51 protein-coding genes and 1 tRNA gene (1 of these 52 cut by a window edge) are annotated in these 55057 nt (G+C 67.1%); 29 read left to right on the top strand and 23 right to left on the bottom strand.

What is annotated here, in order from left to right; genetic code table 11:
• The 6 genes from ACE3O8_RS00700 to ACE3O8_RS00675 form a co-directional block, all read left to right on the top strand.
• Window positions 1-589, top strand: the 3' portion of a protein-coding gene (locus ACE3O8_RS00700) for a class I SAM-dependent methyltransferase (RefSeq protein WP_374385713.1). 254 nt of this gene lie to the left of the window's left edge; 589 of the gene's 843 nt are visible here — the last part of the coding sequence; the start codon falls outside the window, past its left edge; it ends in the stop codon at window positions 587-589.
• A 16-nt stretch (window positions 590-605) separates the two neighbouring features.
• Window positions 606-986, top strand: a complete 381-nt coding sequence (locus tag ACE3O8_RS00695; RefSeq protein ID WP_374385711.1) for an ArsR/SmtB family transcription factor — start codon at window positions 606-608, stop codon at window positions 984-986.
• Window positions 987-990: 4 nt separating this feature from the next.
• A complete protein-coding gene (locus ACE3O8_RS00690; protein ID WP_374385709.1) occupies window positions 991-1416 on the top strand; it encodes a thioredoxin domain-containing protein in 426 nt (141 codons plus the stop codon).
• A 97-nt stretch (window positions 1417-1513) separates the two neighbouring features.
• The gene (locus ACE3O8_RS00685; protein ID WP_374385707.1) at window positions 1514-4882 is read left to right on the top strand and encodes a DUF2126 domain-containing protein; all 3369 of its coding nucleotides are present in this window, start codon (window positions 1514-1516) and stop codon (window positions 4880-4882) included.
• Window positions 4883-4899: 17 nt separating this feature from the next.
• A complete protein-coding gene (locus ACE3O8_RS00680) occupies window positions 4900-7362 on the top strand; it encodes a circularly permuted type 2 ATP-grasp protein (RefSeq protein ID WP_374385704.1) in 2463 nt (820 codons plus the stop codon).
• Window positions 7359-8264, top strand: coding sequence for a transglutaminase domain-containing protein (locus ACE3O8_RS00675; RefSeq protein WP_374385702.1), 906 nt, complete (start codon window positions 7359-7361; stop codon window positions 8262-8264). Before ACE3O8_RS00680 ends, ACE3O8_RS00675 begins: the two co-directional genes overlap by 4 nt.
• Window positions 8265-8274: 10 nt before the next feature.
• Here the strand turns inward: ACE3O8_RS00675 and ACE3O8_RS00670 are convergent, their stop codons facing one another.
• Together ACE3O8_RS00670 and ACE3O8_RS00665 are read right to left on the bottom strand one after the other, a co-directional pair.
• Complete coding sequence (locus tag ACE3O8_RS00670) at window positions 8275-9339, bottom strand: tyrosine-protein phosphatase (protein WP_374385700.1); 1065 nt, start codon at window positions 9337-9339, stop codon at window positions 8275-8277.
• Window positions 9340-9353: 14 nt separating this feature from the next.
• The gene (locus ACE3O8_RS00665) at window positions 9354-11954 is read right to left on the bottom strand and encodes a TonB-dependent receptor (RefSeq protein ID WP_374385698.1); all 2601 of its coding nucleotides are present in this window, start codon (window positions 11952-11954) and stop codon (window positions 9354-9356) included.
• A 242-nt stretch (window positions 11955-12196) separates the two neighbouring features.
• On the opposite strand from ACE3O8_RS00665, the gene ACE3O8_RS00660 reads away from it, so the two are divergent.
• From ACE3O8_RS00660 to ACE3O8_RS00650, 3 genes are all read left to right on the top strand, one after another.
• Window positions 12197-14245 carry a TonB-dependent receptor plug domain-containing protein gene (locus tag ACE3O8_RS00660; protein ID WP_374385696.1) on the top strand — a complete coding sequence of 683 codons (2049 nt, stop codon included), beginning with the start codon at window positions 12197-12199 and terminating at the stop codon, window positions 14243-14245.
• Between the two features lie 143 nt (window positions 14246-14388).
• Window positions 14389-14895 (top strand): MarR family winged helix-turn-helix transcriptional regulator, encoded by a 507-nt coding sequence (locus ACE3O8_RS00655; protein WP_374385694.1) that lies wholly within the window; start codon window positions 14389-14391, stop codon window positions 14893-14895.
• A 4-nt stretch (window positions 14896-14899) separates the two neighbouring features.
• On the top strand, window positions 14900-15475 hold the full coding sequence (locus ACE3O8_RS00650; RefSeq protein WP_374385692.1) for an NADPH-dependent FMN reductase: 576 nt from the start codon (window positions 14900-14902) through the stop codon (window positions 15473-15475).
• On the opposite strand, the gene ACE3O8_RS00645 is transcribed toward ACE3O8_RS00650, so the two are convergent.
• Complete coding sequence (locus ACE3O8_RS00645) at window positions 15472-15900, bottom strand: MarR family winged helix-turn-helix transcriptional regulator (protein WP_374385690.1); 429 nt, start codon at window positions 15898-15900, stop codon at window positions 15472-15474. The two genes, ACE3O8_RS00650 and ACE3O8_RS00645, sit on opposite strands and share 4 nt — an antisense overlap.
• Window positions 15901-16037: 137 nt before the next feature.
• Between ACE3O8_RS00645 and ACE3O8_RS00640 the strand changes: the two genes are divergently transcribed.
• From ACE3O8_RS00640 to ACE3O8_RS00615, 6 genes are read left to right on the top strand one after another with little or no spacing between them, the layout of a single operon-like run.
• Window positions 16038-17672: a long-chain-fatty-acid--CoA ligase gene (locus ACE3O8_RS00640; RefSeq protein ID WP_374385688.1), complete on the top strand. Its 1635-nt coding sequence runs from the start codon at window positions 16038-16040 to the stop codon at window positions 17670-17672.
• A 26-nt stretch (window positions 17673-17698) separates the two neighbouring features.
• Window positions 17699-18826 (top strand): alpha/beta hydrolase, encoded by a 1128-nt coding sequence (locus ACE3O8_RS00635; protein ID WP_374385686.1) that lies wholly within the window; start codon window positions 17699-17701, stop codon window positions 18824-18826.
• Entirely contained in the window at window positions 18826-19794 is a 969-nt protein-coding gene (locus ACE3O8_RS00630; RefSeq protein ID WP_374385684.1) for a phosphotransferase family protein, read from the top strand. The genes ACE3O8_RS00635 and ACE3O8_RS00630 overlap by 1 nt, the downstream gene beginning before the upstream one ends.
• Window positions 19791-21080, top strand: coding sequence for a phosphopyruvate hydratase (eno, locus tag ACE3O8_RS00625; protein ID WP_374385682.1), 1290 nt, complete (start codon window positions 19791-19793; stop codon window positions 21078-21080). Before ACE3O8_RS00630 ends, eno begins: the two co-directional genes overlap by 4 nt.
• Window positions 21077-21997, top strand: coding sequence for an NAD(P)-dependent oxidoreductase (locus tag ACE3O8_RS00620; RefSeq protein ID WP_374385680.1), 921 nt, complete (start codon window positions 21077-21079; stop codon window positions 21995-21997). Before eno ends, ACE3O8_RS00620 begins: the two co-directional genes overlap by 4 nt.
• Window positions 21997-22689, top strand: a complete 693-nt coding sequence (locus ACE3O8_RS00615; protein WP_374385678.1) for an alpha/beta fold hydrolase — start codon at window positions 21997-21999, stop codon at window positions 22687-22689. The genes ACE3O8_RS00620 and ACE3O8_RS00615 overlap by 1 nt, the downstream gene beginning before the upstream one ends.
• A gap of 9 nt (window positions 22690-22698) precedes the next feature.
• Here ACE3O8_RS00615 and ACE3O8_RS00610 read toward each other — a convergent pair whose 3' ends face one another.
• Entirely contained in the window at window positions 22699-23745 is a 1047-nt protein-coding gene (locus ACE3O8_RS00610; protein WP_374385676.1) for a 5-methyltetrahydropteroyltriglutamate--homocysteine methyltransferase, read from the bottom strand.
• Between the two features lie 99 nt (window positions 23746-23844).
• Here ACE3O8_RS00610 and ACE3O8_RS00605 point away from each other — a divergent pair, with 99 nt between their 5' ends.
• Window positions 23845-25410 (top strand): long-chain-fatty-acid--CoA ligase, encoded by a 1566-nt coding sequence (locus ACE3O8_RS00605; protein ID WP_374385674.1) that lies wholly within the window; start codon window positions 23845-23847, stop codon window positions 25408-25410.
• Between the two features lie 23 nt (window positions 25411-25433).
• On the opposite strand, the gene ACE3O8_RS00600 is transcribed toward ACE3O8_RS00605, so the two are convergent.
• Genes ACE3O8_RS00600 through ACE3O8_RS00570 form a run of 7 tightly spaced genes read right to left on the bottom strand, consistent with a single transcriptional unit; the run spans window position 25434 to window position 30883 of the window.
• Window positions 25434-26042 carry a VOC family protein gene (locus ACE3O8_RS00600; protein ID WP_374385672.1) on the bottom strand — a complete coding sequence of 203 codons (609 nt, stop codon included), beginning with the start codon at window positions 26040-26042 and terminating at the stop codon, window positions 25434-25436.
• Between the two features lie 11 nt (window positions 26043-26053).
• On the bottom strand, window positions 26054-26674 hold the full coding sequence (locus ACE3O8_RS00595; protein WP_374385670.1) for a glutathione S-transferase family protein: 621 nt from the start codon (window positions 26672-26674) through the stop codon (window positions 26054-26056).
• Window positions 26671-27645 carry an SMP-30/gluconolactonase/LRE family protein gene (locus ACE3O8_RS00590; protein ID WP_374385668.1) on the bottom strand — a complete coding sequence of 325 codons (975 nt, stop codon included), beginning with the start codon at window positions 27643-27645 and terminating at the stop codon, window positions 26671-26673. The genes ACE3O8_RS00595 and ACE3O8_RS00590 overlap by 4 nt, the downstream gene beginning before the upstream one ends.
• On the bottom strand, window positions 27642-28286 hold the full coding sequence (locus ACE3O8_RS00585; RefSeq protein WP_374385666.1) for a carboxymuconolactone decarboxylase family protein: 645 nt from the start codon (window positions 28284-28286) through the stop codon (window positions 27642-27644). Before ACE3O8_RS00585 ends, ACE3O8_RS00590 begins: the two co-directional genes overlap by 4 nt.
• A 10-nt stretch (window positions 28287-28296) precedes the next feature.
• Window positions 28297-28686: a nuclear transport factor 2 family protein gene (locus tag ACE3O8_RS00580; protein ID WP_374385664.1), complete on the bottom strand. Its 390-nt coding sequence runs from the start codon at window positions 28684-28686 to the stop codon at window positions 28297-28299.
• Between the two features lie 11 nt (window positions 28687-28697).
• On the bottom strand, window positions 28698-29579 hold the full coding sequence (locus tag ACE3O8_RS00575; RefSeq protein WP_374385662.1) for an SDR family NAD(P)-dependent oxidoreductase: 882 nt from the start codon (window positions 29577-29579) through the stop codon (window positions 28698-28700).
• Window positions 29576-30883, bottom strand: coding sequence for a spinster family MFS transporter (locus ACE3O8_RS00570; RefSeq protein ID WP_374385660.1), 1308 nt, complete (start codon window positions 30881-30883; stop codon window positions 29576-29578). Before ACE3O8_RS00570 ends, ACE3O8_RS00575 begins: the two co-directional genes overlap by 4 nt.
• Before the next feature lie 115 nt (window positions 30884-30998).
• Here ACE3O8_RS00570 and ACE3O8_RS00565 point away from each other — a divergent pair, with 115 nt between their 5' ends.
• Window positions 30999-31766 carry an SDR family NAD(P)-dependent oxidoreductase gene (locus ACE3O8_RS00565; protein WP_374385658.1) on the top strand — a complete coding sequence of 256 codons (768 nt, stop codon included), beginning with the start codon at window positions 30999-31001 and terminating at the stop codon, window positions 31764-31766.
• On the opposite strand, the gene ACE3O8_RS00560 is transcribed toward ACE3O8_RS00565, so the two are convergent.
• From ACE3O8_RS00560 to ACE3O8_RS00550, 3 genes are read right to left on the bottom strand one after another with little or no spacing between them, the layout of a single operon-like run.
• Window positions 31763-32473, bottom strand: a complete 711-nt coding sequence (locus ACE3O8_RS00560) for a glutathione binding-like protein (protein WP_374385656.1) — start codon at window positions 32471-32473, stop codon at window positions 31763-31765. The two genes, ACE3O8_RS00565 and ACE3O8_RS00560, sit on opposite strands and share 4 nt — an antisense overlap.
• Complete coding sequence (locus ACE3O8_RS00555; protein ID WP_374385654.1) at window positions 32470-32952, bottom strand: nuclear transport factor 2 family protein; 483 nt, start codon at window positions 32950-32952, stop codon at window positions 32470-32472. Before ACE3O8_RS00555 ends, ACE3O8_RS00560 begins: the two co-directional genes overlap by 4 nt.
• Before the next feature lie 4 nt (window positions 32953-32956).
• Complete coding sequence (locus ACE3O8_RS00550) at window positions 32957-35200, bottom strand: TonB-dependent receptor (protein WP_374385652.1); 2244 nt, start codon at window positions 35198-35200, stop codon at window positions 32957-32959.
• A 128-nt stretch (window positions 35201-35328) separates the two neighbouring features.
• Here ACE3O8_RS00550 and ACE3O8_RS00545 point away from each other — a divergent pair, with 128 nt between their 5' ends.
• A complete protein-coding gene (locus ACE3O8_RS00545; RefSeq protein ID WP_374385650.1) occupies window positions 35329-35835 on the top strand; it encodes a DUF3237 domain-containing protein in 507 nt (168 codons plus the stop codon).
• Window positions 35835-36557, top strand: coding sequence for a glutathione S-transferase N-terminal domain-containing protein (locus tag ACE3O8_RS00540; protein ID WP_374385648.1), 723 nt, complete (start codon window positions 35835-35837; stop codon window positions 36555-36557). The genes ACE3O8_RS00545 and ACE3O8_RS00540 overlap by 1 nt, the downstream gene beginning before the upstream one ends.
• A 3-nt stretch (window positions 36558-36560) precedes the next feature.
• Here ACE3O8_RS00540 and ACE3O8_RS00535 read toward each other — a convergent pair whose 3' ends face one another.
• Together ACE3O8_RS00535 and ACE3O8_RS00530 are read right to left on the bottom strand one after the other, a co-directional pair.
• Window positions 36561-37262 carry a glutathione S-transferase family protein gene (locus ACE3O8_RS00535; protein ID WP_374385646.1) on the bottom strand — a complete coding sequence of 234 codons (702 nt, stop codon included), beginning with the start codon at window positions 37260-37262 and terminating at the stop codon, window positions 36561-36563.
• A 115-nt stretch (window positions 37263-37377) separates the two neighbouring features.
• Window positions 37378-37454, bottom strand: a tRNA-Arg gene (locus ACE3O8_RS00530).
• Window positions 37455-37531: 77 nt separating this feature from the next.
• Between ACE3O8_RS00530 and ACE3O8_RS00525 the strand changes: the two genes are divergently transcribed.
• Window positions 37532-38050 carry a hypothetical protein gene (locus tag ACE3O8_RS00525; protein ID WP_374385644.1) on the top strand — a complete coding sequence of 173 codons (519 nt, stop codon included), beginning with the start codon at window positions 37532-37534 and terminating at the stop codon, window positions 38048-38050.
• A 3-nt stretch (window positions 38051-38053) separates the two neighbouring features.
• On the opposite strand, the gene ACE3O8_RS00520 is transcribed toward ACE3O8_RS00525, so the two are convergent.
• The 3 genes from ACE3O8_RS00520 to ACE3O8_RS00510 form a co-directional block, all read right to left on the bottom strand.
• On the bottom strand, window positions 38054-39511 hold the full coding sequence (locus ACE3O8_RS00520) for a serine hydrolase domain-containing protein (RefSeq protein ID WP_374385642.1): 1458 nt from the start codon (window positions 39509-39511) through the stop codon (window positions 38054-38056).
• 75 nt (window positions 39512-39586) lie between these two features.
• Window positions 39587-40018, bottom strand: coding sequence for a nuclear transport factor 2 family protein (locus ACE3O8_RS00515; protein ID WP_374385640.1), 432 nt, complete (start codon window positions 40016-40018; stop codon window positions 39587-39589).
• 31 nt (window positions 40019-40049) lie between these two features.
• On the bottom strand, window positions 40050-41585 hold the full coding sequence (locus tag ACE3O8_RS00510) for a peptide chain release factor 3 (protein WP_374385638.1): 1536 nt from the start codon (window positions 41583-41585) through the stop codon (window positions 40050-40052).
• Between the two features lie 46 nt (window positions 41586-41631).
• Here ACE3O8_RS00510 and ACE3O8_RS00505 point away from each other — a divergent pair, with 46 nt between their 5' ends.
• The gene (locus tag ACE3O8_RS00505; protein ID WP_374385636.1) at window positions 41632-42282 is read left to right on the top strand and encodes a DsbA family oxidoreductase; all 651 of its coding nucleotides are present in this window, start codon (window positions 41632-41634) and stop codon (window positions 42280-42282) included.
• A gap of 1 nt (window position 42283) precedes the next feature.
• Here ACE3O8_RS00505 and ACE3O8_RS00500 read toward each other — a convergent pair whose 3' ends face one another.
• Window positions 42284-42706 (bottom strand): VOC family protein, encoded by a 423-nt coding sequence (locus tag ACE3O8_RS00500; RefSeq protein ID WP_374385634.1) that lies wholly within the window; start codon window positions 42704-42706, stop codon window positions 42284-42286.
• 35 nt (window positions 42707-42741) lie between these two features.
• On the opposite strand from ACE3O8_RS00500, the gene ACE3O8_RS00495 reads away from it, so the two are divergent.
• From ACE3O8_RS00495 to gatA, 6 genes are all read left to right on the top strand, one after another.
• Entirely contained in the window at window positions 42742-43761 is a 1020-nt protein-coding gene (locus ACE3O8_RS00495; RefSeq protein ID WP_374385632.1) for an NADP-dependent oxidoreductase, read from the top strand.
• Window positions 43761-44555 (top strand): enoyl-CoA hydratase/isomerase family protein, encoded by a 795-nt coding sequence (locus ACE3O8_RS00490; protein ID WP_374385630.1) that lies wholly within the window; start codon window positions 43761-43763, stop codon window positions 44553-44555. Before ACE3O8_RS00495 ends, ACE3O8_RS00490 begins: the two co-directional genes overlap by 1 nt.
• Complete coding sequence (locus tag ACE3O8_RS00485) at window positions 44555-45715, top strand: acyl-CoA dehydrogenase family protein (RefSeq protein ID WP_374385628.1); 1161 nt, start codon at window positions 44555-44557, stop codon at window positions 45713-45715. Before ACE3O8_RS00490 ends, ACE3O8_RS00485 begins: the two co-directional genes overlap by 1 nt.
• Entirely contained in the window at window positions 45712-46848 is a 1137-nt protein-coding gene (locus ACE3O8_RS00480) for an acyl-CoA dehydrogenase family protein (RefSeq protein ID WP_374385626.1), read from the top strand. The genes ACE3O8_RS00485 and ACE3O8_RS00480 overlap by 4 nt, the downstream gene beginning before the upstream one ends.
• 62 nt (window positions 46849-46910) lie before the next feature.
• On the top strand, window positions 46911-47198 hold the full coding sequence (gene gatC, locus ACE3O8_RS00475; RefSeq protein ID WP_374385624.1) for an Asp-tRNA(Asn)/Glu-tRNA(Gln) amidotransferase subunit GatC: 288 nt from the start codon (window positions 46911-46913) through the stop codon (window positions 47196-47198).
• Window positions 47198-48676 carry an Asp-tRNA(Asn)/Glu-tRNA(Gln) amidotransferase subunit GatA gene (gene gatA, locus ACE3O8_RS00470; RefSeq protein WP_374385622.1) on the top strand — a complete coding sequence of 493 codons (1479 nt, stop codon included), beginning with the start codon at window positions 47198-47200 and terminating at the stop codon, window positions 48674-48676. Before gatC ends, gatA begins: the two co-directional genes overlap by 1 nt.
• A 6-nt stretch (window positions 48677-48682) precedes the next feature.
• On the opposite strand, the gene ACE3O8_RS00465 is transcribed toward gatA, so the two are convergent.
• The 3 genes from ACE3O8_RS00465 to ACE3O8_RS00455 are packed head-to-tail and all read right to left on the bottom strand — an operon-like array spanning window position 48683 to window position 51749.
• A complete protein-coding gene (locus ACE3O8_RS00465) occupies window positions 48683-49099 on the bottom strand; it encodes a GtrA family protein (protein WP_374385620.1) in 417 nt (138 codons plus the stop codon).
• On the bottom strand, window positions 49096-50124 hold the full coding sequence (locus ACE3O8_RS00460) for a glycosyltransferase family 2 protein (protein WP_374385618.1): 1029 nt from the start codon (window positions 50122-50124) through the stop codon (window positions 49096-49098). The genes ACE3O8_RS00465 and ACE3O8_RS00460 overlap by 4 nt, the downstream gene beginning before the upstream one ends.
• Complete coding sequence (locus tag ACE3O8_RS00455) at window positions 50121-51749, bottom strand: hypothetical protein (RefSeq protein ID WP_374385616.1); 1629 nt, start codon at window positions 51747-51749, stop codon at window positions 50121-50123. Before ACE3O8_RS00455 ends, ACE3O8_RS00460 begins: the two co-directional genes overlap by 4 nt.
• Before the next feature lie 148 nt (window positions 51750-51897).
• Here ACE3O8_RS00455 and gatB point away from each other — a divergent pair, with 148 nt between their 5' ends.
• Together gatB and ACE3O8_RS00445 are read left to right on the top strand one after the other, a co-directional pair.
• The gene (gene gatB, locus ACE3O8_RS00450) at window positions 51898-53385 is read left to right on the top strand and encodes an Asp-tRNA(Asn)/Glu-tRNA(Gln) amidotransferase subunit GatB (RefSeq protein ID WP_374385614.1); all 1488 of its coding nucleotides are present in this window, start codon (window positions 51898-51900) and stop codon (window positions 53383-53385) included.
• A 64-nt stretch (window positions 53386-53449) separates the two neighbouring features.
• Window positions 53450-54979 (top strand): S10 family peptidase, encoded by a 1530-nt coding sequence (locus tag ACE3O8_RS00445; protein ID WP_374385612.1) that lies wholly within the window; start codon window positions 53450-53452, stop codon window positions 54977-54979.
• The last annotated feature ends 78 nt before the right edge of the window (window positions 54980-55057 follow it).

Raw genomic sequence — 55057 nt, 5'->3', positions numbered from 1 at the left:
AGCGGTGCGACGCGCCACAGGCCTGCCGCAGGTGCGGTTCGAGGTGGGGGATGCGGCGACCGCCCGGCCCGGCGGCGGACCCTTCGACCGACTGATGTCGCGCTTCGGCGTGATGTTCTTCGCGGACCCGCCGGCGGCGTTCCGGCACCTGGCGTCGTTGCTGGCGCCGGGCGCGCAGCTGAACATGGCGGTGTGGGCGGAACCCCGCCGCAATCCCTGGATGATGGAGATGCGGCGCGTGGTGGGCGCGCATGTGGAGCTGCCAAAGGCCGAGCCGCTGGCACCCGGGCCGTTCCAGCTGTCGGATCCGGATTTTCACCGGGCGCTGCTGGAAGAGGCCGGTTTCACCGGCTTTGACCGGCAGCTGCTGGAACAGCCGATGCTGGTGGGCGGGCCGGGGGCGACACCGGCCCGGGCGGCCGCCTTTGCCCTTGGGGCTTTTTCTGTCGGCGAACTGGCCGAGGCGGCCGGGCCAGGTGTGCTGGCGGCGGCCACGGCGGCGCTGGAAGACCTGTATGCGGGCGTGGCGACAGACGAGGGTGTGCCGATGGACGCTGCGGTCTGGCTGCTTTCGGCCCGCAGGCAATGAGAGACGCGATACGATGATGACTGCACATGCACCGCCCGAGGAGGGCGAGATGATGCCGCTGGGGCGCGATGCCGATGCGATGGCCCGGGTGCTGAAGCTGCTCGCCAATCCAGACCGGCTGCGGATGCTGTGCCGCATGGGCATGAGCGACATGGACGGCGGGCGCCGCCCCACGGTGGGGGAGATGGTGGCGCTGACCGGGCTTTCGCAATCACGCGTCTCGCAGCATCTGGCGCTTCTGCGCGAATCCGGTGTCGTTGCGCCGCAGCGCGAAGGGCAGCAGGTTCGCTACCGCCTGGCCGATGCGCGGGTGCGCGCGGTGATGGAGGCGTTGTGCGACGTGTGCGACGCCGGGCTGCCGGCCTCCCGGCTGGACATGCAGCCGATCGGGGATTGAGACGATGGAACAACTGCCCTGCCCCGGATGCGGCGCGGTGAACCGGGTGCCCACCGGGCGCCTGGCCGACAGGCCGACCTGCGGGCGCTGCAAATCGCCCCTGTTCACGGGCCGCGCGCTGCAACTGGACGAGGCCGGGTTCCGCCTGCACCGGGATCGCGGAACGCTGCCGCTGCTGGTGGATTTCTGGGCGCAATGGTGCGGGCCGTGCCGGGCGATGGCCCCGGCCTTCGAAGCCGCTGCCGCAGAGCTGGAGCCGCGCATCCGGCTGGCCAAGGTGGACATCGATGCCGCGCCCGCGCTGGCCGCGGCGCTGGGCATCCAATCGGTTCCGACAATGCTGCTGTTGAAGGGCGGGCGGGAGGTTGACCGCGTTTCGGGCGCGCTGTCCCTGCCGCAGATCCGCGCCTTCGCCGGACGGGCGCTTTAGGCCCCGGATAGATGGGCAGGCGGCGCGCTGGTCCGTAAGGGCGGCCGACGGCAACAATATTGTTGCGATGCAGCAGCCTGCGACGCACAATCCGGCGATGATCAAGGCCGGCCTGCACCATCTGACCCGCTATCGCTATAGCCGGCCCATTGCGCTGGGGCCGCAGATCGTGCGGCTGCGCCCGGCCCCGCACAGCCGCACGGCCGTGCCCAACTATTCGCTGAAGATCAGCCCTTCGAACCATTTCCTGAACTGGCAGCAGGATCCGCACGGCAACTGGCAGGCGCGGATCGTGTTTCCGGAGAAGGTCGATCATTTCCAGATCGAGGTGGACCTGCTCGCCGACCTCGCCGTGATCAACCCGTTCGATTTCTTCCTGGACCCGCAGGCGGAGGAAATGCCCTTCGGCTATGACCCGGCCTTGAAGGAGGATCTGGCCGCCTATTTCGAGGCGACCGAGACGGGGGCCGCGTTCGAGGCGCTGGTGGCCGAATTCGCCGGCCATTCGGGACGCACCATCGACTTCCTTGTGGCGGTGAACCAGGCGTTGCAATCGCGCGTGGGCTATGTGGTGCGGATGGAGCCGGGCGTGCAGGCGCCGGAAGACACGCTGACGCTGGGGACGGGCTCTTGCCGGGACAGTTCCTGGCTGCTGGTGCAGCTGCTGCGGCGGCTGGGGTTCGCGGCACGGTTCGTATCCGGCTACCTGATCCAGATGAAGGCCGATGTGGAGCCGAAGGTGGGGCCGAAAGGGCCTGAAGCGGATTTCACCGACCTGCACGCCTGGGCGGAAGCCTATATCCCCGGCGCTGGCTGGGTGGGGATGGACCCGACATCGGGCCTGTTCGCGGGCGAAGGGCATATCCCGCTGGCCGCAACGCCGCACTATCGCTCTGCCGCGCCGATTACCGGGCTGGCGGAGCCGGCCGAGGTGGATTTCCATTTCGAGATGAGCGTGTCGCGCATTGCCGAGGCCGTGCGCATCACCAGGCCCTTCACCGATGGCCGCTGGGCCGCGCTGCTGGCGCTGGGCGACAAGGTTGATGCCGAACTTCAGGCGCTGGACGTGCGGCTGACGATGGGCGGCGAACCCACCTTCATCGCCGACAGCGACTTTCAGGCCCCGGAATGGAACAGCGCCGCTGTCGGCCCCACCAAGGCCGCCTATGCCGACCGGCTGATCCGAATGTTGCGGGCGAAGTTCGCGCCCGGATCGCTGCTGCATCATGGGCAAGGCAAATGGTATCCGGGCGAGAGCCTGCCGCGCTGGGGCTATTCCATCTATTGGCGCAGGGATGGCGTGCCGATCTGGCGCGACGAGGCGCTGCTGGCCGGAGTGCGGATGCCCGACGAAGTGGCGGAGGTGGAGGTGGATTGCGGCTCTGCCGAGCGCTTCCTGAAGGCGGCGGCCGGCAATCTGGGGCTGGAAGCCGGCTTCGTGCAGCCGGTGTATGAGGATGCCGTTGAGTGGATCGTGAAGGAGGCGGAACTGCCGGCCAACACGAAACCCGACGATCCGGCGCTGGATGATCCGGAAGTGCGCGAACGCTTCATGCGAACCTTCCAGCGCGGGCTTTCGAAGCCGGTGGGCTATGTGCTGCCGGTTCAGCGCTGGCAGGCTGCTGCGTCGCCGATGCCGCGGTGGCGGAGCGAGCAGTGGAAGGTGCGGCGCGGCGCGCTGTTTGCGGTGCCGGGGGACAGTTCGCTGGGCTATCGCCTGCCGCTCGGGTCGCTGCCGTATGTGCCGGAATCGGCCTATCCCTACATCCACCCGCGCGACACGGCGGAGCCGCGCCGGCCGCTCGCCGATTTCCGCGCCGAGCAGGTGGAGCGCGGCGAACAGGTCCGCGAGGCGCTGGCTGAACAGGCCGCCATCGCCGTGGAAGGCCCGGCAGGCGCCGCGCAGCAGCGGGTGGAGCAGGTGGCGATCGAAGGCGCTGTCAGAACTGCCGTCACTGTCGAGCCGCGCGGTGATCATCTGTCCGTCTTCATCCCGCCGGTGGAATCGCTGGAGGATTATCTGGATCTTGTGGCCGCCATCGAGACGGTGGCCGAAGAGAGCGGCCTGCCGGTCAGGATCGAGGGCTATCCGCCGCCGCCGGACCCGCGCCTGATCGTGCTGAAAGTGACGCCGGATCCGGGCGTGATCGAAGTGAACATCCACCCCACTGGCAGCTGGCGCGAGCTCGTCGAGGTGACGGAGACGTTGTATGATTGCGCCCGCAGCTGCGCGCTGACGGCCGACAAGTTCATGGTGGACGGCCGCTCTGTCGGCACGGGCGGGGGCAACCATATCGTGCTTGGCGGCGCCAGCATCGCCGACAGCCCCTTCATCCGCCGCCCGGACCTGCTGAAGAGCTTCGTCCTCTACTGGCAGCGGCACCCTTCGCTGTCGTACCTGTTTTCCGGCCTGTTCATCGGCCCGACCAGCCAGGCCCCGCGCATCGACGAGGCCCGGCACGACAGCCTGTACGAGCTGGAAATCGCGCTGGCGCAGGTGCCGGGGCCGCAGGCGGGCCAGCCGCTGCCGTGGGTGGTGGACCGGCTGTTCCGCAACCTGCTGGTGGATGTGACGGGCAACACCCACCGCACCGAGATCTGCATCGACAAGCTGTTTTCCCCCGATGGCCCGACAGGGCGGCTGGGGCTGGTGGAATTTCGCGGCTTCGAGATGCCGCCGGACGCGAAGATGAGCCTTGCACAGCAGCTGTTGCTGCGCGCGCTGACGGCGATGTTCTGGAAGCAGCCGCGCGAGGGCCATCTGGTGCGCTGGGGCACGGCGCTGCACGACCGCTTCATGCTGGGGCATTTCGTGTGGGCCGATTTCCTGGAGGTGCTGGCGGATCTGCGCGAGGCGGGCTTTGATTTCGATCCCGTCTGGTTCGAGGCGCAGCGCCAGTTCCGCTTCCCGGTGCATGGGGTGGTGGAGGGCGGCGGCGTTTCTCTGGAAGTTTCCCATGCACTGGAGCCGTGGAACGTGCTGGGGGAAACCGGCGCGATCGGCGGCACGGTGCGTTATGTGGACAGCTCGACCGAACGGCTTCAGCTGCGCGCGACGGGGCTGGTGCCCGGCCGCCACATCATCAGCTGCAACGGGCGGCGGGTTCCGATGCACCCGACGGGCGTGTCCGGCGAGGCCGTGGGCGGGGTGCGCTACAAGGCCTGGGCGCCTGCCAACTGCCTGCACCCTCTGATGAAGGCGCAGGCGCCGCTGACCTTCGACATCCTCGACAGCTGGAACGGCCGTTCACTGGGCGGCTGCGTCTATCATGTCGCGCACCCGGGCGGGCGATCCTATGACGATGTGCCGGTGAACGGCTATGAGGCGGAAGCGCGGCGCCGGAGCCGCTTTCAGGATCATGGCCATTCGCCCGGCGCGCGCGAGATGCCGGCGGAGGAGCTGCCGGGCGAGTTCCCGATGTCGCTGGACCTCAGGCGGGCTGCACCCCGGGGGGACGGACGCTGACCGCGGCCATTGTATCCATGCCGCCGGTGGACAGCCGGTTGCGGCACTATCCGGTGGATGTCGACGCCGGCGATCTGTTTCGCCACGCCCCGCATTCGGTGGCGGAGAAATGGTCGAATGTCGCCGGCGCGCTGTTCGATCTTGCGGTCGGCGCAGGCCTGACTCCGCATGAGCTGCTGGCGCGGCAGGTGCAGGAGATGGGTTTCAGCTTTCGCATCGCGGGCGACATGGAGGAGCGCAGCTGGCCGTTGACCCCGATGCCGCTGATCATCGGCGCGGCGGAATGGGAAACGGTGGAACGCGGCCTGATCCAGCGGGCCGAGGTGCTGGAACAGGTGATCGCGGACATCTATGGCGCGCAGCGGCTGGTGGCGGAAGGCCATCTGCCGGCGGCGGTGGTGACGGGCAGCCGATGGTTCGCGCGCGACATGGTGGGGCTGAAGCCCGGCGGGGATCATTATCTGCATGTCTATGCCGTGGACCTTGCGCGCGGCCCGCGCGGGCAGTGGCGGGTGCTGGCCGACAGGCTGCGCCTGGCGAACGGCATCGGCTATGCGCTGGAAAACCGGCTTGCGCTTTCGCGCGGAACGGGTTCGCTGCTGTCGGGCATCCATGTGCGGCGGCTGGCGGGCTTCTTCGCGGGACTGCGGGAAGGGATCGCCCGGGGGAGCGAGCGGGCCTCCCCCCGGATCGCGCTGCTGACGCCGGGGCGTTTCAACCAGAGCTATCCCGAACAGGCGCATCTGGCGCGCTATCTGGGCATTCCGCTGGTGGAGGGGCGCGACCTGACGGTGATGGACAGCCGCCTTTACGTGCGGACGATCGCCGGGCCGAAGCGGATCGATGCCATCTGGCGCTGGATCGACACCAATGCGCTGGATCCGCTGCGGTTCGATTCCCGATCCCGGCTGGGTGTGCCCGATCTGTTCGATGCCTGGGCGCACGGCCGGCTGGCGATGGCGAACTGGCCGGGCGTGGAGCTGCTGGAATCGCCCGCGTTCGCGGCGTTCCTGCCCGCGCTCTGCCAGCGGCTGACCGGACAGGCGCCGATCCTGCCGAATGTGGCGACCTGGTGGTGCGGGCAGCCGCACGAAGCCGCCCTTGTGCGCGACAGGCTGGACGACCTGCTGATCTCGCCGGCCTTTTCCGACGAGGTCGAAGGGCTGGAAGGCGCGCACGCGGTTGCGGGCGCCGACCTGTCCGGTGCGGCACGGACCCGGCTGCTGGATGCGATGGCCCGCCGCCCGATGGACTTCTGCGGCCAGGAGATCGTGAACCTGTCCACCACCCCCGTACTGTCGGGCGAGGGGTTCGAGCCCCGGCCCTTCACCTTGCGCGCCTTCGTGGCGCGGGGCGGGGACGGGCAGTGGATGGTGATGCCGGGCGGCTTTGCCCGCATCGCGTCGGATGGCGGGCTGCGGTCCTCGCTGATGGGCGAAGGCGATCTGTCTGCCGACGTGTGCATCGTCGACGAGGAAGCCGGGCGCGTGCAGCTGCCGACGCTGTTTCACGCCGACCCGCCGATCCGGCGCGGGGGTGGCATCCTTGCCAGCCAGGCGGCGGACAATCTGTTCTGGTTCGGCCGCTATCTGGAACGGGCGGAGGCGACTGTCCGGGTGCTGCGGTCGATGCTGGGCAGTTCCATCGACCTGGATTCGGTGGCCGTGCGCGACACCGGCGTGCGGGAGCTGCTGGCGGAGCTGCTGTTCCTCTGGGATGCCCTGCCGACGGAAATGCCGGATCGTGCGGTGCCGGAGATCTGCCGGGTGGCGCTAAACGGATCGGGGCGGCCGGGTTCCGTGGGCTCGTTGCTGGCGGCGCTGAGGGATACGGGGCTGGCGCTGCGCGACCGCTTCGCATCGGATTTCTGGCGGCTGGCAAGCCGGCCGCTGCCCGATGTGCCGGCCGACCGCAGCGAGCAGCAGCGGCTGGTGCGGGACCTGATCGAACAGTTCAGCGCGCTGGCCGGGCTGATCGCGGAGGACATGGTGCGAAGCCCCGCCTGGCGGTTCCTGGAGATCGGCCGACGGCTGGAACGGGCGCTGGCGATCTGCCGGATGGTGCAGCAGATGCAGCGCGCGCCGGGCGAAAGCGATGCCCTGTCGGTGATGCTGGACCTGTGCGACAGCCAGATCACCTATCGCTCCCGCTATCTGGCGCGGCCGTCGCGCAACGCCGTGTTCGATCTGCTGCTGCTGGATCCGGACAATCCCCGGTCGCTGATGTTCCAGCTGAACCGGTTGAACGCCCATATCGAGGCATTGCCGCCGCTCGCCGACGATGGCCTTCCCGAAGCCCCGCTCAGGGCGTCGCGCGCGGCGCGGGCCGCCTTTGCCGGGCTGACAGCAGGGGATGTGGGCGAAGCGCTTCTGTCTGAAACGGACGAGCGGCTGAGGGCGTTGTCCGAAGCGGTTTCGCTGCGCTATTTCCTGCCTATCGAGCGCGCGGACGGGAAGGGCGGCGGCCAGTTTCTTGCATGATCTATGATGTCAGCCACAGGACGATCGTGCGTTATACCGGGCCTGTCCGGCTGGCCCGGTTCAACCTGCGCCTGCGGCCCGCACCCTGGCCGGGGCAGACCCTGCACGGCCATGAGCTGCTGATCGATCCGGCCCCGGCCTCCGTGCAGCAGGCGTTCGGCCCCTGGCATGTGACCCGCGACAGGCTGGCGATTGGCGAACCGATCCAGCGGCTGATGGTGGAGAGCCGCTTCACCGTGGAGGTGGCCGAGCCCGGCTTCCTGTTGCAGACGGTTCCGGCGCCCAGCGTCGGGCAGATCCGCGCGGAGGCGCTGACCCACGGCGGGCTGGATGCGCTGGCGCCGTCTGCCTATCTCTATGCCTCGTCCGTCGCCCGGCCGTCGGCCGTCATCGCGGACTGGGCCCGGCCGATGCTGGGGGATGAGGCCGGGGTGGTTGCGGCCGGCCGCGCGCTGATGGCCGCGATCCACGCCGGCTTCCGCTATGACGCGAAGGCGACCCGGACGGATACGCCGCCCGAAGAAGCCTTCGCCAAGCGGCGGGGCGTCTGCCAGGATTTCGCCCATGTGATGATCGTTGCGGCCCGCGCGCATGGCATCCCGGCCGCCTATGTCAGCGGCTATCTGCGCACCTTGCCGCCACCGGGCAAGCCGCGGCTGGTGGGGGCGGATGCCATGCACGCCTGGGTGGCGCTGTGGTGCGGGGAGCAGCTGGGCTGGATCGGCTTCGATCCCACCAACGACTGCCTGGCGGATGCCAGCCACATCTTCGTCGCCATGGGCCGCGACTATGCCGATGTCGCCCCGCTGGACGGGGTGTTCCACGGCGGCGCGGACCAGTCGATGGACGTCGCGGTGGACGTGATTCCGCGTCAGGCCGGGGAGCAGGTCTCCGCGGCCTGAGCGGCCGCCGTCAATCCACGAGGTACAGTTGTTTGAGGCGCGCGATGTCGGCGTCCGTCAGCTTCAGGTCCTCCGCCAGATAGCGCTTGATTCCGCCCTTCGCCTCGATGGCGGCGAAGCTGGCTTCGAGATAGCTGCGATCCACGCCCATCAGCGCCTGGGTCACATCCGGCGGGAGGCTGGCGAACATGCGCGCCGTCGGATCGTCGGCGGACGGCGGCTTGGGCCGGTAGGTCTGGTTGGACAGCAGATAGTCCGCCATCGCCGTTTCGAAGGGCACGCCCAGCGTTGTCAGCAGCAGCGCGGCCGCGAGGCCGGTGCGATCCTTGCCGGCGGAGCAGTTGAAGGCGAGGGGGCTGCGCCCGTCCACCAGTTCGCGCATCATGCGGGCATATTGATCCGCGAAGGTGAAGGGCATCTGGGCATAGAAGCCGGCCATCGCCTTGCGCGTTGCCTCGACAGTGACGGGGCCGCCCCGGAACATTGCTTCCAGCGCGCCGGTATCCAGCCCGTAATCGGTGGCCAGCACCGTGGGCTGAACGCCTTCGGGCCAGTTCACGGCGTCGCGGGCCCGCTCGTTGGTGGCGCGGAAGTCGCAGATCGTCTGGATGCCGAGCTTGCCCAGCCGCTGGAAATCATCTGGCGTCAGGCCCGACATCACGGCAGACCGATAGAGGCTGCCCCAGGCGGTTTCCCGGCCATCGAGCGTGCGATAGCCGCCGAGATCGCGGAAGTTGCTGCCGCCATCCAGCGGCAGCAGCCGCTCAGCGGTTCGCACCGTTTGTCCGCGTGCGTCCTTCAGCAGGAAATAGGCGCGGGGCCAGGGCGCGACCGGGAGGGTGGCGGAATCGCCGGCCGCGACCGCCAGCTTCTGTCCGCGCCCCGGCGGCGCGTCGGCCGCCGGGATCTGCCACACGGTCACCGGGCCTTTCAGCCCCGTCCAGCGCAGGGAGACCATATTGCCCTCGCGGCTTGCCAGCGCGACGGGCGCTTGCGCCTCGCTTCGGGCGTCGAGCGGCGCGGCGATCGCCAGCGGAAGCGCCAGCAGGGCCGGAATCAGGAAATGATGTCGCATGTCCGTCCCTCCGTTCAGAAGTTGAAGCGCACGCCGCCCATGAAGCGGCGGCCGATCTGCTCGACCTCGGTCGGGCGCACCCGCTCGCCCTGGTAGGCGACATAGATTTCGTCGGTCAGGTTGTTGGCGTCGAAGAACAGGCCGATGTTCTCGCTGACCTGCACGCGTACCGCGAGGTCGAGGTTGCCATAGCCGGCCCGCTTCTCGTCGCCCGCCGAGCCGACTCCGAGGCCGCCCAGCGTATCCACCCAATCCGACCGCCACTGGTAGGACAGCCGGGTCGAGACGCCGAATTTCTCGTAGAACAGCGAGGCGTTGACGACTGTGTCCGATGTGCCGGGGAAGGCTGCGCCCTGGCGGTCAGGTGTGTCGAAGCTGCCGCCGATGAAGGCGATGTTGCCCTGGAAGCCGAAGCCGTCGAGCGGGCCGGGCAGGAAGGTCCACTGCTGGAGATAGGCCAGCTCCACGCCATAGAGCTTGCCCTTGTCGCCGTTCAGGGTGGAGATGAAATCATAGCCGGACCGGTCGATGCCATCGATGTCGTAGCGGTCGTCCCCGACCTTCACGCGGCTGTCGTAGAGGACATTTTCCACCCGGCGATAGAAACCCGAGACGGAGACGAGCCCGTCGCCGGGCAGATAATATTCGAGGCTGGCGTCCGCCCCCCAGGTGTATTCCGGCTTCAGATAGGGGTTGCCCCCTGTCACCGTGCCCGGGATGCTGGTGTCGCTGATGGCGGCGCCCACGCGGATCTGCCCGAACGAGGGGCGGGCGACCCCGCGCTGGACCGACGCGCGGGCGACGATGTCGTCGCTGAGGTCGAACTTCGCGTTGACGCTGGGGAACAGATCCCACCGGTCGGACGAGACATCGAGCGGCTCATAGACCGCGCCCACCTGCACCACCCCGCTCGACGTCTGGCGGAAATTTTCGAGCCGGGCGCCGAAGACGATCTGGCCTGAGGCCAGTTCCCAGGTGGCCCGCGCATAGGCGGCGAACAGCTTCTCGTCGATCTCGTAGCGATCGATCGGGCGGATATTGTTGTCCGGATTGTAGCGGCCTGCCGCTTCCAGTTGCGCCAGTGCGGATTCGAGGTCGCCGCGCAGGCGCGCGTTGTCGACATAGAAGAACTGCATGCCGCTGGGAAAATTCGTGCGCCAGGGCCGCGTGGTGACATAGCTGGCGGCCGGGAGCCCCGGCACCACCACTTGCGTGGACGTGGCCAGCACATTCCCGCTGATGTCGCGCTTGTCATACTGGAGGCCGAAGCGCACCGGCATGTCGCCGAAGCGGCCGTCGAGGTCGGCCTTTGCCGTCCAGCTGTCGGCTTCGATGCGGGATTCCAGCGGCAGGGCGACGTTCAGATCGAAGGCGCCCTGGTTCAGCGCCCGCGTGCCGGATCCGCGCGCATAGGTGCCGGCGGTCGCGCCGGGAACGGTGGTGAACAGCTGCACGATCGGGAGGTCCACATCGTCGCGCGTGTAGGTGAGCGAGGGGCGGAAGGTGCGGTTGAACTGCTGGTTCTGCAGGATCAGCGGCAGGTCGGTCGTGTTGAGGATGCGGGTGTAGTTGGCGCGCCAGTCCAGCTTCCAGTCGTCCGGAAGTTCATGGCCGCCGCCGCCTGTCAGGATCAGGTTGCTGTTGTAATAGCGGCCGTCGCTGAGGGAGCCGCGCACCGGCACCGCCACCAGGTCGCCGGCATCATTTCCGCGCACGCCGCCCGCCTGTGCGCCTGCCAGGTTGAACACATATTGGTTGCGAAGCTCATGGTCGCGGAATTCCGACCAGACGCCCTTCAGGAACAGCGTCTGCCCGTCGGCCGGGCGGAATTCCACGCCGGCGGAGGCGCCGTTGTTTTCCCGTGTCAGCAGATAGTTGCGGAAGTCCATGGTGCTGACGACATCGTTCGCGTCATAGGCGAACTCGCGGTTGTCGGTGATCTGGTCGCGGCGATAATGGGAACCGGCGAGCATCACACCCCAGGTGTCGTTCGACCAGGAAGCCCTGAGCGAGCCCTGCCGCTGCTCGCCGCCGCCCAGCTCCATCCAGCCATAGCCAAGGTCGCCCGACAGCGCGAACCCCTTGGCATCGAAGGCGGAAAAGGTGCGCATGTCGATCTGGGCCACGATCGCTTCGGCCGGAATGTCGGGCGTGAGCGATTTGTTGACCGCAATCGACGACAGGATCACCGACGGCACGGCATCGAAGCGGAAGGCGCGCGTCGCGCCGCCTTCGTCCACGCCGATCACCGGCACGCCGTCGAAGCTGACGCTGGTCCAGCGATTGGGGGCGCCGCGCACCTGGATATAGCGTTCCTGCCCCTGATCGCGCTGCACGGCGACCGCCGGAAGCCGGGCGAGCGCGGCGGCCGAGTTCTGGTCGGGGAAGCGGCCGATCGAGTCCGCCGCCACGATGGCGACAAGGTTGTCGGCGTTGCGCTGCTCTTCCACGGCGAGCGCCTGGGCATCGCGGATCGGCGCATAGACGGTGATGGTTTCGCCATCGGATTCATCCGCGGCGGGCGCCGTCTGGGCGGCTGCCGGAACGGAAATCATGGCGACGCCAAGTGCGGCGACGGACGCGGTGAGCCTGAAACGCGGGAACAGTACAGCCATCTTGCGAGCCCCTTTTCGAGTGAGTGATGGGCCGCTAGCGCCCGACTGTTTCGGCACGGAGGCTGTTGGAAGACACTATTCAGACCGTTTCATTGCGGCCCGATTTCAGTGCGACAAACGTCGCAGTCCCCATCTGTTTCCGACGAACGGCGTTCATCGAACAGCCGTTGCCCCTGCCCGCGAATGCAGGTTGAACGGCCGCCACAACCAGAATGACCCATTTCGGGGGGATGTTTCTTCAGATGTCGAACCTTGTCGGCCGCCCGGTGTTGGCCCTGCTGGCCTGCGCCCTGTTTCCCGCCGCTGGCCATGCCCAGGAACGGGTGGGCGCGCGCACCGTTTATCAGGCCGCCTTCTTCACGACCTTCGCGCCCGCGACGGCGCTGCAGCTGGTGCAGCGGGTGCCGGGATTTCAGCTGGAAGATATCGACCAGGATGTGCGCGGCTTCGGGCAGGCGGCCGGCAATGTGGTGATCAACGGGGAACGCCCCAGCACGAAGAGCGATGACCTGGAGACGATTCTGGGCAGGATCCCGGCAGCGCGGGTGCTGCGGGTGGAAGTGGGGCCCGGCGATGGCTTCGGGGCGGAGTTTGCGGGCCGCCCGCAGGTGCTGAACCTGGTGCTGACGGAGGATGCCGGCGTCGCCGGCACGGCCCAGCTGAGGCTGCGGCGGCCGTTCGAAGGCAGGATCCGGGCGGACGGGCAGGCATCGGCGCTGCTGAAGCGGGGCCGGTCCAGCTTCAATGTCGCGCTGGACTACAACAATGACGAGATCACCGATTACGGCCGCGACGTGCTGACGACGCTGCCCGGCGGGGAATTGGTGGAGGTGCGCGACAAGCACAACGCCACCCATGATCCGGAAGCGAATGTCTCGTTCGGATGGTCGCACGATGGCGGAACAGACCGGAAGGCCAATCTGAACGGCCGCTTCGCCATCGGCCGCTTCCAGCTGTGGCAGACCAACCATGTGACGCCCGTGGGCGGGCAGGTGCGCGACGATGTGCTGGAGCAGGACTATCGTGGCCGCCAGTTCGAGCTGGGCGGCGACGTGACGCGCCCGCTGGGCGACGGGGCCATCAAGCTGATCCTGCTGGCCACCCGCACCGATCGCGACCGGGAGGAGCTGGTGCTGAACCAGGCGTCCGGCCAGATCCTGGGCGGGATTTCCCAGCTGCAGCACCTGAAGGAAGCGGAAAGCGTGGCGCGGCTCGTCTGGTCGTTGCCGTCAACCAGCGGCTGGTCGGTCGAGCTGGGCGGGGAGGCGGTGATGAACCGGCTCGACAGCGAGGTTGACCTGTATGAGATCGGGGCGGACGGCGGGCAGACGCCGATCGACCTTCCGCTGGCCAATGCAGTCGTCCGCGAGATCCGGGTTGAGCCCTTCGTGAACATGGGGCGGAAGCTGGCGAACGGCCTGCGCGTCGATTTCGGGCTGACCTTCGAACGATCCCGCCTGACCGTCAGCGGCGACGCGACGGCTGAACGCACGCTGTCCTATCTGAAGCCCAAGGCGAGCCTCGATTGGCGGACCGGGCGCTGGCAGCTGCAGGCGAAGGCGGAACGGACCGTCAACCAGCTGAACTTCGGTGATTTCATCAGCCTAGCCGAACTGACGAACGACCGGGTGAACGGCGGCAATGCCGATCTGGTGCCGCAGACCGCCTGGGAATTCCTGCTGACGGCGGAACGGCCCATCCTGGGATCGGGCGTGATCCGGGGCGAACTGGGCATGAACTTCGTGCAGCAGGTTCAGGATCGCGTGCCCGTGGAAGGCGGGCTGGACGCACCCGGAAACCTGGGTTCGGGCCGCATGCGCATTGCGCGGCTGAACCTGGATGTGCCGCTGGAACGGCTGGGCATCCCCGGCGGCCGCGCGACGATGCGCTTTTCGCTTGTCGATACCGAGGTGCAGGATCCCTACACGCTGAAGGACCGGCATTTCAGCGGCTATACGCTGTGGCTGCTGGATGCGGGGTTCCGACAGGATCTGGGCCGCTTCGCCTGGGGCGTGGACAGCTATTCCAACCCCGGATCGACCCAGTTCCGCCGCAACGAGGAGGACCGGAACTTCCGGCAGAACCCCTTCGTGGAAGCGTTTGCGGAATTCCGGCCCGATCCGCGCACCACGCTGACGCTGCGGGCGGAAAACCTGTTGGACGTGAAATTCTACCGCGAGCGCACCTTCTTCTCGCCCGATCGGTCGAACCCCGAGCCCTTCCTGCACGCGTTCCGGACCCGGCAGGAGCATATCACCATGTCGCTGACGCTGAAGCGCACCTTCGGCTGACCCGGCGCGATCAGGGCGGCTGCCCCCTCCGGCCATTGCATGCAGGGCTGTGATTGGCGATGCTTGCAGAATCTGCAAGACATCTGCCGATAAACATAGCAAACTAAGCATTCTGCCGCATGCGGTGAAGGAGGGGGTTGGCGTTGGCTGGTTCGGAGAAGCGGTTTCGGCATCCGCCGGAGTTCTACACAAATCCCGAGAACAGCATCGGCTATCTCGCTCGCGTCGTCTTCCGGTCGTTTTCGCGCCTGCTGGAGCAGGGGACGCTGACGCAGGATGTCTCTGCCGGGCAGTGGCGGTTCCTGCGCCAGCTCTGGCGGCAGGACGGCATCACCCAGCGCGAGCTGAGCGAGCGGGTGGGCATGCGCGAACCGACGACCGTGGTTGCGCTGAACGGGCTGGAAAAATCCGGCTTCATCATCCGCAAGAAATCGACCGAGGATCGCCGCAAGACCTTCATCTACCTGACGCCGCACGCCCGCAAGCTGGAGCTGATCCTGGCGCCGATGAACGCCGAGGTGCATGAGATCGCGACGCGCGGCATGACGGACGAGGAAGTCGATGTCCTCCAGAGCCTGTTGCGCCGGGTGATCGCCAATCTGGCCGACGAGACGGCGAAGCTGAAATTCCTGTCCGACGTGAGGGCCTGATCCGGTGCCGCGCATTGCCGTGATCGCGGGCAGCACCCGCGAAGGATCGTTCAACGGGATGCTGGCGGCGCTGTCGGCCCGGGCGCTCAGGGGGCATGGCGCGGAGGTCACCGAGATCGACCTGGGCGCGTTCGACCTGCCGATCTATTCGCTTGCGCTGGAAGCAAATGCCTTCCCGGCCGACGCGCTGCGGCTGAAAGAATTGCTGGTCGCGCAGGATGGGCTGCTGATCGCGTCCCCGGAATATAATGGGTCCGTGTCGCCGCTGCTGAAGAACGCCATCGACTGGGCGTCGCGCCCGACCGGTTCGGAAAGCCTCGTCGCGCTGACGGCCTATCGCGGCAAGGTGGCGGCGATCATGTCCGCCTCGATCAGCCCGTTCGGTGGGCTGCGCGGGCTGATGCACCTGCGGCAGATCCTGACGACGGTGCAGATGCTGGTGATTCCGGAGCAGGTGATGGTGCCCAACGCCCATTCCGCCTTCAACGAGGCGGGCGCGCTGAAAGAGGCGCTGCCGGCCTCGCTGGTGGAGATGACGGCGGCGCGGCTGGTGAAGGTGGCGGCGGCGCTGTCCGCCTAGCGGGGGATATTCTCGCCCCAGTCGGCCTCAAGCCCGGCGATCATGGCGGCATATCGGTCCGGCCCCAGCGCGCCGGCGATCTGCGCGGACAGTGCATCCATCGCGAGCTGGGCATCCTGGCGCATGCGGGCGCCCTTTTCCGTGAGGGACACCACATGGTGGCGCCGATCAAGCGGATCGACATCCAGCTCGATCATCCCCAGCTTCACCATCTGCGCCAGCGTGCTGTGGATCGCCTGCCGCGAGATGCCGAGGTTGCGGGCGATCTCGGACGGGCGGACGATGCCGCTGACGACATTCGTCATCACCATCGACTGCGGCCGGTTCACATCCGGCCAGCCTTTCGCATGCAGGGCGGCCTGCAATCCCTCGTCCATCCAGCAGAAACGCTGGAAAAGGGCTATTATGAGCTGATCGGAACGCACCTGAACGGGCTAGATGCAGCAGTGGCGCGGCGCAAGCCCGTGCGACGCCTTGCCGGCGTTGTCAGGGCAATTTCCTTAGGATACTATCTTTTTCCATAATGGCCGGAAGGCTGCAACCGGGGGGAGAGAGCACCGCCATGCTGGGTTTGATGCAGGATGTGCCGCTGACGGTGGACCGGATTCTGGACCATGCCGCCGCGTGGCACGGCACGCGGGAGCTGGTTTCGCGCGATGCGGAGGGGCGGGTCACCCGCTCCAGCTATGCGGCGGTGCATGCCGACGCGAAGCGGGTTTCGAACGCCCTGTCCGATGCCGGCATCCGGCTGGGGGACCGGGTGGCGACGCTCGCCTGGAACAGCGCCCGGCACCTCGCCGCCTGGTATGGCGCCTGCGGCATGGGGGCCGTGCTGCATACGCTGAACCCGCGCCTCTATCTGGAGCAGATCGCCTATATCGCCAACCACGCCGGAGACCGGCTGCTGATCGCCGACCCGGCCTGCGCCGATCTTGTCGCGCAACTGCTGCCGCAGGTGCCCTCGATCGAGCGGGTGATCTTCTTCTGCGACCGCGCCTCGTTGCCGGAAACGCCCTATCCGGCGACCGCCTTCGATGACTGGATCGCCGGATACCCGGCCGAGTATCGCTGGGGCGGCTTTGACGAGCGGACCGCCTGCGGCCTTTGCTATACCTCGGGCACCACGGGGAATCCGAAGGGCGTCCTCTATTCGCACCGGTCTAACAGCATCCACGCGCTGATGACGCTGCAACGCGATGCGCTGGGGCTTTGCGCGCGCGATTCCGTGCTGCTGGTGGTGCCGATGTACCATGCCAATGCCTGGGGCGTCGTCTATTCGGCGCCCGCGGTCGGCGCAAAGCTGGTGATGCCGGGGCAGCGGATGGATGGTGAATCCATCTACAATCTCATCGAGCAGGAAGGCGTCACCTATTCCGCCGCCGTGCCCACCGTGTGGCAGATGCTGTTGCAGCACATGCGCGATGGCGGCCACAGATTTTCCACGCTGGAACGGGTGACGATCGGTGGGTCGGCCTGCCCGGAATCGATCATCCGCGCCTTCCGGGATGACTATGGCGTGGACGTGATCCAGGGCTGGGGGATGACGGAAACCTCGCCGCTGGCGACCGTTTCGGTGCCGAACGCCAGCGTTGCGGCAAAGCCTGCGGACGAGCAGATCGCCTACAAGCTGAAACAGGGCCGGTTGCTGTGCGGGCTGGACCTGAAGCTGGTGGACGACGAAGGCAGGCGTCTGCCGCACGACGGGAAGACGCCGGGCCGGCTGATGATCCGCGGGGAGACGATCGCGTCGGCCTATTTCGGCGGCGAAGCGGGCGATGTGCTGGACGCGGAAGGCTTTTTCGATACCGGCGACGTCTCTACCCTTGACGCCGAGGGCTATATGCAGATCACCGATCGCGCCAAGGATGTGGTGAAGTCCGGCGGCGAGTGGATCAGTTCGATCGAAATCGAGAATATCGCCACGGGCCACCCCGCCGTCGCGCTGGCCGCGGTCGTTGGCGTCGCCCACCCGAAATGGGACGAACGGCCGATCCTGCTGTGCCAGCTGAAGCCCGGCGCCAGCGCCGATGCCGAGGGGCTGAAAGCCTATCTGACGGACAGGATTGCCCGCTGGTGGATGCCGGACGATGTGCTGTTCGTCGACGAGATCCCGCTGGGGCCGACGGGCAAGATCGACAAGCGTGCCATCCGCGCCGGGCTGACGGGCTATCGGCTGCCCTTCGAAGCCGCACGCTGAACAGACGCAATCACGGGGAGAGTGGGATGGATCCGAACGGGATCGAAGGGCTGGACGCGCAATTCATTGGCCGGGTATCGCCCACCATGCCGCGCATCATGGCGGGCGGGCATCCGTGCCAGGGGATCTACTGGACGAAATCGGGCACGCGGCCGAAAGTGGCGATCATCGCCACCCACTATAATGTCGATTTTTCCGAACATTATATCGCGCCCTATTTTGCCCGTCAGGGGTTCGGCTTTCTGGGCTGGAACACCCGCTATCGCGGGGTGGAGGACCAGTTCCTGCTGGAACATGCCGTGCTTGACATCGGCGTGGGGATGCGCTGGCTGAAGGAGGAGGCCGGGGTCGAGCGGATCGTCATCCTTGGCAATTCCGGCGGCGGTTCCCTGATGGGGGCCTATCAGGCCGAGGCCATATCGCCCACCCTGTCGGACCGTCTGCCAAGCGCGGGGCAGGATGCGCTGGCACAGCTCATCAAGGGCGATCTCTACATTTCCTTCAACGCGCACCAGGGGCGGCCGGAGGTGCTGACCGACTGGATGGACGCCTCGGTGATCGACGAGAATGATCCGGTGGCGACCGATCCGGAGCTGGATCCCTTCAACCCCGACAACGGACCGCCCTATTCGGACGCCTTCATCGCGAAATATCGTGCCGCCCAGCGCGCGCGGAACCAGCGCATCACCGATTGGGCGAAGGCGGAACTGGCGCGGCTGAATGCGGCCGGGGTGCCCGACCGGCTGTTCCCTATGTTCCGCTGCTGGGGCGATGTCCGCTGCGTGGATCCGTCCATCGATCCGTCGGACCGCAAGCCGAACTGGTGCTATCGCGGCGATCCGAAGATCGCCAACCGCACCCCCAGCATCGGCCGCGCCAACATGATCCGGACCTGGCTGAACATGTGGAGCCTTGAGACATCGCCTTGCCAGGGCGCGCCGCATCTGGCGAAGCACGACACCCCCGCGCTGGTGGTGCAGGGGCTGGCGGATACGGGCGTCTTCCCCAGTGATGCCCGCAAGATCTTCGATTTCCTGGGCAGCGCCGACAAGCGGCTGGAGCTGATTCCGGGCGCGCACTATTTCGAGGACAGCCTGGCCGAACGACAGGATGCCGCCGATCTCGTGGGCAGCTGGATCCGGTCGAAACTGTAATGCTGGCCGATGCCGGCATCGTGGAGGGTTTGCGCCGCGCCGGCCTGATCGGCGCGGAAGAGCCCCGGCTGGTGCCGTTGGCGGGCGGCGTTTCCTGCGATGTGTGGAAGCTGGAGACAGCTGAGGGGCCGGTGGTGGTGAAGCGGCCATTGGCGAAGCTGCGCGTCGCGGCGGACTGGCGCGCGCCTGTGGAGCGCGGCGCCAGCGAGGTGCGCTGGCTGCGCCGGGCGCGCGAAGTGGATCCCCGCATGGCACCCGAGGTGCTGGCCGAACTGCCCGGCCACGGCTTCGTGCTGCGCTTCCTGCCCGATGCGCCGGTCTGGAAGGACGAGCTTGTGGCTGGGCATGGGGCGCCCGGATTCGCCGCTGCCGTGGGCCTGCGCATTGCCGCCCTCCATTCGGCGACGGCCTTCAGCGACGCGGACCGCGCGGCCTTTCCGACCGACGAGATGTTCCGCGCCCTGCGGGTCGATCCGTTCATCCTGCATGTCGCCCGTGCCGACGCCGAACTTGCCCCGGTCCTTCATGCGATTGCCGACGATCTGACGGCCCGCAAGGTCGCGCTGGTGCATGGCGATGTCAGCCCCAAGAACATCCTCGTCCATGCGGACGGGCCGGTGTTTCTGGATGCCGAATGCGCGGTCTTTGGCGATCCGGCCTTCGACCTCGCCTTTTGCACCACGCACCTGCTGCTGAAGCATGTGTGGCTGGGCGGCGTGCGGCCTGCGGCCGAAGCGCTGGTTGCAGCCTATGCGGGCCGGGTCGACTGGGAAGCGCCGGACGCTGTTCTCGAACGCGCAGGCCCATTGACCGCCGCCCTACTTCTCGCCCGCGTGGAGGGAAAATCCCCCGCGCCCTATCTCATCGACCCTGCGCACCGGGACTGCGTGCGCGGACAGGCGCGGGCGCTGCTGCGCCGCCCTGCGTCCCTCGACCGGCTGGTCGCGGACTGGAAAGGACTGGAATGACCGCACGCATCGCCACGGTGACGGGCCGCCGCCTCTGGGATTCGCGGGGCCGCCCCACGGTGGAAGCCGAAGTCCGGCTGGACTCGGGTGCGGTGGGCCGCGCCATCGCCCCGGCCGGCGCGTCGAGAGGGGCCCATGAGGCGATCGACCTGCGCGACGGCGGCGCGGCCTTCGGCGGGTTTGGCGTCGACCGGGCCGTCGCCGGGATCGCTGCCGAAATCGCCCCCGCCATCGCCGGCATGGATGCGCGTGAGCAGGCGGCGGTGGACCGGGCGCTCTGCGATCTGGATGGCACGCCCAACAAGGCGCGGCTTGGGGCGAATGCCGTGGTCGCCGTGTCGATGGCGGTGCTGCACGCCGCTGCGGCCGATGCGCGCGAGCCGCTGTGGCGCTGGCTGGCCCAGGGCCGCAAGGTTCGAATCCCGCTGCCGGAAATCCAGATTTTCGGCGGCGGCGCGCATGCCGGCCGCCGCACCGACGTGCAGGATTTCATGGTGATGTGCCCGAAGGCCGGTTCGTTCCGTCGGGCGATGGAAATAACCCACGATGTGTTCCGGGCGGCCGGCCGGTTGATGGAGGAAAAAGGGCCGCTTTCGGGCGTGGCGGACGAAGGCGGCTGGTGGCCCAATTTCGCCTCGAACGAGGATGCGCTGGAAACGCTGACCCGCGCCATCGAGGCGAGCGGCCATAGGGATGTGTTCATCTCGCTCGACATCGCCGCCAACGAACTGGGCGACGAAAGCGGCTACCGGCTGGCGCTGGATGGGCGCCGCCTGTCTGGCGCGGACATGGCCGCACGTATGATCGAATGGACGAAGCGCTACCCGATCCTGTCCATCGAGGACCCGGCGGGCCAGGACGACTGGAAGACGATGGCGGCGGTGAATGCGGCCATCGGCAGCCATGTGCAGCTGATCGGCGACGATGTGCTGGTGACGAACGCCGCGCGGGTGGAGGCGGCGGCGAAGGCCGGAGTCTGCAACGCCGCCCTCATCAAGGTGAACCAGGTCGGCACCGTGACCGAAGCAAAGGCCGCGCTGGACGCCGCCGTCGCGCATGGCTGGGGCGCGCTGGTGTCCGCCCGCTCCGGGGAGACGGAGGATGTCACCATCGCCCATCTGGCGACCGGCTGGAACGCCGGGCAGCTGAAGGTGGGCAGTTTCACCCGGTCCGAGCGGATGGCGAAATGGAACGAGGTGCTGCGGATCGAGGAAGCCATGGGCGCCGACGCCGAGTTCGCCGGGGCGTCGGCATTCTTCGCGCCGGTGGCGCAGGCTCTGGCATGATCGTCCTCCACGCCCGACCCAGCCCTGGATTTCGCGCCGCCGTCGATCGCATCTTCGGCGCCGGGGTCGTCGTCCATGTCGATGAGGCCGCCCCGCTCGACGAAGTCGCGCCGGAGATGACGGCGCTGCTCCATGTCCTCACGCCGGTCACGCGGGAGGTGATTGCCGCCGCGCCGAAGCTGAAGCTGATCCAGAAGCTGGGCGTGGGCGTCAACACCATCGCGCTGGATGCCGCGCGCGAGCATGGCGTGGCGGTCTGCAACATGCCCGGCACCAACAGCCAGGCGGTTGCCGAGATGGCGCTGTCGCTGATGCTGGCGGTGCTGCGCCGCACGCCCTTCTTCGACCGGCGCACAAGGGCAGGGGAGGGCTGGACCGCGGATCCGTCCGAACTGGACAGCGTCGGCGAGATCGGGGGCCGAACTGTCGGCCTCGTCGGATTCGGCCATTCCGCCGGGCGGCTCGCCCCGGCGCTGGCGGCGCTGGGTGCGCGCGTTGCCTACACCGCGCGCACTTCGCGCGACGTGCCTTACGAATATTGGCCGCAGGAGAAGCTGAGCGCGGAATCCGACATCCTTTCCCTCCATATTCCGCTCACCGACGAGACGCGCGGGCGGATCGACCCGCTGGCGATGAAGCGTGGCGCCGTGCTGGTGAACACGGCGCGCGGGGAACTGGTGGACGAAGCGAAGCTCGTGCAGGCGCTGTCCGAAGGGCATCTGCGCGGGGCGGGGCTGGACGTCTTTGCGCAGGAGCCGCTGCCGGCCGAAAGTCCGCTCCTCTCCCTGCCCAATGTCGTACTGGCGCCGCACATCGCCTGGCTGACGCCGGAAACGCTGGTGCGGAGCCTGACCGTCGCCCATGAAAACTGCCGTCGCCTGTTCGGCGCGGAACCCCTTTTGCATCAGGTGGTCTAATGTCCTGTCCCGTCGTTCTCATCACCGGCCAGCTTCTCACCGACGCCGTCTGGCAGCCGCTGATCGATGCCTGGCCCGGGCGCGACATCATCCTTGCCGACAATCGGCACGACGACAGCATTGCCGGTTTCGCTGACTGGCTGCTCGCCGCCGCCCCGCCGGAGTTTGATCTGATCGCCCATGCCATGGGCGGTTTTGTCGCCTTCGAAGTGATGCGCCGCGCCCCCGGCCGCGTCCGCAGGCTCGTCCTCATCGCCACCCTCGCCTCGGCGGACGGGCCTGCCCAGACGGCGCGGCGGCAGGGCTATATCGACCTGGTGGAATCGGGCCGCTTCGATCAGGTGGTGGAGGAACGCATTCCGATCCTTTTCCCGGAGCATCGGCGCAGCGACGAGCGGTTTCTGGGCATCGCGCGGCAGATGGCCGCCGACACCGGCGCTGAGACCTTCCTGCGCCAGCAGCGCGCGATCATGGCCCGGGCGGACAGTCGCCCGGCGCTGAAGGACATCAAGGTTCCCACGCTGCTGCTGCGCGGCGCGGGTGACGGCATCACGACAGACGCGCAGCAGCAGGAGATGCTGGCCGCGATCCCCGGCGCCCGCCTGGAGACGATTGCGGGGGCCGGGCATCTGCCCACGATCGAAGCGCCCGAAATCGTCGTTCCGATGCTGGCGGCGTTCCTCGACGGCTAGGCCGTTTCCCTAGGACTTCAGTTCGGCGCGGACGAGTTCCGTCCCCTGCACCATTGCCCTCAGCTTCGCCTGCGACTGTTCGCGGCTGTGATATTTCATCCCGCAGTCGGGCGCGATCCACAGCCGTTCGGCATCGACATGCCGCAGCGCCTGCCGGATGCGCGCCGCCACCGTTTCCGGTGTCTCCACCTCGGGCGTGGAGAGATCCAGCACGCCATACATGATGATCTTGTTCGGCAGGTCTTCGAGGATGGCGGGATCCAGCCCCGGCTGCGCCGCCTCGATGGAGATCACATCCACCACCGAGGCATCGAGTTCGGCGAGGAAATCATAGGCCTTGGGTTTTGCGACATGCGCGCCATGCACCATCGCGTAGCCGAAGCAGATGTGCAGCGCGGTCGTGCCCTCCACCCCGTCGAGCGAACGGTTGATCGCTTCGATGGCATAGGCGTTCGCTTCGGCCGCACGGGCCTGCAGATAGGGTTCGTCCAGCTGCACCACGTCGACGCCGGCTGCGAACAGGTCGCGGACTTCGGCATTGACCGCATCGGCATAGTCCATCGCCAGCGCGCGGGCGTCCGGGTAGAATCCATTTTCGGCCTGCTGCGTCATGGTGAAGGGGCCGGGCAGCGTCAGCTTCACCGGCTTCGTGGTGTGCCGCCGCAGGAAGGCCGCATCCTGCGCCTCGATGGGGCCCAACCGCCGGATCGGGCCCGAAACGAGCGGCACCGGGTTCGCCTTCCCCGTGCGGTCGATGGCGGTGCCGTGCTTTTCGGTATCGATGCCGGAAAGGGCGGTCGCCAGCCGGTTGGAATAGCTTTCCCGCCGCATCTCGCCGTCGCCGACGATGTCGATGCCGAGTTCTTCCTGGTCGCGGATCGCCATCAGCGTGGCGGCTTCCTGCGCGTCGGCCAGCCACGGCTCCGGAATCCGCCACAGCGTTTCGGCGCGCACGCGCGGCGGCAGGCTGGCCTTCAGCCGCTCCCGGTCGATCAGCCAGTCCGGCTGGGGATAGCTTCCCACGATGGTCGTCGGCAGGATAGGATGGCCGCGCAAGGCAATTCCCTTCAGATTGTCAGTCTCGACGGCATTGCTTAGTATTCTACCCAATTCAAGCAGAATGAAACAGATTCGGTGACGTGGGGAGAGAGTTGGATGATCGATCTGGAGGCAATCCGGACACTGGCGGACATTCCGGCCGCCCATGCCGCGCGCCACGGGCAGGATATCGCGATCAGGTTCGGTGACCGGGAAACCAGTTTCGCCCAGCTTGATGCCGTTTCGAACCGGATCTCGAACCGGCTGGCGGCATCCGGCATCCGGCCAGGCGACAGGGTATCCGTGCTCAGCAAGAACCATGATTTCTGGTATCCGCTGTTCTTCGGCACGGCGCGGGCGCGGGCGTGCCTTGCCCCCATCAACTGCCGCCTGACGGCGCGGGAAATCGCCTTCATCCTGGGCGATGCCGCCCCGAAACTGCTGTTCGTGGGCGAGGATTTCTTCGAAACCGCGCTCGCCGCTGTCGACGGCATGGCGGACAGGCCGCAGCTCGTCGCGCTGTATGGCGCGCATCCGGCATTCCAGCCGCTAAACGAATGGATCGGCGCTGCGCCGGCGACGCCGCCGGCCGACCGGCCCCGGCAGGAGGATGACGTCCTCCAGCTCTACACCAGCGGCACCACCGGGCTTCCCAAGGGCGTGGTGCTGGAAAACCGCAACTACAGCCGCTTCCTGCAGATGGCGGCCGAGGTGGACGGCTTCGCCTATGACGAGGGCGAGACGGTGATGATCGTCATGCCCTTGTTCCATGTGGCGGGCACCAACGTCAGCTTCGCGGGGCTGGCACAGGGCAGCCGCATCGTGCTGGTGAAGGATTTCTCAGCCGCAGACGCCATCCGCCTGTTTGCGGCGGAACGGGTCGCCCACGCCTTCCTCGCACCCGCCATGATCCAGATGATGTTGCAGCAGCCGGAAGCCGGGGGCGGCGATTATTCCGCGCTCAGGTCCATCGCCTATGGCGCCTCGCCGATTGCGGAAGCCGTGTTGCGGGGCGCGCGGGCCACCTTTGGCTGCAAGTTCGTGCAATTCTACGGCATGACGGAATCGACGGGCGGCGGCTCCTACCTCTCCCCGTCCGCGCATGATCTGCCGGGCAAGCTCACCTCCTGCGGTCAGCCCTGGCCCGGCACGGACATGGCGATCATCGATGCCGACGGCAATCCGCTGGGCGACGGCGAGATCGGGGAGATCGTCATTCGCGGCGACGTGGTGATGAAGAAATACTGGAACCGGGACGCCGCCACGGAAGAGGCGATCGGCAGCGGCTGGCTGCGGACAGGCGATGTCGGCTATCGCGACGCCGACGGCTTCTATTTCGTCCACGACCGCATCAAGGACATGATCGTGTCCGGCGGCGAGAATGTCTATCCGGCGGAAGTCGAAAGCGCGATCATGGGCTGCCCCGGTGTCGCAGATGTGGCGGTGATCGGCGTGCCCGACGCGAAATGGGGCGAGGCCGTGAAGGCGCTGATCGTCGCCGCCCCCGGCCACAGCCCCGCGCGGGAGGACATCATCGCCTGGGCGCGGGCGCGGATCGCCGGCTACAAGGCACCCAAGAGCGTGGATTTCATCGAGGCGCTGCCGCGAAACCCGTCCGGCAAGGTGCTGCGGCGCGAACTTCGCCAGCCTTATTGGGAAGGGCAGAGCCGGGCAGTCGGCTGACGGCCCGGGCCCCGTTCACACGCCTATTTCGCCATCGCCGCATCATTGCGGGCCAGCGCATGCGCGAGGATCAGGCCTTGGCGCTTGGTGCCATCGGCCTGCATCGGATCGTGCGCCACGTCGCTTTCGTCGAAGGTCTGGGTCCAGGCGGCGAATTCCAGGCAGACGCCGTCCGGATCGAAGAAATAGACCGAGCGGACATAGACGCCGTCGTTCATTTCCGGCGAAGACTGGGTGGGCGAATTGTCGTGGTTCAGCACCTGGGTGACATCCACGCCCTTGTCGATGAGGCGCTGGTAATATTCATCGAACTTCTCGGCCGGCACGTTGAAGGCGATGTGGTTCATCGATCCATGCGCCGACATGAAGTTGCCGCGCGTCGGCAGCGCTTCCGGGGCGGAGATGCCCGGAACGGCCTCTGGGGCGGTGGGGAACCAGAAGAAGGCCAGGCTGTCGCCATTGCCGATATCGAAGAAGAAGTGCTGGCCGTTGCCGCCGGGCAGGTCCAGCGTCTTCACCAGCGGCATGCCCAGCACGTCGCGGTAGAACTCGACGGTTTTCGCCATATCCTTGCAGACGAGCGCGAGGTGATTGACGCCCCGGAACTCGAACTGGGTGTTTGTCTCGGCCATGATCTTCCTCCTCAGACAGTCGGGTTGGCGCTGGGGCGAGCCTTCATGCGCTCATACCAGCCCAGCAGATTGGTGCATTCCGGGGCGACCGGCTGGCCAACCTGGAAGCCGAAATCGACAAAGGCGAACAGCAACACGTCGGCCAGGGTCAGCCGGTCTCCGGCGACGAAGGCGCGGCCGGCGATCATCGGATCGAGCCATCTGTAGCCATCCTGCGCCATGGCCTTCAGCCCGGCGGCCGCCTCGGGCAGCACGCGCATCCGGGGGGTGAACATCGGCAGCCCCTCGGCGAAGCGGAAGCCGTTGGTCAGCGGCTCGCAGATCTTCAGATCGATGCGGCGGGTCCACATGCGGGTCATGGCGCGCGCCTCCGGCGTATCCCCGATGAGGGATTGGCCGGGGGAAACCTCGTCCAGATATTCGCAGATGGCCGTCACCTCGGTCAGCACCGAGCCATCGTCCAGCTCCAGCGCCGGTGTCTGCCCGGCCGGATTGACCGACACATTATAGGGCGCGCGCCGGTTCTCCCCGCCGCGCAGGTCGATTTCCACTTCGGGGATCGTCACGCCCCGTTCGGCCATGAACATCTTCACGACACGCGGATTCGGCCCGACCGAGTTGTAGAATTTCATGCCCGTCCTCTTGCCTCTCTATACGGCCATTCGCCGGCAATCGTCAATTTGATTGACGAATTGTGCAATGGTACCCCCGGCCTCGGCCAGCGGATGCGATAGAGGGTGCCGGTGGTCGAGGCGGTCACATAGGCGTCCCGCCTGTCGGGCCCGCCGAAGCAGATGTTGGTGATGCCGATGTCGGGCAGGGGCAGAAATGCCTGGTCGCCATCCGGCCCGAAGATGCTGATCCCGCCTTCCACCATCGTCGCCACGCAGACATGCCCGGATTCCTCGACCGCCAGACTGTCCAGCAGGCGGAAGGCCGGCGGCGTTCCGATAAACCGCCCCGGGGACCAGGGGCCGGGCGGCGCAAGCACGCCGGGCGAGACAATCTCCATCGCCCAGAGCCGGGCGGTCATCGTCTCGCTGACGAACAGGGTGCGGCCGTCGGCTGAAAGCCCGACGCCATTCGGCCCCATCATCTGCGCCCGCTGCCGGCTGATGCGCGAGCCGTCTGCGGCTGCATGATAGAGCGCGCCATGATCCCGGCCGCTGTCACGAACCTGCCCATGGTCGCTGAACCAGAAGCCGCCATGGGCATCGAACACCAGGTCGTTCGGCCCTTTCAGCCGCTCGCCCTCGAAGCTGTCATACAGCGTCGTCACGTCCCCCGTCGTCAGATCGACGCGCTGGATGCTGCCGCAAGCCTTGTCGTTCGCAGCGTGGCCGGGGAACAGAAGCCCGCCGGCTTCGTGCCACTGGAAGCCGCCGTTGTTGCACACATAGGCGGCGCCGTCGGGACCGATCGCCAGCCCGTTCGGGCCACCGCCCAGCTCGGCCACCACCGCAAGCGTGCCGTCCGGCGAAACGCGCGTCAGCGTTCCGCGGGCGATTTCGACCAGCAGCACCGATCCGTCGGCCAGCGCCACCGGGCCTTCGGGAAAGCGAAGGCCGGTCGCGACCACTTCGGGGGTGCCGTAACCGCTCATTCCCTGGGACGCGGGGCGCTCAGGAAGTCGGCGGCGCTGAAGCCCTCCGGCGCGGCGATTTCCACGATGGGATCCGTGCGATTGTCATACTCCATCCGGAGCGCGCGCGTGATCACGGCATGCATGTCATAGAGGCAGGTGATGTAGGTGAATTCGAAGATCTGCTCGTCGCTCCAGAAGCTCTTGAGCTTGGCGAACACCTCGTCCGGCACGCGGCCGCCGGCCTGGCTGAGGCAATCGGCATAGGCGAGCACGGCGCGCTCCTGGTCGTTGTAGCAGTCCGCCACCTGCCAGAAGGGGATGCCGGCGATCTTTTCCTCGCTGACCCCGAGGCCGCGCAGCGACTTGCAATGCTGGGAAAAGACGAACTGGCTCTGCTTCACCCAGCCGGCGCGGGTCTGGCCCAGTTCGCGCAGCACCGGATCGATCTTGCGGTCCGGGTGGCGATAGACCGCGAAGCCGTCGATCGCATGCTTGAAGATGTCGGGCGCCAGCGCATAGACCGTCCACCAGTCGCCGGGCGTGCCGGTGGCGGTTCCCGGCTCGGCGACGGGATCGCGGTCTCCGAACAGGCGGTTGTAATAGGCCAGCACCGTTTCGTTGGTGACTTCGGCGCGCGGAACCTGGCGCAGGATTGGCATTCGGGCCTCCTCAGGCAAATTTGCGGAATTCGGCGACATGGGCAGAGTCGAAATACTCGTCCAGCCGGGTGATCCTGCCATCGACGACCCGGCAGATGATGGCGCAGGGCAGGCGCACCAATCCGCCGTCGTGCGTGCGCTTTCCCTTCAGCACATGCTGCTGGACGAAGCCGCCGGGGAATGTGGTCAGCCGCCGGTCGGCATATTCGCGGTCGGTGATGCGGGCGACCATGCCGGTCAGCGTCTTCGCCGTCTGTTCAGGGGTCACGATCAGTTCGTCGGTGTTGTGCCAGATCTCGGCGTCGGGCGTGAAGCTTGCCTGCATGGTTTCGATGTCGCCCTGCTCGATGGCGTCGAAGAAGCGCGTCGCCATTGCCCGGATCTCGTCCTGTTCCGCCATTTCCGTCCTCCTCAGCGTCCGAACATGCGGCCGCCATTGGCCGCGATCAGCCCCGCGATGTCGTCACCACGGTAATCCGGGTCGGCCGATGGGCCGAAGGCCGCCAGCATGTCGCCCGTCACCGCCTCGGCCATGTCCTTCCACTCCGGGTGGGTGAAGATCCAGAACTCGTCGTCCTCGATCGCCCGCACGACCCGCTCGCCGATCCGCGCCGGCGACATGCCGCCCGCCAGCACGCCCTGCATCGCCTGGCTGGTCGCCGCCGCCTGCCCCGCTTCCACCTCTGCCGGTCGAAGATCGCGCGTGGTTTCCACGATCCGCGTGGCCGACATGCCCGGCATCAGCACCGAGATGCCGACACGGGTTGGCGCCAGTTCGTTCCTGAGCGCCATGGCGATCCCCAGCGTCGCATATTTGGAGCTGATGTAGGCGACCGAGATCGGCGGCGGCACGATCGCGACCATCGACGAAGTGATGACGAGGTGCGCCGGATTTCCGCTGGCCTTCATGTCCCCCAGGAAGGTGCGGCAGGCATAGAGATGGGCGTGCGCGTTCACCGCATAGTTCCAGCGCCATACCTCGGTGTCATATCGTTCGAACGGCCCCGACCCGCCGCCGACGCCCGCATTGCTGAACAGGATGCTGACAGGGCCAAAGGCGCGCGCGGCCTCTCCTGCGGCTGCCCAGCCGGCTTCGCTGGTGACATCCAGCGTCACGCCCATGGCCCGTGCGCCCGCATCGGAGAGGTCCCTCGCGGCCGCCGTCACCCGGTCGGTGTCGATGTCGGCCAGCACCAGCGATGCGCCCCTTGCCGCAAGCGCCCGCGCTGTGGCGAGCCCCAGCCCGCTGGCGCCGCCGGTGATGAACGCGGTCTTGCCGGCAACATCGGTCATTCCGCCAGATCCTTTTCAAGGTGGCGTGTCATCGCCAGCTGCGCCACGGCCGCCGCAATCGCGAACGGCACCAATGTCATCAGCGCCCAGCGCAGGCTGGCATCGCCATGCACGGGCTTCAGCCAATCGCTGACGCCGCCGACGAACAGCGGCCCCAGGCCAAGGCCGACGATGTTGAACATCAGCATCAGCACGGCCGCCGCCGTCGCCCGCGAACGCGGCGGCGTGAGGTTCTGCACAAGCGCAAGGGCGGGCGCCACATAGGCGGTGCAGGCCGCCATCGGGATCATCATCAGCGCCAGCGATAGCTGCCAGCTGTCGGCCATAAGGGCCGCGATCAGGGAGGGCGCGATGATGAGGCTGGCGATCGCGGGGATCAGCCCATAGGCGCGGGGTGACCGGGCGGCGAGGTGCGTGACCAGCCAGCCGCCGCCCAGCATGCCGATGCCGAATGTGATGCCGGCGGCGGGCGCGAACCAGGTCGCCATCGCGGAGATCGGCATTCCCTGCGTGCGCATCAGATAGGCGGGGATCCAGTTCAGCATGCCATAGCTGACGAAGGCCGACAGGCCGCTGCCGATCATCACCAGCCTGAGCGACGGGCGGCTGACGAACATGGCAAGGCTCTGGAGGAAGGGAAGGGCGGTGTCGGCCGGCTTGTGCCCGTCCATCGCGCCGCGCGCCGGTTCGCGCACAAGCAGGTAGAGCAGCGGCGCGACGAGGATGCCGACGGCCCCGATCAGCAGGAAGGCATTGCGCCAGCCGATGCTGTGCGCGGCCCAGCCGCCGAACGCCGCCCCCACGAACACGCCGAACGGGCCGTTCAGGGTGAAGATGGCGATGATCAGCGGCCGCCGGGCCGCCGGGTAATAATCCGCCAGCACCGACAGCGAAGGCGCCGTGCCGCCGGATTCGCCGGCGCCCACGCCGAAGCGCATGAGCGCGAGTTGCCAGAAGTTGGAAACCAGCCCGCAGGCGGCGGTGAAGCCGCTCCACACCACGCAGCAGATCGCGATCAGCTTCACCCGGTTCCAGCGGTCGGCCAGCATGGCAACGGGAACCCCCATCGCCGCATAGAAAAGCGCGAAGGCAAGCCCCGTCAGCAGCCCGAACTGGGTGTCGCTGAACTGCATATCGGCCCGGATCGGCTCCACCAGCACGCTCAGCAGCTGACGGTCCACGAAGTTGATGGTGCCAACCAGGAACAGCATCGCCAGCGCCACCGTGCGGCGAATTTCCAGCGAACGGTCGGTCTGCGACCCGTCAGCAGCCCCAGCCTCCAGCACGGCGGTCGGTTCCGTCATCTCTCTCCCCAGGCGGTTCTCCGCGTCCTCCCGAAAATGCTTAGGTATTTAAGTTTATCTGTCAATGTGCTTTACGAATGGGCGTGGGATGGCGGTCAAAAGGAGGAGGGGAGAAATGGATATCTGCGCGAAAACGGCCATCGTCACCGGGTCGGCCGCTGGTATCGGTCGCGCCAGCGCCGTTGCGCTTGCGCGTGCAGGGGCCGCCGGGATCGCGCTTGTCGACATCGATGGGCCGGGGCTGGAGGAGACGGCGCGGCAGGTGCGCGAATTGGGCGCGATCGCGACCGTTCACCGCCTTGATCTGGCCGATCTGTCCGCGACCGAAAGCTGGTTCCGCGCCCATGGCGACGTGGACATCCTGCACAACAATGCCGGGGTGGTTGCGGGCGGCCCGCAGTTTCCCGAAGCGGATGTCGGCCGCCTGGGCTGGATCATCGACGTGAACCTCGGCTCGCTCGTGATCGCGACCCAGATCGCCGCACAGGCCATGCACGCGCGCGGCGGGGGCGTCATCGTCAACACGGTCTCCACCGTCGCGCTCGGCACCGGCTTCCATGATGCGATGTACGCCACCACCAAGGCCGGGGTGATGATGTTCACCCGCTGCTGCGCCGGACTTCATGCGCGGTGGAACGTCCGCGTGCTGGGCGTGCTGCCCGGCCTCACCGACACGCCCATCCTCAACAAGACAGGCGCCGACGGCCCGTCGGACTGGATGCTGAACGTGCTTGCGAACAACGAGGCCTGCCGGCCCGAGGATATCGCGGACGGAATGATCGCCCTCGTCACGGACGACAGCCGCAAGGGCGGAGACTGGGTTGCCGTGCGCAAGATCGACGGCCGTATCGAGCATCAATGGGGCACGGCCGACACGGTCTAGCGCGTCGGCGCCGCCAGCATGTTGGTGCCGAACAGGTTCGACCATTGCTCTTCCGTCAGCACGGGCCGCGCGCTGGACAGGTTTGCGGCATTCTTCACGTCGGTGCCGCGCTGCACGGCGGGGCGCTCTCCGATGGCCGCGAACCAGCGTGCGACATCGGGAAAGTCATCCAGCGTCAGCCCGATGGCGCGGATGGCCCGCGTCCAGGGCCAGCAGGCGATGTCGGCGATGCTGTAATCGCCGGCCAGATATTCGGCCTCCTTCAGGCGGCCGTTCAGCACATGCAGCAGGCGGATCGTCTCGTTGCGATAGCGCGCCACCGGATAGTCCTGCCCCTCTGGCGCATAGCGGATGAAATGATGCGCCTGCCCCTGCATCGGCCCGAAGCTCGCCATCTGCCACATCAGCCATTGCTGCGCCTGGCTGCGGCGGCGCGGATCGGCCGGCATCAGCTGCCCGCTCTTCTCGGCCAGATACAACAGGATCGCTCCGCTCTCGAACACCGGCAGTGGGGCGCCGCCGCCGACCGGCGCATGATCCACGATGGCCGGCAGCCGTCCGTTGGGATTGATGCGCCGGTAATCGGGCGTCAGATGGTCGCCGGCCAGCATGTCCATCTTCAGCAGCTGGTGCGGCAGGCCGACTTCCTCCAGCATGATGGAGATCTTGTGGCCGTTGGGCGTGGGCGTGAAATAGACGTCGATCATCGGGCCTGCCTTTCCGCATGGTTGGCGCGTGCCGCGGTGAATACGGCTTCGAAGGCGGCGCGCCCGGCGGGATAGCCGCTGACGGAAAGCGTGACGCCCGCGATCTTCCACCCGCCGTCCCGCACAAGGTCATGGGAGTAGCGCCCGATCAGGTCGCCCATGCGCATCTCGCCCCCGATCTCAACGAAATGCGCGGCGTCGACGATGCTCGACGCGCGCGCGCCATCACCGTCCACATGCGCGCGGATATTGTGCAGGCGGTGGGCGGTGGCGGCAAAGCCTTCGAGAGAGCGGCAGCGGGCCGTCCATTCGTCGGCGCTTATCGGCCCGACCACCGATCCGATGGCACCATAGTCCAGCCGGATCTCGTTGGTGAACAGCGCCCGGAACGCGGCCCAGTCGCGGGCGTCGAGCGCCTCGGCATAGGCCAGCACGGCATCCGCCGCCGCTTGCCTGTCAAGGTAAGCGGCGGCGCTCATGCCGTCAGAACTTGAAGCCGGCCTCGACCGCGAGGTTCCGCGTCGGCTCCAGGTAGAGGATCGCGCGCGGCGCCGCGGTGATCGGCGCCGGCAGGTTGAAGGCGCTGCCGGTCGTCCGCTCATTCGTCAGGTTCTTGCCCACGAAGGCGAGGTACCAGCGATCCGCCTGGTCGCCGAACTGGACCCGAAGGTCGACCTTGGCATAGCCCTTCTGCACGCCGAAGGTCGGGCTCTGGTTGTCGGAGTTGAAGAACTTCGAACGCCCGGCGACCACCCCGGTGATGTCGAACTTGAAGTTGTCGCCCATGTCGAAGCGCGCATGCGCCGTGATGTTGCCGGTGAACTTGGAGGCATAGGCGACAGGGTATCCGGCAAGGTTGTTTGTGGCCGGGGTGCAGGTGGACGGCTGCGAGGCAAGGCAGGCCGCGCCCGGATAATCATCATACTTCACATCCTGATAGGAGGCGGAGCCGGTGATGTCGAAATTGGGCACGGGATAGACGGCGAGCGAGCCTTCGATGCCCTTCGAGGTGGCGCTGGCCGCGTTCCCCGTCAGGTAGCTGGAGGTGGCCGGCTGATAGACGGACACCTGCAGATCCTCGAACGTCGTCTTGTAGATGGAGACGTTGGCGACCACCTTGCGGTCGAACAGCGTCGAGCGGATGCCGGCCTCGTAGTTGGTCGATTTTTCCGGCTTGAAGGTGAAGGTCTTGTCGGTGGTGCCCAGCGTGTTGGACACGAAGCCGCCCGACTTCGACCCCTGACCATAGGTGGCATACCCCATGATGTCGTCGGTGAAGTCATATTGCAGCGTGAACGACGGATCGACATTGCTTTCGTCGATCGCGCCACGCGCGCTGGAGATGGGCCGGATCGCGAACGGGCCATAGACCAGTCGCGAAGCGAAGCTGCCGCGCTTGCTGGCGTGGGTGTAGCGCAGGCTTCCGATCAGGCGCAGGTCGTCGTTGAAGTTGAAGGTCCCCTGACCGAACACCGAATAGGATTCGGCGCGTTGATTGAACACGCTGTCGATGCGGCCGAAATAGGGGTTGCCGAACAGGTTCAGGATATTGAAGCCCTGCAGCTGCTGCAGCTCGTAATTCCCATAATCCCAATAGGCGCCAACGATATACTCGAAGCGCTTGCCGGTGGGGGACAGCAGGCGGATTTCCTGGGAGAACTGATCGAATTTTTCGGGGAAGCTGTTGTAAACGCTGTTGTTGGTGATAGCCCCGCCACTGTTGGGGATCGTCTGATCGAAACCGTTGACGATGTTGGCGTCGAACTTGCTGTAACCGGTGATCAGCGTGAGCGTGTAATCCCCGAACTGGATGTTTCCGGTGCCGGAAATCATCCACGACTTGTTCCAGATGCCCTCCGGCCCCAGCGCAGACTCTTCCAGATAGCGATCTTCCTGCGGATCCTGCGGGCCGGTGAGCGAGCTGGAGACGGAGATGCCGCCCGAATAGCGCCGGTTCGAATATTGCACCTTGGCGGTGTAGTCGAACTGGTCCGAAGGCTCCCACTTCAGCGTGCCGCGAACGGTTTCCTGTTCCAGCTTCGGATCGTCCTGATCGGTCGCGCGGTTGTAGATATAGCCGTCTTGCCGGACGACATTATAGGCGACGCGGAAGCCGAGCGTTTCGGAAATGGGGCCGGCGAAATAGCCGGAAATGTCCGGGCCCTTCATGTCGAAGCTGTACAGGCCGGACACCTTTCCCTCGAATTCCCGCGTTGGCCCGGCGGACACGACGCTGACGGCGCCGGCCGCGGTGTTCTTGCCGAACAGCGCGCCCTGCGGACCGCGCAGCACTTCCACCCGCTCCAGATCGAAGAAGGGCGATTCCGCCTGCCGCGAGCGGCCGGCATAGATGCCATCGACATAGAGCGAGACGGACTGGTCGAAGGCGAAGTTCGCCGGCGGCGAGCCGAAGCCACGGATGTAGATCACATTGTTGCCAGCTGTCGTCTGCACGAAGACGTTCGGCGTGTAGTTCATCATCGCCCGGGCATCGGCGACATTGAACTTCGAAAGCTGTTCACCCGACACGACCACCATCGAGATCGGCACGTCCTGCACATTCTGCGCGCGCTTGGTGGCAGTGACGATGATGTCGGTGGACCCGCCCGATGGCGTGTCGACGGCGGCGGTTTCCGCCTGGTCGGCGTCTTCAGCGGCGGCAGGCGCAGCAGCCAGCATGGCCGCAGCGGCCACGCTGGACAGCAGAATCCAGTTGCAGGACTTCATTCGGAATCCTCCCTTGAGTGGTTCGTCGACGGTACGGGATCTCCGGTCCTCATCCGTCAATCTGATTGACCCTTAGTTTACTAATGGCTTTAAGCTTGTCCAGTGGGTTTCGCGGGAGGAGGCATGCAATGACGGGGGATGCTGCGGAAAAGGGCAGGGCGGCGCTGAGGTCGGCCTATCTCTGCACGGTCGAATTCGAAGTCGGCGGCGGGCTGGTCGGCATCGGCGCCACGCCCTTCGGAGACAGGCGGCTGGGTTTCATCACGGGCGGGCGGGTTTTCGGGCCCCGCCTCAGCGGCGAGGTTCTGCCGGGCGGGGGGAACTGGTCTCAGGGTGGCCGCCTGTCCGCCGATTCGGCGGTGGGGACGTTCGACGCGCGATCGGTGTGGCGCACGCAGGACGGCGCGCTGATCCAGCTGTCTTACACAGGGCGCAGCGTGGTGCCGGATGATGTGCGCGCGCTGTTCGCCGATCCGTCGGCGCCGGATGTCGATCCGTCACGCTATTATCTGCGCATCGCCCCGGTCTTCGAAACCGCGAGCGAGCGCTATGGCTGGCTGAACGGCATTCTGGCCGTCGGCGTCGGCGAACGCACCGATTTCGGCGTTCGCCATGTGATTCACGAGATTCTGTGATGATCGACCTGCATTATTGCGCCACGCCCAACGGCCAGAAGATCGCGATCCTGCTGGAAGAAGCGGAGCTGCCGTACCGGGTGATCCCCTATGACATCTTCGACGGCGACCAGCTGACCGCCGAGTTCGGCCGGATCAATCCGAACCACAAGCTGCCCGCGATCGTCGATCATGCGCCGGCCTGGGGAGGCGCGCCCGTCACCGTCTTCGAATCCGGCGCGATCCTGCAGTATCTCGCGGAAAAATCCGGCCGCTTCCTCGCCGCCACCGGCCCGGAACGCGCGACCGCCCTTTCCTGGCTGACCTGGCAGGTGGCGGGCCTGGGGCCGATGGGCGGGCAGGCCAGCCATTTCCTGCGCTATGCGCCGCCGGGGCAGGACTATGCCGTCAAGCGCTACACCAGCGAACTGAACCGGCTGCTGACCGTGCTGGAAGGGCGGCTGGCGGAAAGCCCATATGTTGGGGGAGCCGGCTACAGCATTGCCGATATCGCGATCTGGCCGGGCCGTGCATCGGCCTTCGTGATGGGCCTGTCGCTGGATGACTGGCCCGCCACCCGCCGCTGGTTCGAGGCGATCCGCGAGCGCCCGGCAGTCGGCCGCGCGATGTCCCGCCCGGATCTTGCAGCCCCCGCCAAATATCTCGGACGCAACCAGACGCTGGATGACCGGGAATGGTCGAACATGTTCGGAGACGCCAATCGCAGTGCCGTGCGCCGATAGGCGTCAGCGCGGGGCGTGCTGCCGCTCGCCCCAGAGGATCGACCGATGCTCATCGGTGAAGCCGGTGAGGCCGCCTTCGATCGTCTCGGCCCGGGCGGTGCCCGTCGTCATCCCCTCGGCCACGGCCGGCCGCGCCAGCATTGCGGCGCCCCACCGGTCGACGTTGGGGTAGCGCCCCGCCTTGTCGATCAGCTGGCGGCGCAGGAAGGGCAGCGTTGCCATGTCGGCGATGCTGTATTCATCGCCTGCCAGCCATTCCGCCTCGCCAAGCCGCTGATCCAGCACCCGCATCAGCCGCTCCACCTCGCGGGAATAACGCTCGATGGCATAGGGGTGCCGGTCTTTCGCATAATGGGTGAAGTGCGCTTCCTGCCCGAACATCGGGCCGATGCCGGAAACCTGCAGCATCAGCCATTGCCAGCAGATCGCCCGCTTCGCCGGATCAAGGGGCACGAAACGCCCGGTCTTTTCCGCGAGATACAGCAGGATCGCCCCGGTTTCCCACAGCACGAAGCGCCCAGCAGGGCCGTCCTCGTCCACGATCACCGGCGTCTTGTTGTTGGGGTTCAGCGCCAGGAATTCCGGCGTCAGCTGATCGCCGGCCAGGATGTCGATATATTCAAGCCGCCAGTCCAGCCCCATTTCCAGCAGCGCAATGGCGATCTTGCGCGCATTGGGCGTCGGCCCGCCGTAAAGTGTGATCATCCGGGCTGCCCCTTCGCCTGATTCCTTAGTATTCTATGCAAGATGGCCCGTACGGCGCGACAGCGCAAGCACAGGGGACAAGGGGTTCTGACGGAAGGTGATGGATCAAGGAAAATGGCGCGCCCGGAACGATTCGAACGTCCGACCCCCAGATTCGTAGTCTGGTGCTCTATCCAGCTGAGCTACGGGCGCGCGCCTTGGAGGGCGGTCCTTTAAGGGACGCGCCAGCGGATTGCAAGCGCAGGCAGCACACCGCTACAGCGATTTTCATGCGCCGCCCCATTCCAGTCCTCGCCCTGTCCGCCGCCATTGCCCTGTCCGCCTGTGCCGGCAGCCGCGGCCCTTACCCGTCGCTCGCCCCCCGGCCGGGGGAGGCGGAGCGGCTGATCGAGGCGCCCGGCGCCGATACGACGCCGGCCCTGCTGCCCGAACAGCAGGCGAGCCTAAGGGCAGACCTGGCGCGCGAAGGCGAGGCGCTGGCCGCCGTCGAATCGGACCTGAAGCGACTTGGCGCGGAACTGGATCGGGCGCTGGCGGCCGCGCGGGGGCAGGGGATCGGCTCGGAGGGCTGGTCCAACGCGCAGATGGCGCTGTCGCGCTATGATCAGGCGCGGGCACCGCTGGACGCCATCGGCGCGCGGCTGGTGCCGCTGGCCCGCATGGTGGACAGCCTGCCCGCTGCAGATGCCGACCGGCAGGCGGTGGACGCGCTCATGAAGCGGACGGCGGCAGCATCCGAAAAGGCGCAGGCGCAGGTGACGGCGGCGAATCGCACGCTCGCCGGCTGACGGTCAGGGGCGGGAAAGCCTCAGCGCCTGGATCTGTGGCGTCGGGGTGGGTGCTAGCAGCAGCTGGCCGTTGATCCGCCCCACGGTGCAGCGCCACTGGAACTGGCCCGACATAGCACCGGTGGGGATTATGGGCGCACTAGTGTCGCAGGTGCCGCTTTCCGCCTTCAGCCGCTGGAACTCGGCAGCCCAGCTTTCGGCGGACCGGTCCATCAGCATATTCTCGGCCAGCACACCCGGCTCGGCATCGATCCGCCCGGCTTCCCACAGCCGCTGCGCCACCGCGTAAGCGGCGGCGAGTTGCGGCGAGAGCGGCGTGCCATGTCGCTTCACCAGCCCGGCGCGCTGCAACGCGCCGGCGGCATCCCACACCGGCGGAAGGGGCGCTGCATAGGTGCGGTTGGCGAAGGCGAACAGCCCCACCCCCGCCTCTGGCAGCAGCAGCATGTGCGATCCGTAGCCGGGGTATCCGCCAGAATGGAACAAAACCGGCCCCAGCAGGCAGTCATTCCCGGAAACCAGCCCGCCCGCATAGATGAAGGTCATCCGGCAATCGGGGGCATCCTTGCCCGGCCGCCCCCGCCCATGCGGGATGCCGCCACCGGTGCGCATGGCGCGGATCACGGCCCCGTTTCCGCCCGCCTTCGCCTGCGCCGGCCAGCCCGAAAGCAGGTGCGACACCCACTTCGCATAGTCGATTGCCGTGGTGACGACGCCGCCCATCGCGCCGAACTCGCCATCCTTCATCATGGGTTCTGCGACCCATTGGCCGTTTTCCCAGCGATAGCCGCGCGCCAGCCGGGCATCGGGCACCTTGAACACGTCATAGGTGGTGGCGCCCATGCCCAGCGGCGTCAGCACGGTGTCCCCGATCTGCCGCTGATAGGGTTTGCCGGAGACGTTGGTGATGATCCGCCCCAGCGTCGCATAGCCGAAGTTGGAATATTCATAGGCCGAACCCGGCGCGGACTGCAGCGGGAACCCGGCCTTCAGCATGGCGGTGAACTCCGCCGGGGTGCGCACCTGCTGCCTGTCTCCCCAGGGATCGTCGGTCACGAACCCGGCCGTGTGGTGCAGCAGATCGCCCACCGTGACCCCGGCCGCCCAGCCATTCAGTTCGGGCACATGTTTCGAGGCAGGGTCAGACAGGCTCAGCTTCCCCTGCGCTTCCAGATGCAGGATTTCATACGCGGTGAACGCCTTCGACATGGAGGCGATGCGGAATGCGCTGTCGGCGGTGACGGGTCGCTTCGCCTCCAGATCCTGCACGCCAACCCCCTCCACATGGATCAGCCTGCCGTCCTTCACGATGCCCCACACAAGGCCCGGTACGCGGTTGTCGAGCTGCCAGTCGGCAAAGCCCTTGCGGATCTCCGGCAGGGCAGCCTCCAGCCCGGTGGATTGGGCAGCGGCGGGGGTGGCGAGGGCGATGGCGGCGACGGCGAGGGTCAGGATGCGCATGGCGCCACCATAGCGCGCAGATTGACGTGCGAAAGGGATGAAGGGGGCGCCGAGCCTGCCGCCGCGCACTGCGGCTTAAGGCACTGACCGCGATGCATGCAGGTGGACGATGCGCCACCCGCCTTCTGCCTTGCTGAACACCATGGTGCGCCGGCCCATGGATTCAGCGCCCTTCAGCAGGAAGGTGACGACGGCCACATCCCCGAAGCGTTCGATACGCAGGTCAACCGGGTCGATCTGCAGCCTTGTCAGCCCCTGCGCCTTCAGCGTTTCAAAGAATCCGTGAAAGGCGGCGAGCGCCTCGGCGCGGGGGAGGAGCCGGTTCGTCGGGAACCGGCCGTCGGGGAAAAAGACAGTCGCGTCCGGCGCAAAAAAACTGTCGAAGCGCGTGGGTTCCATCGCCCGAAAGGCATCGAGAAATTGCGCAACGGCCTGCTCAGGCGGATCGTCGGAGGCGTGGAGCGGCACCGGGAGGAGGAGCAAGGCCAGGACAAGGATCTTGCGCATGTCATGCTCCCATCATTCCGGGCCCGATGCCCTACCGCCGCTCCCGCGTCGCGGAGAAGCGCACCGCCGGGTGGCGGCCCTGAATATAGTTCAGATCCCACAGATCCTTCGCCATGAACACGGGGTGGCCGTCGCGGTCGCCGGCCATCTGGCTGCGATGCTCTTCCTGGATCTTCTTCAGCGCCGCCGCATCGTCTGAGGCAACCCAGCGCGCGGTGTCGTAGGGGGAGGCTTCCAGTGCGGCGTCCACCTTATATTCCACCTCCAGCCGGCTGATCAGCACCTCCAGCTGCAGTTGCCCCACCACGCCCACCACCGTCTGCGCGCCGATCTGGGGGTGGAACACCTGGATCACCCCTTCCTCGGCCATGTCATCCAGCGCCTTTTTCAGCTGCTTGGTCTTTGTCGGGTCTTTCAGCGCCACGCGGCGCAGGATCTCCGGCGCGAAGTTGGGCAGGCCGGTGATGGTGACGGGCGGGCCATCGGTCAGCGTATCGCCCACGCGCAGGGTGCCGTGGTTGGGGATGCCGATGATGTCGCCGGGGAAGGCCTCGTCCGCCGTTTCGCGTTCGCGCGCGAAGAACAGCACCGGGGAATGCACAGCGATCTGCTTGCCGGTGCCCACCTGATTGAGGCGCATGCCGCGCTTGAACCGGCCGGAACACAGCCGCATGAACGCCACCCGATCCCGGTGCATCGGGTTCATGTTTGCCTGCACCTTGAAGATGAAACCCGTGACCGTGCTGGACGCAGGGTCGATGGGGGCAGGCTCGGCCGGCTGCGGGCGCGGGCCGGGCGCATAACGGGCCAGCGCCTCGATCAGCGGCTCCACGCCCAGTTCGCGCAGCGCCGATCCGAAATACACCGGCGTCAGATCGCCATGGCGGTAGGCGGCCTCGTCGAACGCGGGGTAGCCTGCCTGCGCCAGTTCCAGTTCGTCGGCATGGGCGGCGGGAAAGGGCGCGTCCGACAGGCTGCCGTCGGCCAGTTGCAGCCGCTTCCGCTCGATATCCCACAGCCCCTCGAACTCGCCGCCCATCCCGGCCGGCCACATCATCGGGGCGACGTCCAGCGCGAGCTTGTCGGCGATCTCGTCCAGCAGCTCGAACGGGGGGCGGCCTTCGCGGTCCACCTTGTTGATGAAGGTGATGATGGGAACGGAGCGCAGACGGCACACCTCGAACAGCTTCAGCGTCTGCGCCTCGATGCCCTTGGCGGCATCGATCACCATCACGGCCGAATCCACCGCCGTCAGCGTGCGATAGGTGTCTTCGGAAAAATCCTCGTGGCCCGGCGTGTCCAGCAGGTTGAAGGTGATGCCGCCGCGCTCGAACGTCATCACCGACGAGGTGACGGAGATGCCGCGCTGCTGCTCGATCTTCATCCAGTCGGAGCGCGCCCGCCGCGCCGCCCCGCGTGCCTTCACTTCGCCCGCCGCATGGATGGCGCCGCCCGCCAGTAGCAGGCGCTCGGTCAGCGTGGTCTTGCCCGCGTCGGGGTGGGAGATGATGGCAAAGGTGCGGCGTTCAGGGAGTTCCCCGGCGCGCGTTGCGGGCTGTGTGGACATGCGCGGCCCCTAGCGCGATTATGAAGCGGCCTCAATCGGCGGGAGGATGCAGGTGGCGCAGAAGATTCAGGTGGACATCATTTCGGACGTGGTCTGCCCCTGGTGCTTCATCGGCTATCGGCAGCTGGAAAAGGCACTGGAGATCGCCGGGCTGGAGGGTGATATTCGTTGGCACCCCTTCGAGCTGAACCCGGCGATGGCGCCCGAGGGCGAGGACACCGCAGAGCATATCGCCCGCAAATATGGCGCCACGCCCGAGCAGTCCGCCAGCACGCGCAGCCATATGAAATCCATCGCGGAGCCGCTGGGGATAGACTTTTCGGGCCGCTCCAAGCGCATCTGGAACACCTTCGACGCGCACCAGCTGCTGCTGTGGGCGCAGGACACGGGCAGGCAGACGGCGCTTAAGCTGAAGCTGTTCGAAGCCTATTTCACCGCAGGTGAGAATGTCAGCGACCGAGAGGTGCTGCTGAACGCCGCCGAAGCAGCTGGCCTGAACCGCGCCGAGGCGGCGGACGTGCTGGCCGATGGCCGAAATGCCGAAACCGTGCGCGCGCTGGAGCAGCGCTGGGGTGAAATGGGCATCACCGGCGTGCCGGCCATGATCCTTGCCGAAAATGGCCTGATAATGGGCGCGCAGGAACCCGAACGGCTGGCGATCGCGCTCAGGAAGATGGCGGCGCTCGATCCGGCCTGATTCAGCCGGGCAGGACGAGGTCGCCGTTCGCCTGAAGCGCGAAGAAGGGGTTGTGGGCGACTTCCCAGGGATGCCCGTCTGGATCGAGGAAATAGCCGGAATAGCCGCCCCAGAAGGCGTTGTGGGCGGGCACATGCAGCGTCGCGCCTGCTGCCACGGCCTGCGCAAGCACGGCGTCCACCTCGGCCTCGCTCCGCACATTCTGCGCGATCGTCACGGCGCCCGAAGGCTGACCACCGGGCAGGTGGCAGTCCTCCGCCAGCTTGTCGAACGGATAGATGCCCAGCAGCAGGCCGTTCAGCTGGAAGAAGGCCATGCCCGGCGTCTGTTTCGCCTTCCGCGCCAGCCCCATCGCCTCCCAGAAGGCGCAGGCTCGTGGCAGATCGGCGGTTCCAAGGGTGACGATCGATATTCGCTGTTCCATAATCCCTTTTCAATCCGGACCCCTGGGGAGGGCAAGTGACGAATTTGATGAAGCGCGTGGTGCTGGCGCGCCATATCGCGGGCGTGCCGACGGCGGCCGATTTCCGGCTGGAAGAGGCGCCGCTGCCGGACGTGCCCGATGGCCGGTTCCTGATTGCCAACCACTATGTTTCGGCCGATCCGGGCACCCGCTCGCGGCTGTCGCCTGGCGCCAGCTATGCGCCGCCGCTGAACCCCGGCGATGTGGTGGACGGCTTCTGCGTCGGCCGCGTCGTGGAAAGCCGGAACGAGCGCTTCCCCGTCGGCGCGCTTGTCACCCATGGCGGTGGCTGGGCGACGCACACGCTGAGCGCGGGGCGCGGCTATTGCATTGGCCTGCCCGATATCGGCGTGCCCGAACAGGCGTGGATCGGGGTGCTGGGTGTGCCGGGGATGACGGCCTGGTTCGGCCTCAAGCGCGTGGCGCAGATCCAGCCGGGCGAAACGGTGCTGGTCACCTCGGCCGCCGGGCCCGTGGGTGCGACTGCGGGCCAGCTTGCCCGCCATTTCGGCGCTGCGAAGGTGGTGGGGCTGGCAGGATCGGCAGACAAGCGCCGCTGGCTGGTGGAGGCGTGCGGGTTCGACGCGGCGCTGGATTACCGGGCGGCGGGTCTGGACGCGCAGGTCGCCGCCGAGCTGCCCGACGGCATCGACATCCTGTTCGACAATGTCGGCAACGCGATGATCGACCGCATGCTGCCGAAGATGAAGATGCGCGGCCGCATCGTCGTGTCGGGGCAGGTCGCGGACTATAACACCCCGCCTGATGAGGTGCCCGGACTGCGCAACACCCGCGAGTTCATCGCCCGGCGACTGAGGATGGAGGGCCTGGTGGTGTTCGACGATCTGCCCCGGTTCGCCGGGGCGCAATCGGAAGTGGCCGGGCTGCTGACGGATGGCTGGCTGAAGACGCGCGAGGTTGTGGGCGAGGGCATCGAAAGCCTGCCCGGGCTGTTTGCGGGCCTGTTCGCGGGCGGCGATTTCGGCCGCCGCATCGCCCGGGTGGGAGGGAAGTGATGGCGTTCGAAGGCTATGAAAGGTTCGAATTCGCGCGCGAAGGGCGCATCCTGACGGCGACGATCAGCGCCCCCGGCCCGGTGAACGCGGTGGATGCCGCGCTGCACGCCGAGCTGGCGCGCGTGTTCGCGGATCTTCAGCATGATCCAGATAGCGACCTGATCGTGCTGACGGGCAAGGGCCGCGCCTTTTGCGCCGGCGGCGACTTCGACTGGTTCGACGAGCAGATCGCCAACCCGCAGAAGTTCCGCGAGATCGGCTGGGAAGCCAAGCGGATCGTCACCTCGCTGCTGGAACTGGAAAAGCCCATCATCTGCCGGATGAACGGCGCGGCGGCCGGGCTGGGCGCGACGGTGGCGCTGCTGTGCGACATCATCATCGCCGACGAAACCGCCGCCATCGGCGACCCGCATGTGAAGGTGGGGCTGGTGGCCGGTGATGGCGGGGCCGTGATCTGGCCCGCGCTTGTGGGCATGGCCCGCGCCAAGGAATATCTGCTCACCGGCGATCTGATCCGTGCGAAGGACGCCGTCGGCATGGGGCTGGTGAACCACGCCGTCCCGGCCGAGCAGCTGGATGCAAAGGTGGCGGAGGTCGCCGCGAAGATCCTGGGAAATCCCCGCTTCGCCGTGCGCTGGACCAAGGTGGTGATGAACCAGACGCTCCGGCAACTGGCGGTGCAGTCGATGGACGCCTCCATCCCCTATGAAACGCTTTCCAACATGACAGCGGATCGTGCCGAGGCGGTCGCCGCCTTCCGCGAGCGGCGCGCGCCGGTTCTTTCGGGGGACTGATGCAGAGCTTTCAGGACGAACCCGCGCACGTCCGCGAAATCCGCGACCAGCTTCGCCGCTTCATCGCCGCCCATGCCCCGCGCGAGAAGCGCATCCAGTGGGACAGGGACCGCCGCTGGCCGCGCGATGTCTATGCGAAGCTGAACGGGATGGGGCTGACGGCCCTGACCGTCCCGGCCGAGCATGGCGGGGCCGGGCAGGATCTGGTGGCCGCCGTCGCCGTGATCGAGGAACTGGCCCAGGCGGGCGCGTTCCTTGCGGGGCCGTTCATCCACACGGCCTTCTATGGCGGCATGAACCTGTCCGAGAATGGCTCCCCCGAACAGAAGGCCGAATATCTGCCCCGGCTGGCGCGTGGCGAGCTTTTCTTCGCCTATGGCCTGTCGGAGCCGAATGTGGGCGGGGACCTCGCCAGTGTCGAAACCCGCGCCGAACTGGATGGCGACGAGGTGGTCGTGAACGGCGCCAAGCGCTGGTGCACGGGCGCCGATTGGGCGGATGTCATCTACTGCCTCGTCCGTTCCGGCCCGGCCGATGCGCGCTACCGGAATCTCAGCTTCCTGCTGATCCCCACGAACACGCCGGGCATCAGCATGCGGGGGATCGCCCACGCCAACCTGCGCTACACCGACAGCCAGGATGTCTTCTTCGACAATGTGCGCCTGCCGAAATCCGCCATCGTCGGCGGCGAGCAGATGTGGAACCAGGGCTGGAAACTGCTGGCGGGCCGCGCGCTCGATGTGGAGAAGCTGGAGATCTCGGCTTGCGCGCTTGGGATCGCGAAGGCGGCCTTCCACGAGGCCTGGGCCTATGCGCAGGAGCGGGTGCAGTTCGGGAAGCCCATCAGCCAGCACCAGTCGATCCGCCACAAGCTGGTGACGGCGGCCACGAAGCTGAGGGCGGCGGACCATATGCTCCACCACGCCGCATGGCTCGCCAACGAAGGCCGCCCCTGTTCCATCGAAACGTCGATGGCCAAGCTGTTCGTGGCGGATACCGGCTTGGAAATCGCGCTGGCATGCCAGCAGGTGATGGGGGCCTATGCCCTGTCAGACGGCTATGAGATGGAGCGCCATGTGCGCGATCTGCTGGGCATGCCGATCGTCGGCGGCTCGTCGGACATGCAGAAGAACAATCTCGCGAGCCTGATGAAGCTATGACGGCCTCCGCCCCGCTTCTGGCGGAAATCGCCGCCCGCGCCGCGGAGATGGAGGAGGCCCGCCGCCTGCCCGCCGACCTCGCGGCGAAGATGGCCGCCGAAGGCCTGTTCCGCATCGCCATGCCCCGCTCGCTGGGCGGGGCGGAAATGCCGCCGTCGGCCATCGTGCGCACCATCGAGCAGGTGGCCGAAGCCGATGCGTCGGCCGGCTGGTGCGTGATGATCGGGGCGACAACGAATCTCAGCCTCGCCTGGCTGCCGCCTGCGGTCGCCGGCGAGGTCGCCGCCGATCCGCTGGTGATCACGGGCGGCGTGTTCGCCCCCATGGGCCGGGCTGAACGGGGCGAGGCGGGCTGGCGCGTGACCGGCCGGTGGAGCTGGGCATCCGGCAGCGCCAACTGCCGCTGGTTGTTCGGCGGCTGCCTGCTGATGGAGGGCGGCAAGCCCATCCTCCTGCCCGACGGCCGCCCGGACACGCGGATGCTGCTGTTCCCGCGAGAGGCGGTGGAGCTGATCGACAGCTGGCAGGTCGCAGGGCTGAAGGGCACCGGCTCAGGCGACATGGCGGTCCGCGATCTCGCCGTTCCGCCGGACCATATGGTCGCGCTCACCGCGCCGCCGGTGGAACAGGGCGCGCTCTATCTGTTTCCGGTGTTCGGGCTGCTGGCGCTGGGGATCGCGGGCGTCGCCAGCGGCAATGCCCGCGCCGCGCTGGAGACGGTGAAGCAGGCGCTCGCTGCGCGCCGCGCGCCGGGCGCTGCGAAGTCGGCGGCCGAACGCGCGACGGTGCAGGTGGAGATAGCAACCGCCGAAGCGCGGCTGTCATCGGCCCGCGCCCTGCTGTTCGAAACGCTGGACCGCGCATGGGAGCGGGCGAACGCCAGCGGCGAGGTCGATCTGGAAACCCGCGCCCGGTTGCGGCTGGCCGCCACGCACATGGTTCGCACCGGCGCCGATGTCGCGCGCGCGGCCTATGATCTGGGCGGTGGCGCGGCGCTGTTCCTGGAAAACCCCCTGCAGCGCCGCTTCCGCGATGCCCATGCGATGACCCAGCATGTGATGGTGCAACCCGCCACGCTGGAACTGGCGGGCCGCGTGCTGCTGGGCCTTCCGACAGACGCGACCATGCTCTAGGGCCGCGCCGAATGCGGACCGACGTTGTTGCCCCGCCGCCGGGCCGCTGCTAGGCGCGGGCCATGGCAGTAGACGACAAGATGGTTCAGCGCGTGGCCGGGCTCGCGCGGCTGACGCTGAGCGCGGAGGAGGTGCCCCACCTCACTGCGGAACTGAACAATATCCTGGGCTGGATCGATCAGCTTCAGGCGGTTGAAACCGGCAATGTGCAGCCGATGACGGCGGTGATCCCACTGAAGCGTGACTGGCGCGCCGATGTGGTGACGGACGGCGACATCCAGGCCGATGTGCTGGCGAATGCGCCGGAAGCGCGCCACGGCTTTTTCGCGGTTCCGAAGGTGATCGAATAATGGCGGCGCTGACCGATCTGTCGCTGGCTGCGATGAAGGCGGGTCTTGCCGCGAAGCAGTTTTCCGCGCGCGAGCTGGTGTCTGCCCATGTGACTGCCGTGGAGGCGGCCCGGCCGCTGAACGCCTTCACGGTGGAGACCCCGGATCATGCGCTGGCCGCCGCCGACGCGGCCGATGCGGCGATCGCGGCCGGAACCGCGGGCCTGCTGGCCGGCATCCCGATGGGCATCAAGGACCTGTTCTGCACGAAGGGCGTGGAAACGACCGCGTGCAGCAACATCCTGAAGGGCTTCAGGCCGACCTATGACAGCACCGTCACCGCGAACCTGTTCGCGGCGGGCGCGGCGATGCTGGGCAAGCTGAACCTCGACGAATTCGCCATGGGGTCGTCCAACGAAACCTCGGCCTTCGGGCCGGTGATCTCGCCCTGGCAAGCCGAAGGCTCCACCGCGAAGCTGGTTCCGGGCGGTTCGTCTGGCGGATCGTCTGCCGCTGTTGCCGCGCGGCTGTGCGCGGCAGCCACCGGCACGGACACCGGCGGCTCCATCCGCCAGCCCGCCGCCTTCACCGGCATCGCGGGCATCAAGCCCACCTATGGCCGCTGCTCGCGCTGGGGGGTGATCGCTTTCGCCTCCTCGCTGGATCAGGCCGGTGTGCTGGCCCGCGACGTCACCGATTGCGCGCTGGTGCTGGAGGCGATGGCGGGCTTCGATCCCAAGGATTCCACCTCGCTCAACGAGCCGGTGCCCCATTATGCCGGCGGGCTGACCGGCAGCCTGAAGGGCAAGCGCATCGGCATCCCGAAGGAATATCGGGTGGATGGCATGGATCCGCTGCTGGTGAAGCTGTGGGAGGACGGTGTCGCCTGGGCGCGGGACGCCGGTGCCGAGATCGTCGAGGTTTCGCTGCCGCACACGAAGGAAGCGCTGCCCACCTATTATATCGTCGCCCCGGCAGAGGCGTCCTCCAACCTCGCCCGCTATGACGGCGTGCGCTATGGCCTGCGCGTCGCCCCCGAAGGCGGCAACCTGGCCGACATGTATGGCGCCACCCGTGCCGCCGGCTTCGGCGCAGAGGTGAAGCGGCGGATCATGATCGGCACCTATGTGCTGTCGGCCGGCTATTACGACGCTTATTATCTGAAAGCGCAGAAGGTTCGCGCCCTGATCGCGCAGGATTTCGAGCGCGCGTGGGACTCCTGCGACCTGTTGCTGACGCCGACGGCCCCCACGGGCGCGTTCGAGCTGGGCTCCAAGTCGGCCGATCCGCTCGCCATGTATCTGAACGACGTGTTCACGGTGCCTGCCTCGCTCGCGGGCGTGCCCGCCATGTCGATCCCGGCCGGGCTCGATGCGCAGGGGCTTCCGCTGGGGCTTCAGCTGATCGGCAGGCCGCTCGACGAGATGGGTGTGCTGGACGCAGCCTTCGCGCTGGAACAGCGGGCCGGTTTCAAGGCAGCACCGGCGCGCTGGTGGTAAGCGGCTTCAGGCGCCGCCGTCCGGCTTTGCCGGGGCGGCCCTGTAGGTCCAGAAATTGTGCAGGGCGAAGATCAGCGGCGGATTCGTGACCGTGATGATGCAGATGCCCAGGATGTAGTGCACGCCCAGCCTGTCCAGAATGGCGGCCAGGCTGACGGCGACGGTCAGCCCGATCCCGGCGACGGTGACATAGCGCGCGAACGTCCGCCGGTCGAAGCCGGTCTGGAAGCTCCACATCGTGTTGATGACATAGGAAATGATGGTGGATGTGACGAAGGCGACCCCGTTCGCCAGCGGCGGGGACGCGCCCAGCAGCTCCACCAGCGCGATCGCCACCACGAAATGAACGCCCGTCACGAACAGGCCGGTCAGCCCGAACCGGATGAAGCGCCCCAGGAAACTGCGGGCCTGCGGCTGGCTCACGGGCGGCTTTCGCCCTGCAGCGCGTCGGCGGCTGCGCCTTCATAGATGGTGCGGATCAGGAACACCGGGCGCCGCTTCGATTCCATATAGGTCCGGCCCAGATATTCCCCCAGCACCCCGATCCCCATCAGCTGCAATCCACCCAGCAGGGAGATCGCCACCACGATGGAGGCATAGCCGGGCACGTCGATGCCGAAGATCAGCACCTTCACCACCGTGTACAGGGCAAATCCGATGGACAGCAACGCAACCGAACCACCGATATAGGTCCAGATGCGCAGCGGCACGGTGGAAAAGCTCGTCGTGCCCTCCAGCGCGAAGTTCCACAGCTTCCAGCCGTTGAACTTGCTGGTGCCGGCCACCCGCTCAGGCCGGGCATATTCCACGGTCGCGGTGCGGAACCCCATCCAGGCGAACAGCCCCTTCATGAAGCGGCGGGATTCCGGCATCTGCCGCAGCGCTTCCACCACGCTTCGGTCCATCAGCCGGAAATCGCCCACATTTTCCGGGATGTCGATGTCGGAGATCTGGTTGTGGATGCGATAGAACCAGCCCGCCGTCACCCGTTTCGCCCAGCTGTCGGCCTTGCGGCTGGCGCGCCGCGCCGCAACCACATCATAGCCATCGCGCCACTTTTCGATCATCTCGCCGATCAGTTCGGGCGGGTCCTGCAGGTCCACGTCGATCGGCACCACCACGTCGCCCTTCGCCACGTCCAGCCCCGCGCTCAGCGCAGCTTCCTTGCCGAAGTTGCGCGACAGATCGACGACGCGGATGCGCGGGTCCAGCCTCTGCAGGGACAGAAGCTCTTCCAGCGTGGAATCACGGCTGCCGTCGTTCACGAACAGCATTTCGATGGCCGGCCCGCCGGGTGCTGCGAACAACTCCGAAATCCGCCGCACGAAATGATGCACGGCCTCCGCTTCGTTGAACACCGGGACCACCAGGGTCAGGCTGCGCGGCGCAGCGCGGCGGGCCGGCAGGGGCCCGGCCGGCACAGGCTGGCCTGCGTTCAGGCTGTTCATTCCGTCGATCCTCCAACCGCCGCTTCGGGCATATCCCCCGCCTGTTCCCTATAGACAGCCCAGAACGGGCCGGCCGCAACGCGCTCGATCCGGGCATCGGACGGCACCGGCCCCGCCGCATCGCATACCACCACGGCCGTATAGCCGAAGCCGAACTGCCGGGCGATGCGGTCCTGCCGTTCGCCAACGTCGGTCAGGTCCCGGTCCTTCAGCCTGTCTTTCCGCGGGGACAGCTCTGCCTTTCTGGCGCCGGCGGCCTTCAGCGGCCCATCCAGTTCCAGCGGCTGCTGGGTGGGGAAGGCGAAGGTGGGCACGGCCATCCCCTTGGTGAAGGCCAGCAGGGGCAGAAGGCCCGAACAATAAGGAAGGTTATCCGATCGCCCGGACCCGCTGAAATGAAGCGGTGTCGCCAGCGGGCCGAGTTCGATCGTTGACGTTTGCGCCATGAAGGCGCGAAAATGCGCGCCTGCGCGCTGATAGCTGGCGGCAACCAGCGACAGATGCGCCGCGAACAGCAAACCTGCCGCCACCGTCAACGGCCGGGCCAGCCGGTGGCCGGGGTTCAGCACCAGCGTCCCCACCAGCATCGACCACAGCAGCAGCGGCATGCGATCATTGGTGTAGCCGCTGCCGAACAGGTTGGGCGGCAGCACCAGAACCAGCAACAGCGCCAGCGCCGCCGCCAGCCGAAGCGCGGGCGCCAGCCGCAAGGCGCCCGCCAGCAGGCCGGCCAGCACGATTGCCCACAGGCCCAGGCCGATCGCCCGATCCGCCCATGGATTGAAGGAATCCGCGAAACGGATGAGCAGGTCGGCCCGGCTCAGCGCCTCCTCGAACAGCCTGGTGAAAAGCCCCTGCTTCTCGCGATAGGCGCCCAGGTTGGAAACGGCCGCCGTCACGCCCTGCGGCGCTTCCGCCGTGCGCGACGACAGGAAGATGAATACGGGGAGGATCGCAACCGAAACCAGCCGTGCGCCGCGAACCACAAGATTGCCGAGGCCGGGCCAGCCCGCCGCAAAGGCCAGCGCCAGTTCCACCATGCCCAGCATCAGGCCAAAGACCGCGAACGCAAGCGCATGCACGATCATCAGAACAGCGCCAAGCAGGATCGCCCCCGCCAGTTGCAGCCATGGCCGGTCCTTCATGGCGATCCACCAGGCCAGCCCCAGCAGCATCAGCCCGGTTCCAAGCAGATAGTTGGCGAAACCCCAGCCGAAGATGTGGCTGAAGCCCAGGAATCCCGCAATGAAACAGGTGAACAGCGTGATGCGCCCCTGCACGGCGCGCGCCAGCGCCAGCGCACCGGCAAAGGGTGCCAGCAACACCAGCATTGCAATGATGCGCCCGGCGGGCATCGGCGCCATGATCTTCAGCAGCCCGGTACCCAGCACATCCATGCCCAGGTTCGGGATCAGCGACCAGACAGGCGTGTAATTGTCCGCCAGCGCCTGCGTCTGCCCATTGTCTGCCAGGATCCAGTAACGCAGCACATGGTCGTTGAAATCGACGGCCGGCACCAGCGGGGTCAGCGCCAGCGGCGCCAGCATCAGCAGGAACATCAGCGCAAGCACCCAGATCGGTGCGCGGGCGATCGCGCCTTCCGGACGTGCAGCGCTGTTCCCCATCATGCGATCCCCGTCCGTGCCCGGCGCTGCGGTGCAGCGAGACTGTCTAACCGCATGGGCAGGGTGAAACAAGCAGAGGTCGCCCGCGTTAACTGCGCGGGGCAGCTTCCACTTGCCCCATGCCCCCCGCCGGGCCTAGAGGCGGGCCATGGCATCCGCATATGCGATCGAAGGCCGGACGGGCCCGTGGGAACTGGTGATCGGGCTGGAGGTTCATGCCCAGGTCGTCTCCAACGCCAAGCTGTTTTCCGGCGCTGCAACGGCGTTCGGCGGCGAGCCCAACAGCCAGGTCAGCCTGGTCGACGCCGCCATGCCCGGCATGCTGCCCGTGCTGAACGGCGAATGCGTGCGGCAGGCGGTTCGCACCGGGCTCGCGCTGGGCGCGAAGATCAACCCGTGGAGCCGGTTCGACCGCAAGAACTACTTCTATGCCGATCTGCCGCAGGGCTACCAGATCTCGCAATTCCAGCACCCGGTGGTTGGCGAAGGCGCAATCGACATCGAAACCGACGATGGCGAAGCGGTGACCATCGGCATCGAACGCATCCACCTGGAACAGGATGCGGGCAAATCCGTGCACGACCTGTCGCCGGACCGCTCGTTCGTCGATCTCAACCGATCGGGCGTGGCGCTGATGGAAATCGTCTCCAAGCCCGACATGCGTTCGCCTGCACAGGCCGGCGCCTATGTCTCCACCCTGCGCGCCATCCTCAGGGCCGTGGGCAGTTGCGACGGCAACATGCAGGAAGGATCGATGCGCGCGGACGTGAACGTGTCCGTCCGCAAGGCGGGCGCGCCGTTCGGCACCCGGTGCGAGATCAAGAACGTCAATTCCATCCGCTTCATCCAGCAGGCCATCGTGTACGAGGCGCAGCGCCAGGTGGCGATCCTGGAAGACGGCGGCAGCATCCATCAGGAAACCCGCCTGTTCGATCCGGACAAGGGCGAAACCCGGTCGCTGCGCTCCAAGGAGGACGCGCACGACTATCGCTATTTCCCCGAGCCGGACCTGCTGCCGCTGGAGCTGACGGAGGCCTTCATCGCGGAATGCCGCGCCAGCCTGCCTGAACTGCCCGCCGCGAAGCGCGCGCGCTATGAAGCGGATCTGGGCCTGACGCCCTATCTTGCCGGGGTGCTGACGGCGGATGCCGATGCGTCCGCCTGGTTCGAGGCGTTGCTGGCCGAGAGCGCAGCCCGGCAGGGCAAGCCCGCCGCACAGGTTGCGGAAAAGGCCGCCAACTGGATGACGGGCGATCTGTTCGGCGCGCTCAACAGGTTGGGTCTCGACATCTCCGCCAGCCCCGTCAGCCCCGCGCAGGGCGGGGAACTGCTGGCCCTGCTGGCCGACGGGACGCTTTCCGGCCCACTGGCGAAGCAGGTGTTCGAGATCATGCTGGAAACGGGCGAGGATCCGGGCGCCATCGCCGAGGCGCGCGGCCTGAAGCAGGTGAGCGACACCGGCGCGCTGGAAGCCGCCATCGCGGACGTGATGGCGGCCAATGCGGACAAGGTGGCGGATTACCGGGGCGGCAAGGACAAGCTGTTCGGATTCTTCGTGGGCCAGGTGATGAAGGCCAGCGGCGGCAAGGCCAATCCGGCGGTGGTGAACGACCTGCTGAAAAAGGCGCTGGGCTAGACTGCGGCAAATATTCTTGTGGAATGCAGCTTGCGCCGGACCCCCGCCGGTGCAATCCAGTGGCATGCACAAGAATCTCGCCGCTTCGCTCGCCCTTGCCGCCATTCTTTCAACGCCGGCCCTGGCGCAGGGGAAATCCGTCGACGCCCCCAAGGCGGATGCCGCAAAGGAAAAGGGCGCGGAAATCCCGCCGCCCACCGTTTCCGTCACGCGCCACACCGGCACGTTCGGCGGCCAGAAGGTCAGCTACACGGCGACTGCGGGCGAAACCTATCTGACGGACGAGAAGGGCAAGCCCACCGCCACCATCTTCTCCACCGCCTATGTGAAGGACGGCAAGGATCCCAACCGACCCGTCACCTTCCTCTACAATGGCGGCCCCGGTTCCGGCTCGCTGTGGCTGCACATGGGCGCCTTCGGGCCGAAGCGCGTGGCCATCCCGAACGACGGCCGCGACGATGGCGCGCCGCCCTATCCGATCGTCCACAATCCGTGGAGCCTGCTGGACGTCACCGACATCGTCTTCATCGATCCCGTCGGCACCGGCTTTTCCCGCGCGCTGGGCGACACCGACCCCAAGGAATTCTGGGGCGTCACCAAGGATGCGAAATCCATCGCCCAGTTCGTGCGCAAGTGGCTGGATACGAACGGCCGCTGGAACAGCCCGAAGTACATCGGCGGCGAAAGCTATGGCACCACCCGCTCCGCCGCGCTCGTGAACGAGCTGGAGGGCAGCTACAATGATGTGGCGCTGAACGGCATCATTCTCATCTCCACCGTGCTCGATTTCGGCCTCGGCTCGGAAGCGGAAGGGAACGAGATGGTGCATGTCACCAACCTCCCTTCCATGGCGGCGACGGCCCTCTATCATGGCAAGGTGGCGAACCCGCCGGCCAGCGTGGAGGCCTTTGTGGAGGAAGCGAGGCAGTGGGCGGTCGGCCCGTATCTGACCGCGCTTGCCAAGGGCCAGAAGCTGACAGGTGCCGAGCGCGCCCAGATCCGTACCCAGCTGTCGCGCTTCACCGGGCTTTCGGAAGACTATCTGGAAAAGGCGGACCTGCGCGTGACGCCGGGCCGCTTCTACAAGGAGCTGCTGCGCGATCGCGGGCTGACGGTCGGCCGGCTGGACGCCCGCTACACCGGCAAGGATTTCGACAGCGCCGGGGAAGAGCCCGACAACGATCCCAGCTTCTATGGCATCGACGCGAGCTACACTGCGGCGATGAATGCCTATGCCCGCGACGAGCTGAAATTCTCCCCCCCGCGCGACTATGTCACCATCGGCGGCGTCCGCGACTGGGACTGGCGCATCGGCGGCCGCGACACCAACGCCTATCTGAACGTCACCCCCTATATCGGCCGGGCCCTGCGCGAGAATTCAGGCCTGCGCGTGTTCGTGGGGCAGGGCTGGTACGATTTCGCCACTCCCTTCTTCGCCGCTGAATATTCGCTCAGCCGCACCGGCATTCCGCAGGATCGCATCCAGTATCATTATTATGATGCCGGCCACATGATGTATGTGCGCGAGGCCGATCTGGTGAAGCTGTCGAACGACGTGCGGGGCTTCATCAAGGCGCGGACGTCGGGCCGCTAGGGCCTGTCATCTGCCGGATACCCTGAAGCGGGGGGGGGGGGGGGGCCCGGGGCGGCGCGGGTGGGGGGGGGGGGTGCC

Source organism: Sandaracinobacter sp. (assembly GCF_041909755.1).
Classification (GTDB): domain Bacteria; phylum Pseudomonadota; class Alphaproteobacteria; order Sphingomonadales; family Sphingomonadaceae; genus Sandaracinobacteroides.
This window is presented reverse-complemented; position numbering and strand designations above follow the sequence as displayed.

What these genes read in the sequence shown, in the direction of transcription:
- ACE3O8_RS00695 (WP_374385711.1), top strand. Translation starts at nt 606, where the DNA reads ATGACTGCACATGCACCGCCCGAGGAGGGCGAGATGATGCCGCTGGGG.
- ACE3O8_RS00690 (WP_374385709.1), top strand. Translation starts at nt 991, where the DNA reads ATGGAACAACTGCCCTGCCCCGGATGCGGCGCGGTGAACCGGGTGCCC.
- ACE3O8_RS00685 (WP_374385707.1), top strand. Translation starts at nt 1,514, where the DNA reads ATGATCAAGGCCGGCCTGCACCATCTGACCCGCTATCGCTATAGCCGG.
- ACE3O8_RS00680 (WP_374385704.1), top strand. Translation starts at nt 4,900, where the DNA reads ATGCCGCCGGTGGACAGCCGGTTGCGGCACTATCCGGTGGATGTCGAC.
- ACE3O8_RS00675 (WP_374385702.1), top strand. Translation starts at nt 7,359, where the DNA reads ATGATCTATGATGTCAGCCACAGGACGATCGTGCGTTATACCGGGCCT.
- ACE3O8_RS00670 (WP_374385700.1), bottom strand. Translation starts at nt 9,339, where the DNA reads ATGCGACATCATTTCCTGATTCCGGCCCTGCTGGCGCTTCCGCTGGCG.
- ACE3O8_RS00665 (WP_374385698.1), bottom strand. Translation starts at nt 11,954, where the DNA reads ATGGCTGTACTGTTCCCGCGTTTCAGGCTCACCGCGTCCGTCGCCGCA.
- ACE3O8_RS00660 (WP_374385696.1), top strand. Translation starts at nt 12,197, where the DNA reads ATGTCGAACCTTGTCGGCCGCCCGGTGTTGGCCCTGCTGGCCTGCGCC.
- ACE3O8_RS00640 (WP_374385688.1), top strand. Translation starts at nt 16,038, where the DNA reads ATGCTGGGTTTGATGCAGGATGTGCCGCTGACGGTGGACCGGATTCTG.
- ACE3O8_RS00635 (WP_374385686.1), top strand. Translation starts at nt 17,699, where the DNA reads ATGGATCCGAACGGGATCGAAGGGCTGGACGCGCAATTCATTGGCCGG.
- ACE3O8_RS00630 (WP_374385684.1), top strand. Translation starts at nt 18,826, where the DNA reads ATGCTGGCCGATGCCGGCATCGTGGAGGGTTTGCGCCGCGCCGGCCTG.
- eno (WP_374385682.1), top strand. Translation starts at nt 19,791, where the DNA reads ATGACCGCACGCATCGCCACGGTGACGGGCCGCCGCCTCTGGGATTCG.
- ACE3O8_RS00620 (WP_374385680.1), top strand. Translation starts at nt 21,077, where the DNA reads ATGATCGTCCTCCACGCCCGACCCAGCCCTGGATTTCGCGCCGCCGTC.
- ACE3O8_RS00615 (WP_374385678.1), top strand. Translation starts at nt 21,997, where the DNA reads ATGTCCTGTCCCGTCGTTCTCATCACCGGCCAGCTTCTCACCGACGCC.
- ACE3O8_RS00605 (WP_374385674.1), top strand. Translation starts at nt 23,845, where the DNA reads ATGATCGATCTGGAGGCAATCCGGACACTGGCGGACATTCCGGCCGCC.
- ACE3O8_RS00600 (WP_374385672.1), bottom strand. Translation starts at nt 26,042, where the DNA reads ATGGCCGAGACAAACACCCAGTTCGAGTTCCGGGGCGTCAATCACCTC.
- ACE3O8_RS00595 (WP_374385670.1), bottom strand. Translation starts at nt 26,674, where the DNA reads ATGAAATTCTACAACTCGGTCGGGCCGAATCCGCGTGTCGTGAAGATG.
- ACE3O8_RS00590 (WP_374385668.1), bottom strand. Translation starts at nt 27,645, where the DNA reads ATGAGCGGTTACGGCACCCCCGAAGTGGTCGCGACCGGCCTTCGCTTT.
- ACE3O8_RS00585 (WP_374385666.1), bottom strand. Translation starts at nt 28,286, where the DNA reads ATGCCAATCCTGCGCCAGGTTCCGCGCGCCGAAGTCACCAACGAAACG.
- ACE3O8_RS00580 (WP_374385664.1), bottom strand. Translation starts at nt 28,686, where the DNA reads ATGGCGGAACAGGACGAGATCCGGGCAATGGCGACGCGCTTCTTCGAC.
- ACE3O8_RS00575 (WP_374385662.1), bottom strand. Translation starts at nt 29,579, where the DNA reads ATGACCGATGTTGCCGGCAAGACCGCGTTCATCACCGGCGGCGCCAGC.
- ACE3O8_RS00570 (WP_374385660.1), bottom strand. Translation starts at nt 30,883, where the DNA reads ATGACGGAACCGACCGCCGTGCTGGAGGCTGGGGCTGCTGACGGGTCG.
- ACE3O8_RS00565 (WP_374385658.1), top strand. Translation starts at nt 30,999, where the DNA reads ATGGATATCTGCGCGAAAACGGCCATCGTCACCGGGTCGGCCGCTGGT.
- ACE3O8_RS00560 (WP_374385656.1), bottom strand. Translation starts at nt 32,473, where the DNA reads ATGATCGACGTCTATTTCACGCCCACGCCCAACGGCCACAAGATCTCC.
- ACE3O8_RS00555 (WP_374385654.1), bottom strand. Translation starts at nt 32,952, where the DNA reads ATGAGCGCCGCCGCTTACCTTGACAGGCAAGCGGCGGCGGATGCCGTG.
- ACE3O8_RS00550 (WP_374385652.1), bottom strand. Translation starts at nt 35,200, where the DNA reads ATGAAGTCCTGCAACTGGATTCTGCTGTCCAGCGTGGCCGCTGCGGCC.
- ACE3O8_RS00545 (WP_374385650.1), top strand. Translation starts at nt 35,329, where the DNA reads ATGACGGGGGATGCTGCGGAAAAGGGCAGGGCGGCGCTGAGGTCGGCC.
- ACE3O8_RS00540 (WP_374385648.1), top strand. Translation starts at nt 35,835, where the DNA reads ATGATCGACCTGCATTATTGCGCCACGCCCAACGGCCAGAAGATCGCG.
- ACE3O8_RS00535 (WP_374385646.1), bottom strand. Translation starts at nt 37,262, where the DNA reads ATGATCACACTTTACGGCGGGCCGACGCCCAATGCGCGCAAGATCGCC.
- ACE3O8_RS00525 (WP_374385644.1), top strand. Translation starts at nt 37,532, where the DNA reads ATGCGCCGCCCCATTCCAGTCCTCGCCCTGTCCGCCGCCATTGCCCTG.
- ACE3O8_RS00520 (WP_374385642.1), bottom strand. Translation starts at nt 39,511, where the DNA reads ATGCGCATCCTGACCCTCGCCGTCGCCGCCATCGCCCTCGCCACCCCC.
- ACE3O8_RS00515 (WP_374385640.1), bottom strand. Translation starts at nt 40,018, where the DNA reads ATGCGCAAGATCCTTGTCCTGGCCTTGCTCCTCCTCCCGGTGCCGCTC.
- ACE3O8_RS00510 (WP_374385638.1), bottom strand. Translation starts at nt 41,585, where the DNA reads ATGTCCACACAGCCCGCAACGCGCGCCGGGGAACTCCCTGAACGCCGC.
- ACE3O8_RS00505 (WP_374385636.1), top strand. Translation starts at nt 41,632, where the DNA reads ATGCAGGTGGCGCAGAAGATTCAGGTGGACATCATTTCGGACGTGGTC.
- ACE3O8_RS00500 (WP_374385634.1), bottom strand. Translation starts at nt 42,706, where the DNA reads ATGGAACAGCGAATATCGATCGTCACCCTTGGAACCGCCGATCTGCCA.
- ACE3O8_RS00490 (WP_374385630.1), top strand. Translation starts at nt 43,761, where the DNA reads ATGGCGTTCGAAGGCTATGAAAGGTTCGAATTCGCGCGCGAAGGGCGC.
- ACE3O8_RS00485 (WP_374385628.1), top strand. Translation starts at nt 44,555, where the DNA reads ATGCAGAGCTTTCAGGACGAACCCGCGCACGTCCGCGAAATCCGCGAC.
- ACE3O8_RS00480 (WP_374385626.1), top strand. Translation starts at nt 45,712, where the DNA reads ATGACGGCCTCCGCCCCGCTTCTGGCGGAAATCGCCGCCCGCGCCGCG.
- gatC (WP_374385624.1), top strand. Translation starts at nt 46,911, where the DNA reads ATGGCAGTAGACGACAAGATGGTTCAGCGCGTGGCCGGGCTCGCGCGG.
- gatA (WP_374385622.1), top strand. Translation starts at nt 47,198, where the DNA reads ATGGCGGCGCTGACCGATCTGTCGCTGGCTGCGATGAAGGCGGGTCTT.
- ACE3O8_RS00460 (WP_374385618.1), bottom strand. Translation starts at nt 50,124, where the DNA reads ATGAACAGCCTGAACGCAGGCCAGCCTGTGCCGGCCGGGCCCCTGCCG.
- ACE3O8_RS00455 (WP_374385616.1), bottom strand. Translation starts at nt 51,749, where the DNA reads ATGGGGAACAGCGCTGCACGTCCGGAAGGCGCGATCGCCCGCGCACCG.
- gatB (WP_374385614.1), top strand. Translation starts at nt 51,898, where the DNA reads ATGGCATCCGCATATGCGATCGAAGGCCGGACGGGCCCGTGGGAACTG.
- ACE3O8_RS00445 (WP_374385612.1), top strand. Translation starts at nt 53,450, where the DNA reads ATGCACAAGAATCTCGCCGCTTCGCTCGCCCTTGCCGCCATTCTTTCA.